The organism is Hymenobacter sp. UV11 (assembly GCF_004684095.1).
In the GTDB taxonomy this organism is placed as follows: domain Bacteria; phylum Bacteroidota; class Bacteroidia; order Cytophagales; family Hymenobacteraceae; genus Hymenobacter.
The window spans coordinates 345,152-402,266 of sequence record NZ_SRII01000005.1 but is presented as its reverse complement, the minus strand read 5'-3'; the positions used below and the strand labels follow the sequence as shown (position 1 = coordinate 402,266).

The 57,115-nt window shown below is 61.5% G+C and carries 50 protein-coding genes (2 of these 50 cut by a window edge); 18 read left to right on the top strand and 32 right to left on the bottom strand.

Annotated features, from left to right (window positions below; translation table 11 throughout):
* Positions 1-141: the end of a 4Fe-4S dicluster domain-containing protein gene (locus E4631_RS11440; RefSeq protein WP_133655282.1), read on the top strand. 210 nt of this gene lie to the left of the window's left edge; 141 of the gene's 351 nt are visible here — the last part of the coding sequence; its start codon lies off the left edge, out of view; its stop codon occupies positions 139-141.
* Positions 142-289: 148 nt separating this feature from the next.
* Here E4631_RS11440 and aat read toward each other — a convergent pair whose 3' ends face one another.
* Positions 290-943 carry a leucyl/phenylalanyl-tRNA--protein transferase gene (aat, locus tag E4631_RS11435; protein WP_133655283.1) on the bottom strand — a complete coding sequence of 218 codons (654 nt, stop codon included), beginning with the start codon at positions 941-943 and terminating at the stop codon, positions 290-292.
* Positions 943-1,569 (bottom strand): hypothetical protein, encoded by a 627-nt coding sequence (locus E4631_RS11430; protein ID WP_133655284.1) that lies wholly within the window; start codon positions 1,567-1,569, stop codon positions 943-945. Before E4631_RS11430 ends, aat begins: the two co-directional genes overlap by 1 nt.
* A 182-nt stretch (positions 1,570-1,751) precedes the next feature.
* Between E4631_RS11430 and E4631_RS11425 the strand changes: the two genes are divergently transcribed.
* A complete protein-coding gene (locus E4631_RS11425; RefSeq protein ID WP_133655285.1) occupies positions 1,752-4,385 on the top strand; it encodes a valine--tRNA ligase in 2,634 nt (877 codons plus the stop codon).
* Between the two features lie 287 nt (positions 4,386-4,672).
* Complete coding sequence (locus E4631_RS11420) at positions 4,673-6,802, top strand: S9 family peptidase (protein WP_240734836.1); 2,130 nt, start codon at positions 4,673-4,675, stop codon at positions 6,800-6,802.
* 71 nt (positions 6,803-6,873) lie between these two features.
* Here E4631_RS11420 and E4631_RS11415 read toward each other — a convergent pair whose 3' ends face one another.
* Together E4631_RS11415 and E4631_RS11410 are read right to left on the bottom strand one after the other, a co-directional pair.
* On the bottom strand, positions 6,874-7,089 hold the full coding sequence (locus tag E4631_RS11415; RefSeq protein WP_133655286.1) for a hypothetical protein: 216 nt from the start codon (positions 7,087-7,089) through the stop codon (positions 6,874-6,876).
* A 149-nt stretch (positions 7,090-7,238) separates the two neighbouring features.
* Positions 7,239-8,765 (bottom strand): dihydrolipoamide acetyltransferase family protein, encoded by a 1,527-nt coding sequence (locus E4631_RS11410; protein WP_133655287.1) that lies wholly within the window; start codon positions 8,763-8,765, stop codon positions 7,239-7,241.
* 291 nt (positions 8,766-9,056) lie between these two features.
* Here E4631_RS11410 and E4631_RS11405 point away from each other — a divergent pair, with 291 nt between their 5' ends.
* Positions 9,057-9,389 (top strand): hypothetical protein, encoded by a 333-nt coding sequence (locus tag E4631_RS11405; RefSeq protein WP_133655288.1) that lies wholly within the window; start codon positions 9,057-9,059, stop codon positions 9,387-9,389.
* Between the two features lie 107 nt (positions 9,390-9,496).
* Entirely contained in the window at positions 9,497-9,949 is a 453-nt protein-coding gene (locus E4631_RS11400) for a hypothetical protein (RefSeq protein WP_133655289.1), read from the top strand.
* A gap of 146 nt (positions 9,950-10,095) precedes the next feature.
* Here E4631_RS11400 and E4631_RS11395 read toward each other — a convergent pair whose 3' ends face one another.
* Positions 10,096-10,386 (bottom strand): hypothetical protein, encoded by a 291-nt coding sequence (locus E4631_RS11395; RefSeq protein WP_133655290.1) that lies wholly within the window; start codon positions 10,384-10,386, stop codon positions 10,096-10,098.
* 277 nt (positions 10,387-10,663) lie between these two features.
* On the bottom strand, positions 10,664-11,332 hold the full coding sequence (locus E4631_RS11390) for a porin family protein (RefSeq protein ID WP_133655291.1): 669 nt from the start codon (positions 11,330-11,332) through the stop codon (positions 10,664-10,666).
* 125 nt (positions 11,333-11,457) lie between these two features.
* Here E4631_RS11390 and E4631_RS11385 point away from each other — a divergent pair, with 125 nt between their 5' ends.
* Positions 11,458-13,269 carry an ABC transporter ATP-binding protein gene (locus tag E4631_RS11385; protein ID WP_133655292.1) on the top strand — a complete coding sequence of 604 codons (1,812 nt, stop codon included), beginning with the start codon at positions 11,458-11,460 and terminating at the stop codon, positions 13,267-13,269.
* Between the two features lie 83 nt (positions 13,270-13,352).
* Here the strand turns inward: E4631_RS11385 and E4631_RS11380 are convergent, their stop codons facing one another.
* The 15 genes from E4631_RS11380 to E4631_RS11310 all read right to left on the bottom strand — a co-directional run bounded on the left by E4631_RS11380 (position 13,353) and on the right by E4631_RS11310 (position 28,810).
* Positions 13,353-14,111 (bottom strand): enoyl-CoA hydratase/isomerase family protein, encoded by a 759-nt coding sequence (locus E4631_RS11380; protein WP_133655293.1) that lies wholly within the window; start codon positions 14,109-14,111, stop codon positions 13,353-13,355.
* Between the two features lie 160 nt (positions 14,112-14,271).
* On the bottom strand, positions 14,272-16,335 hold the full coding sequence (gene paaZ / locus E4631_RS11375; protein ID WP_133655294.1) for a phenylacetic acid degradation bifunctional protein PaaZ: 2,064 nt from the start codon (positions 16,333-16,335) through the stop codon (positions 14,272-14,274).
* A gap of 97 nt (positions 16,336-16,432) precedes the next feature.
* Positions 16,433-17,641, bottom strand: coding sequence for a 3-oxoadipyl-CoA thiolase (gene pcaF / locus E4631_RS11370; protein ID WP_133655295.1), 1,209 nt, complete (start codon positions 17,639-17,641; stop codon positions 16,433-16,435).
* Positions 17,642-17,647: 6 nt separating this feature from the next.
* Positions 17,648-18,088: a PaaI family thioesterase gene (locus E4631_RS11365; RefSeq protein ID WP_133655296.1), complete on the bottom strand. Its 441-nt coding sequence runs from the start codon at positions 18,086-18,088 to the stop codon at positions 17,648-17,650.
* Positions 18,085-19,272, bottom strand: coding sequence for a 3-hydroxyacyl-CoA dehydrogenase NAD-binding domain-containing protein (locus tag E4631_RS11360; protein WP_205704230.1), 1,188 nt, complete (start codon positions 19,270-19,272; stop codon positions 18,085-18,087). The genes E4631_RS11365 and E4631_RS11360 overlap by 4 nt, the downstream gene beginning before the upstream one ends.
* A 99-nt stretch (positions 19,273-19,371) precedes the next feature.
* Positions 19,372-20,154 (bottom strand): enoyl-CoA hydratase-related protein, encoded by a 783-nt coding sequence (locus E4631_RS11355; RefSeq protein ID WP_133655297.1) that lies wholly within the window; start codon positions 20,152-20,154, stop codon positions 19,372-19,374.
* Between the two features lie 104 nt (positions 20,155-20,258).
* Entirely contained in the window at positions 20,259-20,792 is a 534-nt protein-coding gene (paaD, locus tag E4631_RS11350) for a 1,2-phenylacetyl-CoA epoxidase subunit PaaD (RefSeq protein WP_240734833.1), read from the bottom strand.
* Positions 20,793-20,830: 38 nt separating this feature from the next.
* Positions 20,831-21,631, bottom strand: coding sequence for a 1,2-phenylacetyl-CoA epoxidase subunit PaaC (gene paaC / locus E4631_RS11345; protein WP_133655298.1), 801 nt, complete (start codon positions 21,629-21,631; stop codon positions 20,831-20,833).
* 11 nt (positions 21,632-21,642) lie between these two features.
* On the bottom strand, positions 21,643-21,930 hold the full coding sequence (gene paaB, locus E4631_RS11340) for a 1,2-phenylacetyl-CoA epoxidase subunit PaaB (RefSeq protein ID WP_133655299.1): 288 nt from the start codon (positions 21,928-21,930) through the stop codon (positions 21,643-21,645).
* A gap of 143 nt (positions 21,931-22,073) precedes the next feature.
* Positions 22,074-23,036 carry a 1,2-phenylacetyl-CoA epoxidase subunit PaaA gene (gene paaA / locus E4631_RS11335; protein ID WP_133655300.1) on the bottom strand — a complete coding sequence of 321 codons (963 nt, stop codon included), beginning with the start codon at positions 23,034-23,036 and terminating at the stop codon, positions 22,074-22,076.
* 126 nt (positions 23,037-23,162) lie between these two features.
* A complete protein-coding gene (locus E4631_RS11330) occupies positions 23,163-24,221 on the bottom strand; it encodes an AI-2E family transporter (protein WP_133655301.1) in 1,059 nt (352 codons plus the stop codon).
* 99 nt (positions 24,222-24,320) lie between these two features.
* Positions 24,321-25,400: a 1,2-phenylacetyl-CoA epoxidase subunit PaaE gene (gene paaE / locus E4631_RS11325; protein ID WP_133655302.1), complete on the bottom strand. Its 1,080-nt coding sequence runs from the start codon at positions 25,398-25,400 to the stop codon at positions 24,321-24,323.
* 119 nt (positions 25,401-25,519) lie between these two features.
* Entirely contained in the window at positions 25,520-26,869 is a 1,350-nt protein-coding gene (locus tag E4631_RS11320; protein WP_133655303.1) for a phenylacetate--CoA ligase family protein, read from the bottom strand.
* A gap of 100 nt (positions 26,870-26,969) precedes the next feature.
* On the bottom strand, positions 26,970-27,512 hold the full coding sequence (locus E4631_RS11315) for a hypothetical protein (RefSeq protein ID WP_133655304.1): 543 nt from the start codon (positions 27,510-27,512) through the stop codon (positions 26,970-26,972).
* Positions 27,513-27,544: 32 nt separating this feature from the next.
* The gene (locus tag E4631_RS11310; RefSeq protein WP_133655305.1) at positions 27,545-28,810 is read right to left on the bottom strand and encodes a competence/damage-inducible protein A; all 1,266 of its coding nucleotides are present in this window, start codon (positions 28,808-28,810) and stop codon (positions 27,545-27,547) included.
* Positions 28,811-28,923: 113 nt separating this feature from the next.
* Between E4631_RS11310 and E4631_RS11305 the strand changes: the two genes are divergently transcribed.
* Both E4631_RS11305 and E4631_RS11300 read left to right on the top strand, forming a co-directional pair.
* Positions 28,924-29,739: a DUF4197 domain-containing protein gene (locus E4631_RS11305; protein ID WP_133655306.1), complete on the top strand. Its 816-nt coding sequence runs from the start codon at positions 28,924-28,926 to the stop codon at positions 29,737-29,739.
* Positions 29,740-29,914: 175 nt separating this feature from the next.
* On the top strand, positions 29,915-31,462 hold the full coding sequence (locus E4631_RS11300; protein WP_133655307.1) for an aryl-sulfate sulfotransferase: 1,548 nt from the start codon (positions 29,915-29,917) through the stop codon (positions 31,460-31,462).
* Between the two features lie 89 nt (positions 31,463-31,551).
* On the opposite strand, the gene E4631_RS11295 is transcribed toward E4631_RS11300, so the two are convergent.
* The 7 genes from E4631_RS11295 to E4631_RS11265 form a co-directional block, all read right to left on the bottom strand.
* Complete coding sequence (locus tag E4631_RS11295) at positions 31,552-31,908, bottom strand: hypothetical protein (protein ID WP_133655308.1); 357 nt, start codon at positions 31,906-31,908, stop codon at positions 31,552-31,554.
* Between the two features lie 93 nt (positions 31,909-32,001).
* Positions 32,002-32,589, bottom strand: a complete 588-nt coding sequence (locus tag E4631_RS11290; RefSeq protein WP_133655309.1) for a Uma2 family endonuclease — start codon at positions 32,587-32,589, stop codon at positions 32,002-32,004.
* 44 nt (positions 32,590-32,633) lie between these two features.
* A complete protein-coding gene (locus tag E4631_RS11285) occupies positions 32,634-33,272 on the bottom strand; it encodes an ATP-binding cassette domain-containing protein (RefSeq protein WP_240734831.1) in 639 nt (212 codons plus the stop codon).
* Positions 33,273-33,283: 11 nt separating this feature from the next.
* Positions 33,284-34,090 (bottom strand): acyl-ACP--UDP-N-acetylglucosamine O-acyltransferase, encoded by an 807-nt coding sequence (gene lpxA / locus E4631_RS11280; RefSeq protein WP_133655310.1) that lies wholly within the window; start codon positions 34,088-34,090, stop codon positions 33,284-33,286.
* 115 nt (positions 34,091-34,205) lie between these two features.
* Complete coding sequence (locus tag E4631_RS11275; RefSeq protein ID WP_133655311.1) at positions 34,206-35,603, bottom strand: bifunctional UDP-3-O-[3-hydroxymyristoyl] N-acetylglucosamine deacetylase/3-hydroxyacyl-ACP dehydratase; 1,398 nt, start codon at positions 35,601-35,603, stop codon at positions 34,206-34,208.
* Positions 35,604-35,762: 159 nt separating this feature from the next.
* Positions 35,763-36,803, bottom strand: a complete 1,041-nt coding sequence (lpxD, locus tag E4631_RS11270; protein WP_133655312.1) for a UDP-3-O-(3-hydroxymyristoyl)glucosamine N-acyltransferase — start codon at positions 36,801-36,803, stop codon at positions 35,763-35,765.
* A 26-nt stretch (positions 36,804-36,829) separates the two neighbouring features.
* Positions 36,830-37,198, bottom strand: a complete 369-nt coding sequence (locus E4631_RS11265) for a low molecular weight protein tyrosine phosphatase family protein (RefSeq protein WP_133655313.1) — start codon at positions 37,196-37,198, stop codon at positions 36,830-36,832.
* 176 nt (positions 37,199-37,374) lie between these two features.
* Between E4631_RS11265 and E4631_RS11260 the strand changes: the two genes are divergently transcribed.
* Positions 37,375-39,534: a glycosyl hydrolase gene (locus E4631_RS11260; protein WP_133655314.1), complete on the top strand. Its 2,160-nt coding sequence runs from the start codon at positions 37,375-37,377 to the stop codon at positions 39,532-39,534.
* Between the two features lie 198 nt (positions 39,535-39,732).
* Here the strand turns inward: E4631_RS11260 and E4631_RS11255 are convergent, their stop codons facing one another.
* The 3 genes from E4631_RS11255 to E4631_RS11245 are packed head-to-tail and all read right to left on the bottom strand — an operon-like array spanning position 39,733 to position 43,253.
* The gene (locus tag E4631_RS11255) at positions 39,733-40,905 is read right to left on the bottom strand and encodes a glycoside hydrolase family 26 protein (protein ID WP_133655315.1); all 1,173 of its coding nucleotides are present in this window, start codon (positions 40,903-40,905) and stop codon (positions 39,733-39,735) included.
* Positions 40,906-41,958 (bottom strand): glycoside hydrolase family 43 protein, encoded by a 1,053-nt coding sequence (locus tag E4631_RS11250; protein ID WP_133655316.1) that lies wholly within the window; start codon positions 41,956-41,958, stop codon positions 40,906-40,908.
* Positions 41,959-41,960: 2 nt separating this feature from the next.
* The gene (locus tag E4631_RS11245; RefSeq protein WP_133655317.1) at positions 41,961-43,253 is read right to left on the bottom strand and encodes a sugar MFS transporter; all 1,293 of its coding nucleotides are present in this window, start codon (positions 43,251-43,253) and stop codon (positions 41,961-41,963) included.
* 178 nt (positions 43,254-43,431) lie between these two features.
* Between E4631_RS11245 and E4631_RS11240 the strand changes: the two genes are divergently transcribed.
* Positions 43,432-45,429, top strand: coding sequence for a sialate O-acetylesterase (locus E4631_RS11240; protein ID WP_133655318.1), 1,998 nt, complete (start codon positions 43,432-43,434; stop codon positions 45,427-45,429).
* Positions 45,430-45,488: 59 nt separating this feature from the next.
* A complete protein-coding gene (locus tag E4631_RS11235; RefSeq protein ID WP_133655319.1) occupies positions 45,489-46,559 on the top strand; it encodes an SGNH/GDSL hydrolase family protein in 1,071 nt (356 codons plus the stop codon).
* Between the two features lie 128 nt (positions 46,560-46,687).
* Here E4631_RS11235 and E4631_RS11230 read toward each other — a convergent pair whose 3' ends face one another.
* The gene (locus E4631_RS11230) at positions 46,688-47,563 is read right to left on the bottom strand and encodes an AraC family transcriptional regulator (RefSeq protein ID WP_133655320.1); all 876 of its coding nucleotides are present in this window, start codon (positions 47,561-47,563) and stop codon (positions 46,688-46,690) included.
* 362 nt (positions 47,564-47,925) lie between these two features.
* Between E4631_RS11230 and E4631_RS11225 the strand changes: the two genes are divergently transcribed.
* The 7 genes from E4631_RS11225 to E4631_RS11195 form a co-directional block, all read left to right on the top strand.
* Positions 47,926-49,212, top strand: a complete 1,287-nt coding sequence (locus E4631_RS11225; RefSeq protein WP_133655321.1) for a cellulase family glycosylhydrolase — start codon at positions 47,926-47,928, stop codon at positions 49,210-49,212.
* Positions 49,212-50,339, top strand: a complete 1,128-nt coding sequence (locus E4631_RS11220) for a glycoside hydrolase family 26 protein (RefSeq protein ID WP_240734829.1) — start codon at positions 49,212-49,214, stop codon at positions 50,337-50,339. The genes E4631_RS11225 and E4631_RS11220 overlap by 1 nt, the downstream gene beginning before the upstream one ends.
* Before the next feature lie 177 nt (positions 50,340-50,516).
* Positions 50,517-52,349, top strand: coding sequence for a sodium:solute symporter family protein (locus tag E4631_RS11215; RefSeq protein WP_133655322.1), 1,833 nt, complete (start codon positions 50,517-50,519; stop codon positions 52,347-52,349).
* Positions 52,350-52,485: 136 nt separating this feature from the next.
* Positions 52,486-53,721, top strand: a complete 1,236-nt coding sequence (locus E4631_RS11210) for a glycosidase (protein WP_133655323.1) — start codon at positions 52,486-52,488, stop codon at positions 53,719-53,721.
* 133 nt (positions 53,722-53,854) lie between these two features.
* Positions 53,855-55,033 (top strand): AGE family epimerase/isomerase, encoded by a 1,179-nt coding sequence (locus E4631_RS11205; protein WP_133655324.1) that lies wholly within the window; start codon positions 53,855-53,857, stop codon positions 55,031-55,033.
* 49 nt (positions 55,034-55,082) lie between these two features.
* Entirely contained in the window at positions 55,083-56,756 is a 1,674-nt protein-coding gene (locus E4631_RS11200) for a hypothetical protein (RefSeq protein ID WP_133655325.1), read from the top strand.
* Between the two features lie 30 nt (positions 56,757-56,786).
* Positions 56,787-57,115, top strand: partial view of a glycoside hydrolase family 28 protein gene (locus E4631_RS11195; RefSeq protein ID WP_133655326.1) — the 5' portion only. 1,231 nt of this gene lie beyond the right edge of the window; only the first 329 of its 1,560 coding nucleotides appear in the window; it begins with the start codon at positions 56,787-56,789; the stop codon falls past the right edge of the window.

The following is a 57,115-nucleotide window of genomic DNA, read 5'->3' as shown; positions in this document are numbered from 1 at the left end:
TGCACCGAGTGCGTAGGCTTTCACGAGGAGCCGCAGTGCGCCGCTGTGTGCCCCGTCGATTGCTGCGTCGACGACCCCGACCACCGCGAAAGCCGCGAGCGCCTCACCCAAAAGCAGCAGTGGCTCCACAAAGCCGCGTAGGTAATTACGCCTGCGCTTTTATCTTTTGTCATTGCGAGCGCAACGAAGTGGAGCGCGGCAATCTTTCCTTTTTCGTTGGATTAGTAACCCTGACGTGAAGGAAAGATTGCCGCGCTCCACTTCGTTGCGCTCGCAATGACAAACAGATTTAAAACAACTGCCGCCCTACCCCCTGCTCCGCTGCCAATAGCGCCAGAAACTCATCTCGCGACACCTCCTCCGCGCCCAGCACCGCCATGTGCGGCGTCAGTTGCTGAATATCGAAGAAGCTGGCACCGCGCTTCTGCAGGTGCCCGGCCAGCGCCAGCACCGCCAGCTTCGAGGCATTGGGACGGTAGTGAAACATGCTTTCGCCCGCAAATACGCCCCGCACGGCCACGCCGTAGAGGCCGCCCACCAACGTGTCGCCCTCCCACACCTCCACGCTGTGCGCGTAGCCGGCGGCGTGCAGCGCCTCATAGCCGCGCACCAGCTGCGGCGTTATCCAGGTGCCATCCTGGCCCGGCCGCGGCTGCGCTTGGCACGCCCGCATCACCTGCCCAAACGCGGTATCGAAGCTGATGCGCCACGGCGACTGCCGCTGCGCCCGCGCCAGGCTGCGGCCCACGTGCAGGCGCGCCAGCCGCAAAATGCCCCGGCGCGGCGGGCAAAACCAGGCCAGCGGCCAGCCTTCCACCGGCCACGGAAAAATCCCCTGGCTATAGGCCGCCACTAGGTTTTCGACGGTAGGCTGGCCGCCGAGCAGCAGCAGGCCGTCGAGGTCATCGCGCGCGGCAGAGGGGGTAGGGAAGGTGAGGGGCATCAGACGCTTTTCAGTACTTCGACAATTCCTTCATATTCTGGCAAATAAAAGCCATTCGAGAATTGCTGGTAGTAGTTGCGGTATTTCTCCTCAAGCTTATGATAATGAGGATTATTTACCAGTTTAGCAAGGATGATTCCTAGGTTTCCCTCATAGTTGAGGCCAGAGAAGATACTTTTTCTGGTCTCAATATTCACTTCTTTATCAAGCTCTTCTAAGCTGCTGTATTTCTCAAAAAATGGAATGGCCACGTTGTTGAATAAGTAAAGCAATCTGTGATAGCAAGGGAGAACATCTCTTTCACTAGTCAAGGTGAGCCGATAGCTGTTCCCATCGTTGTTTAAGTTCTCCAAAGCAATGCCAATTGTAGGAGTGGTTTTATGATACTTAGCTTCAAAATATGAGGCTTTATGATAAAGGTCTTCTACCACATTTTTACGTACCAATACCCCCGGATTGATTTCCCATCCTTCACTACGAACAAGGAAAATAAGGTGAAATTTTTTCCAGCCGTCTTTCAGTCTGTTGGTGAACCCTGCTTGAGCTTTATTGAGCACAAAGCCAGAAGGACTTAACTCCGATGCTAAGAGATCTAGTAGTGAGTTACGGAGTTCGCGATTGGTCATTTTATCAACAGGAGCTAGGTGCTGACAAAAGTAAGCGCTTGAAAAACCTCCTGTCATCGCCAACCCCGCCCGCCGTACTTTTGCCTGCTACCAACCAACGTAGTTTCGCTAGCCACCCAGCTAGATAGCCAGCCTGCGCAGCAAGCGTATCCGCGAAATCCGTTAAATCCGTTAAATCTGCGATGTCCCTCGCCAAAACTTATTCGCCCGCCGACGTTGAAGCCAAATGGTACCAGCGCTGGCAGGAGCAGGGCTTTTTCCAAGCCAAACCCAACCCGCGCAAGCAGCCCTACACCGTGGTTATTCCGCCGCCCAACGTGACGGGCGTGCTGCACATGGGCCACATGCTCAACAATACCATCCAAGACGTGCTCGTGCGCCGCGCCCGGATGCAGGGCAAGGAAGCCTGCTGGGTGCCCGGCACTGACCACGCCAGCATCGCCACCGAAGCCAAGGTAGTGGCCATGCTCAAGGAGCAGGGTATCAATAAGAAAGACCTGAGCCGCGAAGATTTTCTGACCCACGCCTGGGCCTGGAAGGAGAAGTACGGCGGCATAATTCTGGAGCAGCTGAAGCAGCTCGGCGCCTCGTGCGACTGGAGCCGCACGCGCTTCACGATGGAGCCCAAGCTGACCGAGGCCGTGCTGCGCGTGTTCGTGGACCTGTACCGCAAAGGCCTGATTTACCGGGGCGTGCGCATGGTGAACTGGGACCCGCTGGGCGGCACCGCCATCTCGGATGAGGAAGTGATTGCTAAGGACACCCAGGCCAAGATGTACCACCTCAAGTACGAGGTGGTGGGCCAGCCCGGCCGCTTCCTCACGGTGGCTACCTCGCGCCCCGAAACGGTGATGGCCGACGTGGCCGTGGCCGTGAACCCCACCGACCCGCGCTACCACGACCTGGCCGGGCAGCGCGTGCGCATTCCACTGCTGGGCCGCGAAATTCCGGTTATTCAGGACGAGTACGTGACGGTGGACTTCGGCACCGGCGCACTGAAAGTGACGCCTGCCCACGACCTGAACGACTACGAGCTAGGTCTGAAACACAACTTGCCGGTTATTGATATTCTGAACGATAATGGCACGCTGAACGAGAAGGCGGAGCTGTACGTGGGCCAGGACCGGTTTGCGGCCCGCCGCAACATCGTGAAGGATTTGCAGGAAGCCGGCCTTTTAGATAAGATAGAAGAATACGCCAGCATCGTGCAGACCTCGGAACGTACCGGGGCCGTGATTGAGCCCAAGCTGAGCTTGCAGTGGTTCCTGAAAATGGAGCATCTTGCCAAGCCCGCGCTCGAAGTCGTGGAGAACGACACCATCCGGCTGCACCCGCCCAAGTTCAAGAATATGTACCGGGTGTGGATGGAGAACGTGCGCGACTGGTGCATCTCGCGGCAGCTGTGGTGGGGCCAGCGCATTCCGGCCTACTACCTGCCCGATGGCTCGTTTGTAGTGGCCCAAAATGAGGCCGAAGCCGTAGAATTGGCCCGCGAGCAGAGCGGCAACAACGACCTGCAAGCCAGCGACCTGCGCCAGGATGAGGACGTGCTCGATACCTGGTTTTCGTCGTGGCTGTGGCCCATCTCGGTGTTCGACGGCTTCGACGACCCTGACAACGCCGATATCAACTATTTCTACCCCACCAACGACCTCGTAACGGCCCCCGAAATCCTGTTTTTTTGGGTGGCGCGCATGATTATGGCCGGGCTGGAATTTCGCAAGGAAGTGCCCTTCAAAAACGTGTACCTCACTGGTATCGTGCGCGATGCGCAGGGCCGCAAGATGAGCAAGCAGCTCGGTAACTCGCCCGACCCGCTCGACCTCATCCGCGATTTCGGGGCCGACGCGGTGCGGACCGGCATGCTGTTTTCGTCGCCCGCCGGCAACGACCTGTTCTACGACCAGAAGCTGATTGACCAGGGCCGCAACTTCAACAACAAGCTCTGGAACGCCTTCCGCCTCGTAAAAGGCTGGGAAGTGGACAATACGCTGCCCTTTGCTAATGCGCAGGCCGTGAGCTGGTTTGAAGCCAAACTGTCCGAAACCATAGCGGTACTCGACGAGCACTTCGACAAATTTCGGATGAGCGACGCGTTGCTGACGGTGTACAAGCTGCTGTGGGACGACTTCTGTGGGCAGTACCTCGAAATGGTGAAGCCCGTTTATCAGCACCCGATTGATGCTGAGACGCTGCGCGCCACCGTCGATTTCCTCGAAACGCTGCTCAAGCTGCTGCACCCTTTCATGCCCTTCATCACCGAAGAGCTGTGGCACGAGCTGGCCGAGCGCGGCGAGCAAGACTACGTGTGCGTAGCGCATTGGCCCAAGCTCCCTACCCCCCCCCACAGCGCCGAAACCCTGGCCGAGATGGAGAAAGCGCTGGCCATTGTGGCCGGCGTGCGCAACGTGCGCAACCAGAAAAACCTCGGCCCGGTGAAGCAGTTGGAGCTGGCCGTGAAAGCGGACGACCAGGCCGCCATCGAAGCCTACGCATCGCTGGTACGCAAGCTGGCCAATCTCAGCGCCTTATCATTTGTAACGGAAGCGCCGGCCAGCGCCGTGAGCTTCGTGCAAGGGGGTAGCGAATTCTTCGTGCCGCTCGACATGCAGGTGGATGCCGCCACCGAGCGCGCCCGCGTCGAGAAGGAGCTGGGCTACGCCATCGGCTTCCGCGACTCGGTGAATAAGAAGCTGGGCAACGAGAAATTCGTGGCCAACGCCAAGCCCGACGTGCTGGAGCGCGAGCGCCAGAAGCTCGCCGACGCCGAGGCTAAAATCGCGGCTCTGGAGCAAGCGCTGAAGGCCTTGGAATAGGCTTTCAGCTTAATTGCCCTGTATAAAATCCCCGCCTTTCGTGCTGAGCCTGTGCAGCATCCTATCACGTGTGAACGATTGGTTCTGGCGCGACAGGATGCTGCGCAGGCTCAGCACGAAAGGCGGGGACTTTAGTGCTGAAAGTAAATCAGCTACAGCAATAATAACTTAAGCCCCATCCCAAACTATCAGCAACTTCTGCGTAATATCTTGTAAAATGTGCGCTTAGTGCAAGTTATTCAAGTATTCTCCCGTTTCTTTGGGTTGGTTCCTCTCTATTGTTCCTCATGAAACAACTTGCTACTTTCGGGCTTTTCTGCCTTACGGCGCTCGCCACGCAGGCGCAGACCGCGCCGCCCCAATCTATGCCTACCCCCCCCATTGCTACCCTGAAGCCCAAGGCGCTCGTGTCGCCCTACGGCACGCGCACCGACAACTACTACTGGCTCAACGAGCGCGAAAACCCGCAGGTACTCGACTACCTCAAGGCCGAAAACACCTACTTCGACCAGCAAATGACTCCGGTGAAAACGCTGGAAGATAAGCTGTTCACCGAAATGAAAGGCCGGATTAAGGAGCAGGACGAGTCGGTGCCGTTCCGCGACAACGGTTACTACTACTATACCCGCTACGAAACCGGCGGCGAGTACCCGCTCTATTGCCGCAAGGCCGGTAGCCTGCAAGGCGCCGAGGAAGTGCTGCTCAACGGAAACCAGATGGGCCAGGGCCACAGCTACTTCGCCATCGGTGGCTACGAGGTGAGCGACAACAACGAGCTGCTGGCCTTCAGCACCGATACCGTGAGCCGCCGCCTCTACACACTGCGCTTCAAGAACCTGAAAACCGGCCAGCTCTACCCCGAGAAAATTGCCAACGTGGAGGGCAACGCCGTGTGGGCCGCTGATAACCAGACGGTTTTCTACGCTAAAAAGGACGTGACCACGCTCTTGCCCTACCAGGTATACCGCCACAAGCTGGGCACCGAGCCGGCCCAGGACGTGCTGGTGTATGAGGAAAAGGACGATACCTTCAGCCTACACGTAAGCCGCAGCAAGTCAAAGCAGTACTTGGGTATCGAGTTGGGGAGCGCGTTCTCGTCGGAGTATCGATTTCTGGACGCTAATAATCCCACGGGCGAGTTCAAGGTATTTGCGCCGCGCACGCCCGACCTGCTCTATGAGGTGCAGGACGCTAATGGACGCTTCTACATTTTTACCAATTGGGAGGCGCCCAACTTCCGGGTGATGGCCGCGCCGCTCACCAGCACCGGCCGCAACGGCTGGGCCGAAGTGATTCCGCAGCGCGAGGACGTGTTTCTGGAGCAGATGGAGCTGTTCAAGAACTACCTGGTGCTGAACGAGCGCGAGGAAGGTATTCGCCAACTGCGCGTTATCAATTTCAAGGATGAGATTGGCCGCGTGGTTGATTTCCGGGAGCTGGCCTACACTACGTTCATCGGCGCCAACCCCGAGTTCGATACACCGCTGCTGCGCTTCACCTACACTTCGTTTACTACCCCCGCCACCACTTACGACTACGACATGGCCACCCACAAGCTGGCCCTGCTGAAAGAGCAGCCGGTGCTGGGTGGCTTCGACAAGAAAAATTACGTGACGGAGCGCAAGTTCGTGACCGCGCGCGACGGCAAGCTCATCCCAATTGCCATTGTTTACAAGAAAGGCTTCCACAAAAACGGCCAAGGTCCGGTGCTGCAATATGCCTACGGTTCGTACGGCCTCTCAATGGACCCCACGTTTTCGTCGGCGCGCCTGAGCCTGCTCGACCGGGGCTTTGCCTACGTGCTGTGCGGCATTCGGGGTGGGCAGGAACTGGGCCGCCAGTGGTTTGAGGATGGCCGCATGATGCGCAAGATGAACTCGTTTACCGATTTTATCGACTGCTCCGACTACCTCATCAAGGAGAAATATACTTCGCCCGCCAAGCTTTTTGCGCTGGGCGGCAGTGCCGGCGGCCTGCTCATGGGTGCGGTGGTCAACATGCGCCCCGAGCTTTACAAGGGCGTTATCGCGGCCGTACCATTCGTGGATGTGGTCACGACCATGTCGGACGCCAGCATTCCGCTCACCACCGGCGAATACGACCAGTGGGGCAACCCCGCCAACAAGCCCGCCTACGATTACATGCTCTCGTACTCGCCCTACGACAACGTGAAGGCCCAAAAATATCCCAATATGCTGGTGATTACCGGCCTGCACGACTCGCAGGTGCAATACTTCGAGCCTGCCAAGTGGGTAGCCAAGCTGCGCGCCACCAAAACCGATAAGAACCTACTGCTGCTGCACACCGACATGGAAGCCGGCCACGGCGGCGCCTCGGGTCGCTTCAAGGCGCTGCACGATGTGGCCCGGCAGTACGCGTTCATGTTCCTACTCCTCGACCCGAAGGCGGCGCTGTAAAACGGAGTGGCACTCCGTTTGGCGTTGAACGACTCGTTGGCCCGGAAACGGAGTGCCACTCCGTTTGACAGTTATTTCAGCGTGGAAGGCGCGGTGGTCGAGTGGGCCGCCGCGCTTTGTTCGTCAGCACTCAATTGGGCTTGCAGCTGAAACGTAACCTGCTGGCAGGCGGCACCTTGGCGCTGTGCTTCAGCCAGGGCATTCTGCGTAACGGTGAGCCGCCAGTAGAGAAAGAAAATGAGGCCCAGTGACACGGCCAGGGTAAGGATAAAGAGGATATTCTTCATAACGTATTCTAAAAAAGAAAACTAAAGAACGTCATGCTGAGCTTGTCGAAGCATCTCTACCGCATTCATTGGGTTACTAATCCAACGGCGTGGTAGAGATGCTTCGACAAGCTCAGCATGACGTTCTTTTTGCTAGCGTTGGTAAACGCTTATACCGTCGTGTTCGGGTCGAACTGCTCCAGATAATCGGCCACTTTGCGCACGAACATACCGCCAAGCGAGCCATCTACCACGCGGTGGTCGTAGCTGTGGCTCAAGAACATAAAGTGCCGGATGCCGATAAGGTCGCCCTGCGCCGTTTCAATCACGGCGGGCTTTTTCTTGATGGCGCCCACAGCCATGATGGCCACCTGTGGCTGCATGATGATGGGCGTGCCCATGACATTACCAAACGAGCCCACGTTCGAGAGCGTGTAGGTGCCGCCGGCTAGGTCTTCGGGCTTGAGCTTGTTCTGGCGGGCGCGGTTGGCCAGGTCGTTCATCTTCTTGCTCAGGCCGTTGAGGTTGAGCTGGTCGGCGTTGTGAATGACCGGCACGATAAGGTTGCCTGAGGGCAGTGCTACCGCCACGCCAATGTTGATTTCCTTCTTTTTGATGATGTAGTCGCCATCTACCGACACGTTTATCAGCGGGTAGTCCTGGATGGCGCGCGCCACGGCCTGGATAAAGATGGGTGTGAAGGTCAGGTTTTCGCCCTCGCGCTTCTTATACGCATCCTTGTTTTTGTTGCGCCAGTTCACCAACTCCGTCACGTCGGCCTCCACGAAGCTCGTAACGTGCGGCGAAATCCGCTTCGAATCGACCATACGCTGGGCAATCATCTTGCGCATCCGGTCCATCTCCACCAATTCCTGGCCGCCCGATACCGACGGCGCGGGCTTGGTGGCCGCGGGGGGGGTAGGGGCGGCGGGGGCCGGCTGGCCGTTGGCCGAAGGAGCCGGCGCGGCGGGCTTGGCCGCCGGGGCGGGGGTAGGGGCCATGGCCGGCTGGGGCGGCGCGGGGGCCGCCGGGGCGGTGGCGGCTGGAGCCGGCGCTGGCGTCGTGGCTGGAGCAGCCGCGGGCACCAGCGACGGCTTGCCGGCCGCCACATGGTCGAGGATGTCTTTCTTGGTCACGCGGCCGTCCTGGCCGGTGCCGGGCAGGCGCTCCAGGTCGCTCATGCTGATGCCTTCCTCGCGGGCGATGCTGAGCACCAGCGGCGAGTAGAAGCGGCCGGGCAGCACTGGGTTGGCCTCGTTGGCGGGGGGCATGGTGGCGGGCGCGTTGGGGGCGGCGGGTGCTACCGGCGCGTTGGGGCCGGGCAGGTAGGGCACACTTTCGTCGCCGGCCGGGGCGGGCTGCATCAGCGGAATGTTGTCGGGCTCCGTCAGGGGCGGCTTGGCGCTGGCTTCCTCTAGTTCGTCGGGGTTTTCGGAGGGGGTAGGGGCCGCGCCGGCCTCGGTTTCGATGCGGGCGATGGGCGCGCCTACGGCTACTACTTCGCCTTCCTGCACCAGAATCTCGGCCAGCGTGCCGGCGTGCAGGGCGGGTACTTCGGTGTCCACTTTGTCGGTGGCTACTTCCAGCACCGACTCGTCTTGCTCAATGGCATCGCCAACTTGCTTGAGCCATTTCAACACGGTGCCTTCCATGATGGATTCGCCCATCTTGGGCATCGTCATTTCCACTCGGGCCATAAAAAAGGGGCTGGGGGTCTAAAGAGGGGGTAGGGTGGGAGAGAGCTTGGGACTACAAAGGTAGGCAGTAGCCAAACGCCCCCGCACCGGTGGGCCGGGCATTGGCAGGGGCAGTGGCGCTCAATCGACACAATTGGGGCGTTGGTCGGGGTTTGGGCGGAAAAAGGAGCCGTGGGACCCGCAGCGCGCATTTGCGGCCAGCTGTTTGCAAAAGCATCCTCAACCAGCCGCCGACGCCTAGGCCGCCGGCACGGTTAGCATCTCACCTTCAATCTCTTACTTCTCCTTGTCATGAAATCCTTCCTCTTTGCCGCCCTCGCTTCTGCCACCCTGCTCACCAGCACCAGCGCGTTTGCCGCCCCTACCCCCGCCAACGACCACGACCGTGATGGCCGCTACCAGCAAGGCCCCGGCCGCCGCGACGACCAACGCAATGACAAGCGTGATGACCGCCGCGACGACCACTTCGACCGCAACCAGAACTACGGTTTCGACCGCAACCACCGCGTGACGATGGAAGAGCGCCGCCGCTGGGAAATGGGCCACAACTACGGCTACGCCCAAAACCATCGCGTGAGCCGCCAGGAGCGCGCCCGCTGGGAAGCCCAATATTACCACCGCTAACCGCCCGCACTAAACCTAGCGGCCGGGCCGGCATCTAAGCTCTGATAACTGCCGGCCCCGGCCACGTTTCCTACCCCCTGCTTTTCCGTTTAACCTTTCCGTATTCCATGAAAAAGTTTCTGTTGCCCCTGCTGGCGCTTGCTTTGTCTGCCACTGCCGCCTCGGCCCAAACTACGCCCGACCAGGCCGATAGCCGCCCCCAGCGCACCCCTGAAGAGATGGCCGCCCGCCAAACTCAGGGCCTCACCAAGCAGCTGGGTCTCAGCGCCGACCAGTCGGCCAAGGTGCAGCAAATCATGCTGGCCCGCGACCAGGACATGATGACCATGCGCGGCCAGATGCAGGCCGGTACCGGCGACCGCAAGCAGATGCGTGAGCAAATGATGGCCGGCCGCGCCAAATACGACGACCAACTCAAGGCCGTGCTCACCCCCGAGCAGTTTACTCAAATGCAAACCCTGCAAGCCAACCGCCGCCAGCGCGGCGCCGATGCCATGCAGGATGGCAAGGTGAAAACCAAGGACGGTAAGGTGAAAATCAAAGCCAAAACCGACAGCTAAGCCGCGCCTCGTCAGTTGAATAAAAGAACGTCATGCTGAGCTTGCCGAAGCATCTTGGCCGCATCGTTAGGATTACTATCCCAACGGTACGAGCGAGATGCTTCGGCAAGCTCAGCATGACGTTCTTTTTTTTGAATTCTTAGCCTTTAAAACAGGCCCGAAGTGCGCCGCCGGCTGCTCTTGTGATGCAGCTGGCCCTTGTGCCGCGCCGTGGAGTGGCCGTTGCCGTGCAGGAAGCTGAGCGGGCTACCGCCGTCCTGGCGGCTGTGGTTGCGGTAGGTGCCGTAGTGGTGGGTGAAGTCGCCGGCCAGCTTGCGTTGGCCGTGGCGCTCGGGCTTCGAGAGCCAGAAGGGCCAGGTAGCTGGGCGGGCGGTGGCAGCGGGCGCGGCGGTGGCAAGCAGAGCCAGTAGGCAAGCGAAAAATGCAGCTTTTACCATGAGTTTTTGGCAGAAAATAAACCGGTGGCGCAGGGCCCGGCCCCACGGACAGCGCGTTGCTGCCGCCCTCTAAACTCCCTACCCCCGCCAAATAGTACCTGCCGGCCCCCGGCGCTAGACGCCTACCCCCCCTGGCCCGACCAACGCCAACCCCTAGTCGGCGAATGGCGTGCGCTGGCTACGAATCACTTACCGCCGCTCGCCACCCGCTGAGCCGCCGCCAAAAAAAAGCCGCCTGCCCGGTGGGCAAGCGGCTTTTGCCGAATAAAATCAGTAGTTATTTGCCGCCGAGCAGCACGCCCACGTAAGCCTGAAAAGTCGAGTTGCGCGCGTTGCGGAACTCATCGTTGCTGTAGCTGCTGTTCTTGGCAAAGTCGGTGAAGGCGCCGCTGTAGCGCACGCCCAGCATTACGCCGTTGCTGGCCTGGAAGCCCAGGCCGCCCACGTAGCCCAGCTCGTTGCGGCGCACGTTGTCGAGGTTGGCGGTGCCCGAGCCGGCGTTGCCCACCGTGCTGCCGTTCAGCGTTTGGGTACGGTCAGACGATACGTTCAGCAGGTAGCTGTACTGCGGACCCAGTTCAAAAAAGAGACCGGCCGCGCGCACGCGGAACAACAGCGGCACATCGAGGTAGTCGTAGCGCACATTGCCAGTGTTGCGGTAGGTGTTGTTAAGTACCGTGAACTGCTGGTCGGCGTACTTGAAGCCCTTCTGCGAATACAATACCTCGGGCTGAATAGAGAGAATATCGCCAAGGCCAAAGTTGAGCATCACGCCGCCCTGAAAGCCAAAGCGGTTCTTGTACTGGTCCTGGTTGACGAGGTTGCCCGACAGGTTAGAGAGGTTGGCCCCGGCCTTCACGCCGAAACGAATGCCCTGCGCGTGTGCTGCCGGGGCTGCTGCCGCAACCAGCAAGGCTGCTGCAGCACTGAGAAGTAGTTTTTTCATAGGGAGCCTTACGAAAATAATTCTGAGTTGTTTCTGAAGTTGTGGGTTAGCCACCCTGTTTCAGGCGCCCGCCCCGAACCTGCGCCGCCCCTGCGCCGTCTACCTCCCGTCCTTCCTGCCGCCCCATGAGCCTTTGGCAAATAATTCAACGCCTGCTGCCCTTCGTGCGGCCCTACCGCCGCCTCGTTATCAGTACGCTGCTGCTCACGCTGGTGGGCTCGCTGGCCGCGCAGGTTAATCCCTTTGTGCTGCGTTACACCGTCGATACGGTGCAAAATTTACTGAATAAAGGCCTCGGCCTGGCCCAGGGCTGGCAGATGCTGATTTGGGTGAGCGGGCTGCTACTGGCCAAAGAATTACTGAACACCGGCATCACCTTCGGCCAAAAATATTACGGCGAGAAAATCCGCATCAGCGTGTCGGGCGCGCTGGCCGAGGCGGCCGTAACCAAGATTCTGGGCTACGAGTTGGGCTTTTTCACTGAGAGCGGCAACCAGACCGGCAAGCTCCAAACGCGCATCGACAGGGGGGTAGAGAGCCTGATGAAGCTGGTGCAAAATTTTTTCATCGACATTCTGCCGCTGTTTGCTAATGCGTTGGTAGCGCTGGTAGTTATGTTCTTGGCTAATAAGTGGGTGGGGCTGGTGGCCACGTCTATCTTGCCGGTGTATTTTTGGCTGAGCTACCGGCAGGCCGACCGCCTCAACGGCACGCGCCGCATGTTGCGCAGCCTACGCGAGGAGAAAAACCACGGCCTCATCAGCATCATCGACAGCATCGTGGTAATCAAGAGCTTCGTGCGCGAGGCCTACGAGGGCGACAAGCAGCTGGCGGTGCAGGACCGCCTCGAAGACGCCCAGCTCACGACCCGTAAAACCAACTTCCGCTACGACGGCCTCAAGTCGTTTTTCGAGCAGATTGGCGTGGTGGCCATCATCGTGCTCACCGCCTACCTCGTGCTGGTGGGCCAAATGAGCATCGGTGCCATCATGTTTCACGTGCTGCTCTTTAATAACGTGTCGGCGCCCATCCGGCAGCTGCACCGCATCTACGACGAGATGAACGAGGCTCTGACCTACGCCGAAGGCTTCTTCGCCATCCTCGACGCCGACGACCAGACCGAGCGCCCCGGCCCGCTGCGCCCCGCCCACCTGCACGGTACGTTCGAGCTACGCCACGTCAACTTCACCTACCCCAGCGGCACAGCAGCCTTACATAATGTGAGCATGACCATCGAGGCCGGCAAAACCACCGCGCTCGTGGGCCTCAGCGGCGCCGGCAAAAGCACGATTATCAACCTGCTCTGCGAGTTTTACCGCCCCAACGGCGGCGAGGTGCTGCTCGACGGCCAGCCCCTGTCGGAATACGACACGCCCGCCCTGCGCCAGCAAATCGGCCTGGTGCTCCAGAAAAACCACATTTTCAAAGGCACCATCGAGGAGAATATCCGCTACGGTGACTTCAACGCCACCCAGGCCGACATCGAGGCCGCCGCCCGCCAGGCCTACCTCCACGACCAGATTCTGGACCTGCCCAAGGGCTACCAGAGCGACGCCCAGCAGCTCTCGGGCGGCCAGCAGCAGCGCATTGCTATCGCCCGGCTCTTCCTCAAGAACCCGCCCATCATCTTCCTCGACGAGCCCACCGCTAGCCTCGACGCCATCGCCACCGAGCAAATCAAAAACTCCCTCGACGCCATCAAGCAGGGCCGCACGGTGGTCATCATCTCCCACAGCCTCGCCCAAATCGTGGACTCCGACTGCATCTACGTGATGAAAAAAGGCGAAATGGTAGAAAGCGGCACCCACCTGCAACTCTACGAAAAGCGCGGCACCTACCGCGAGATTTTTGACGCCTCGGCGCGCAGTCTTAACATCGAGAAGCTGGCTAAAACGATGGCCGATGATGGCGACGAGGTGCTGGATACGGCGCTGTAGCAGTAGCGCGAACTTTGTAGTTCGCGTCCCAGAACGAAAATCGTTGTAATGGCGCGGGGACGCGAACTACAAAGTTCGCGCTACTACCCAATCGCCGCCCGCGTAAACTCGCTCAGTACCAGCCGGCCGCTGATGGCGGCGCGCTCCACGAGCAGCGTATCCCAGTGCTCGGTGCCGGCCCAGAGGATTTGCTTTAGCTCGCGCATGGCCTCGGGCGAAGTGGTGGCCAGGCGCTGGGCCAGGGATTGCACGGCCGCGTCGAGGGTAGAGAGGTCGGGCAGCACCTCGGCGTAGAGGCCGCGGGCGGCGGCCCACTCGGCCGAGCGAAACTGGGTGGCATCGATGGCGAGCTGGCCGAAGGCGGAGGGGCCGATTTTGCGCTCCACGGCCGGGCCAACCACGAAGGGGCCGATGCCCACGGCCAGCTCGCTGAGCTTCACGGCCGCGTGGGTGGTGGCCAGGCAGTAGTCGGTGGCGGCGGCCAGCCCTACCCCCCCGCCCACGGCCTTGCCCTGCACCCGCCCAATGATGAGCTTGGGGCAGGTGCGGCAGGCATTGATAACGTGCGCGAAGCCGGAGAAAAAGGCCAGCCCCTGGGCCGCATCGGCCACAGCGCGCAGTTCGTCGAAGCTAGCGCCGGCGCAGAAGGTGCGCTCGCCCTCACTTTGCAGGATGATGACTTTGGTGGCCGCGTCCTGGCCCAGCCGGGTGATGGTGGCGGCTAGCTCGGCTAAAATGGCGCTGGGTAGCGAGTTATGGGCCGGGTGAAAAAACGTGATGGTGGCAATGCCCGCGGCATCGGTGGAAGACGTGACGTGGCCGGCGGTGAGGGTGTCGCTCATGAGTAGGAGGGGGGTAGGGAAGCAAAAAAGAACGTCATGCCCATCTGGCGTCCGCTTGTCGAAGCATCTCTACCACGCCGTTAGGGTCACTATTCTACTGGCGTGGTAGAGATGCTTCGACAAGCTCAGCATGACGTTCTTTTAATTGACATTCAAAAAATCAAGCCTGGTTTTTCTTCTTTACCATCGTCAAAATGGTAGCCACGGCCACCGTGTCGCCGGTTTCGTCGGTCACGGTCACGAGCCAGCGCACGATGCCTTTAGCGATGTCGGTTTCGTCGCGCTTTTCCTGGCCGATTTTCTCCTTCACCGTGAGCTGCACGCCGATGGTGGTGCCGGGGTACACGGGCTTGGTGAAGCGGCACTCGTCGAGGCCGTAGTTCAGCAAAACCGGGCCTTTGCGCGGGTCTACGAACATGCCGGCGGCCTTACTCAATATGTAGTAGCCGTGGGCCACGCGGCCCGTGAAGAGCGTGCCTTCCAGCGAGGTAGCATCGACGTGGGCGTAAAAATTATCGCCCGAAATACCGGCGAAGGCACTAATGTCGGCCTCCGTGACGGTATGCTTGTGGGTGGTGTAGGTTTCGCCGATTTCCAACTCCTCGAAGTAGCGCTGGAAGGGATGCTTGTCGTACTCCACGGTTTGGGCGCCCGTCTGGTACACCTCCGTGATGGCGGTAATCATGCTCGGCGAGCCCTGCAACGCCACGCGCTGCATGAAGTGCTCGACGCCCCGGATGCCGCCCATTTCCTGGCCGCCGCCGGCTCGGCCGGGGCCGCCGTGCACGAGCTGGGGTAGGGGTGAGCCGTGGCCGGTGCTTTCCTTGGCCATCTCGCCATTGAGCACCAGAATGCGGCCGTGGTGGGTGGCCGCGCCCAGCACAAACTCCTGGGCCGTGCGCGGGTCGTTGGTAGCCAGCGAGCACACCAGCGAGCCCTTGCCGAGGTTAGCCAGCTGGGTAGCTTCGCTCAAATCGTGGTAGGGCATGAGCGTCACGACCGGCCCGAACGCTTCCAGCTCGTGGCTATCCAGGTACTTAAAGGGCTGGTCATTGCGCAGCACGATGGGCGAGATGAACGCGCCCTTGGCCGCGTCGGCCCCGCGCTCCTTGCCCAGAATCTCGACGTTTTCGAGGTCGCCGTACACGATGGGGGTAGTTTTGGCGAGCTGGCGTACCTGCTCGCGCAGGCGCTCGGCCTGCTCGCGGCCGGCCAGCGCGCCCATGCGCACGCCCTCGGCCTGCGGGTGGCCGATGGTGGTCTGAGCCAGGGCCTTGCCGAGGGCAATCTGCACGTCTTCGAGCAGGTCGGCGGGCACGATGGCGCGGCGGATGGCGGTGCATTTCTGCCCGCACTTGGCCGTCATTTCCTTGCGTACTTCCTTGATAAAGAGGTCGAATTCGGGCGTGCCGGGCCGGGCATCAGACCCCAGCACGGCGGCATTGAGCGAGTCGGCTTCCAGCGTGAACGGGACCGCCTCGCTGATGATGCGCGGGTGCGCCCGCAGTTTGGCGCCGGTAGCTGCCGAGCCGGTGAAGGTGACCACATCCTGGTACATGACGTGGTCCAAAATACCTTGACCCGAGCCCACTACCAGCTGCAACGCGCCCTCGGGCAGGATGCCGGAGGCGATAATCTCGCGCACCACAGCCTCGGTGAGGTAGGCGCCGGGCACGGCGGGCTTCACCACGGCCGGCATTCCGGCCAGCAGGTTCACCGCAATTTTCTCCAGCATTCCCCAAATCGGGAAATTGTAGGCGTTGATGTGCACCGCTACCCCCTCCTTCGGCACCAGCAGGTGCTGGGCCATGAACGTGCCGCCCTTGCTCAGCCCCACCGGCTCGCCCTCCACGTAAAACGGCTTGTCGGGAAACTTGCGCCGCAGCGAGGCATTAGCAAACAGGTTGCCGATGCCGCCCTCAATGTCAATCCACGAGTCGGCGCGCGTGGCGCCCGAGCGGTAGCTTAATTCATAAAAAAGCTCTTTTTTTTCCTGCAAGTGGAAGGCCAGCGCCTTCAGCATCTGGCCGCGCTCGTGGAAGGTCATCCGGCGCAGTTTGGGGTTGCCCACGCGGCGGCCATAGGCGAGAATCTCTTCGAAGTCGAAGCCTTCGGTATTGGCCAGGGCAATGACCTCGCCGGTGCTGGCGTCGCGCAGCTCGTGCGGGTCGGCGGCGCCGGGCATCCAGCGGCCAAGGGTGTAGTTTTCGAGGGTAGGGGTCATCGCGGGGTGGGAGGGTAGCGCGGACTCTGTGAGTCTGCGCGTGGGCGGTATTACTTGGAAAACAATCGTTTAAGCGCGCGGACTCGCTGCGTCCGCGTTACGCGCGCTCAATAATCACGGCGTAGCCCTGGCCTACGCCGATGCACATGGTTACCAGCGCGTAGCGCTTCTGCTGCTTGTGCAACTCTAGAGCGGCCGAGTTCAGCAGGCGGGCGCCGCTCATGCCCAGCGGGTGGCCTAGGGCAATGGCGCCGCCGTTGGGGTTCACGCGCGGGTCGTCGTCAGCCAGACCAAAGGCACGCAGGCAGGCTAGCGACTGCGCCGCGAAAGCCTCATTCAACTCAATTATATCAAGGTCATTCAGCGTCAGGCCAGCCTTTTTGAGGGCGATTTGGCTGGCCGGCACCGGGCCGATGCCCATGATGCGCGGCTCCACGCCCGCTACCCCCATCGACACGATACGCGCTTTAGGCGTGAGGTTGTGGGTTTTAATTCCTTCCTCCGAGGCCAAAAGCAGGGCAGCGGCGCCATCGTTGAGGCCCGAGGCATTGCCGGCGGTCACGGTGCCGCCGGTTTTGCGGAAGGCGGGGCGGAGCTTGGCCAAGCCTTCGAGGGAGGTGTCGGGCTTCATAAACTCATCCTCGGCAAACCGCAGCGGCTCGCCCTTGCGCTGGGAGATGCTGACGGGCGCGATTTCCTCAGCAAAACGGCCGCGTTGCCGGGCGGCGGCCGCCTTCTGCTGCGAGTTATGCGCAAATTTATCCTGGTCCTCGCGGCTGATGTGGTACTGGTCCACCAGGTTTTCGGCGGTTTCGCCCATCGCATCGGTGCCGTACTGCACCTGCATAGCGGGGTTGATGAAGCGCCAGCCGAAGCTGGAGTCGGCCATCTGCGAATCGGTGCCAAAGCCTTTGCTGGGTTTCGACATTACCAGCGGCGCGCGCGTCATGCTCTCTACCCCCCCGGCCACGAACAAATCGCCGTCGCCACTCCGGATGGCGCGAGCCGCCGCGATGCCGGCCGATAAACCACTGGCGCAAAGACGGTTCAGTGTTTCGCCGGGTACGGAGGGGGGTAGGCCGGCCAGCAGCGCGGCCATGCGGGCCACGTTGCGGTTGTCTTCGCCGGCCTGGTTGGCGCAGCCCATAATAACGTCGGCCACGGTGGCCGGGTCGGCGCCGGGCTGGCGCCGCAGCAGCTCGCGGATAACGTGAGCCGCCAGGTCGTCGGGGCGCACGGCGGCTAGCGTACCGCCAAAGTTGCCGATGGGCGTGCGCACGCCGTCAATAATATATGCCTGATTCATAATGTATTAAGAAGGAGGATTCTCCGTGCTGGTGCGGTAAGCCGTGCCCTTGAACAAGGCTAGCCGCAGGCCACTCTGGTTGCGAATGCCCACCTCGTACACGCCCACGCGGTGCTTCAGGCTGGCCTCCTGCGCCTCAATGATGATGGTGTCGCCGGGCCGGCCGGGCTCCAGGTAGTCAATGGTGACGGTGAGGCCCACGCTCTGGCGGCCGTGGGTATTGCAGGCGATGGAAAACGCCGTATCGGCCGCCGCGAACGTGACGCCGCCGTGCACCATACCGAAACCGTTGAGCATTTCGGGCCGCACCGGCAGGCGTAGGCGGCAATAGCCGGGCCGCACTTCTTCGATAATTACCCCCAGCCACGCGCTGAACGGGTCGCGGGTATCGAGCCAGGCTTGCACGGCGTGGTGGGGCTGGTGGGCCGGGTTTTCGGGAGAATTCATGCGGAAAAAAAACGTTGGTTGTCGCGGGCCAGCCGGCGCAGCAGCGGGCTGGCACGGTAGCGGTCGTCGTGGTATTCGTGGTAGAGGCCGTCGAGGGTGGCCAGCACCGCGGCCGGGCCCAACTCGTCGGCCCAGGCCAGCAGGCCCTTGGGGTAGTTGACGCCGGTGGTCATGGCCAGTTCCAGGTCCTCGCGCGAGGCCACGCGCAGGTACAGCGCGTCGGCCGCTTCGTTGATGAGCATTGCCAGCACGCGCTGCACAATGCGCTGGCCCGTTTCGGCGTCGCGCAGGGGGGTAGGGGCCGGCGCGCCGGGCGCGTAGTCGTAGAAGCCCCGCCCCGCCTTGCGCCCGTAGTAGCCGGCCTCAAATAGCCGCTTCTGGGTAAAGGAGGGCCGGTAGCGCGGGTCGTAGAAAAAAGCCGCGAACACCGATTCCGTAACCCGGTAATTCACATCGTGGCCAATAAAATCCATCAGCGCAAACGGCCCCATGCGGAAGCCGCCCAGTTCAGTGAGCGCCCAGTCGATGGTAGCCACGTCGGCAATACCTTCCTCCAAAATCCGAATGGCCTCGCCGTAGAACGGCCGCGCCACGCGGTTCACGATGAAGCCCGGCGTATCCTGAGCTAGTACCGGGCGCTTGGCCCAACTGGCCACCAGCGCGCGTACCTCTTCGGCCAGCCCGGCGCGGGTCTGCACGGCCGCAATCACCTCCACCAGCTGCATAAGCGGCGCGGGGTTGAAAAAGTGGATGCCTATAAACCGCTCCGGCCGCTGGCACGCCGCCGCAATGGCCGTAATGGAGAGCGAAGAGGTATTGCTGGCCAGCAGACACTCGGCTGATACAATGCTTTCTACCTGCTTGAAAACCTGCTGCTTCACCGCCAAATCTTCCACAATTGCTTCGATAACCAGGCCGCAATCGGCAAAGTCCTGCATAATGGGGGTAGGGCGCACGCGGGCGATGGCCGCGTCGGCAGCTTCGGGCGTCAGCTTGCCTTTCGCCACCAGCTTATGCAGGCTGGCGGCAATACTGGCCGTAGCTTTTTCGAGCGCGGCGGCGTTCTGGTCGAGCAGGCGAACGGGGTGGCCGGCCGTGGCTACTACCTGCGCGATGCCCGCGCCCATCGCGCCGCTGCCAATAATTCCAATGGTCATGTTGGTTACTTGTTGATTAGTAGTCATCTGCCATTGCAAGCCTGCGAAGCAATTGCATCCCAACAAGTCGTTCGCTCATTGTTCGGGTGCGATTACTTCACAGGCTTGCAATGACAAATGGCCTATTTATTCGCCTTTAAACATGGGCTGGCGCTTCTCCAAAAAGGCCGCTACCCCCTCGCGGTAGTCGGCCGTCTGGCCGGCGCGCAGCTGGTAGTCGCCCTCGGCGCGCAGCTGCTGGGCCAGGTCGTTGCCGAAGCTGCGGTTGAGCAGGTGCTTGGTGTAGGCCAGGCCCTTGGTGGGTAGGTTGGCCATTTTGTGGGCCAGCTTGGTTACTTCTTCATCAAAGGCTTCGTCGGCAACGGCCCGGTAAATCATGCCCATCTGCACGGCTTCGGCGGCGCCTACTTTGTCGCCGGTCAGCATGAGGGCGCTGGCGCGCTGCAGGCCCACGAGGCGGGGTAGGAAGTACGTGCCACCGCTATCGGGCACCAAGCCTATCTTGCTGAATGCCTGGATAAACAATGCCGATTCCTTGGCTATCACCAGGTCGCAGGCCAAGGCCAGGTTAGCGCCCGCGCCGGCCGCCACGCCATTCACGGCCGCAATCACTGGCTTCTCCAACTCTCTAATAAGCAACACAATCGGGTTGTAGTGCTTCTCCACAATTTCCGACACATCGGGTGCGTTCGGGCCGGTTATTTCGGCTAGGTCCTGCCCGGCGCAAAAGGCGCGGCCGGTGCCCGTGAGCACTATGGCCCGTACGCTGGCATCGGCCTGGCACGCGCGCAAGTGCTGCTGCAAGGCCAGCGCCACCGGCTTATTGATGCTGTTAAAAACGTCGGGCCGATTGAGGCGCAGGGTGGCCACGCCATCGGCGAAGGAGTAGAGCAGGGAGGTGTCGGACATGGGGTAGGAAAATGTAGCGTAAGCTTTCGCCTGCGAGCGAGCATCTTGCTCCAGAAGGCATCCGGTGCCGCTGGCTCGCAAGCAAAAGCTTACGCTACACGCGGTTAAGCGTGGCACTTAAAATAATCGAACGGCTCGCGGCAGTCGTCGCACTGATAGAGCGCCTTGCAGGCCGTGGAGCCAAATTGGCTGACCAGATGCGTGTGCTCCGACTTGCAAAGCGGGCAGCGCACGGCGGTTTCTTTACCAAACAGGTTGAGCATGTGGCCGGTAGCCGTGCCATCCACGGGCGGGGCAATGCCGTATTCTTCGAGCTTGGCCCGGCCGGCTGCGCTCATCCAGTCGGTGGTCCAGGCGGGGCTGAGCTGATTTTTGATAACGACCCGGTTGTAGCCCTCGGCCAGCAGCCGCAGCCGGATGTCGGTGGCGATGGCGCTCATGGCCGGGCAGCCCGAATACGTGGGCGTGATGGTAACCGTAATCTGCTCGCCCTCAATTGCTACCCCCCGCACAATACCCAGGTCCAGAATGCTGAGTACGGGCACCTCGGGGTCGCTCACCTCTTCTAGCAGCGGCCAGATTTTTTGAGCTGTTAGCTGAGAGCTGTTAGCTGTTAGCTCGTTCGTTACCATGTTCATTCTTATGTAGAAAAGCTAATGGCCAACAGTTCAGCTAATTACCACGTTAGGCCAGGGTAGGTGCGTTGCATATATTGCAGCTCGGCCAGCAGGTAGCCCAAGTGCTCGGAGTGCCGGCCCAGCTTGCCGCCGGGCTGCCTAAAGGCCTCGGTGGGCACGGGCAGCGTGGCTTCGGCAAACACGTGGGTTATGTATGCCGCGGCGCGGGCTTGCAGCTCGGCGTAGTCGGGCACCAGGCCCAGGGTGTGCAGGTCTAGTTCGAGGGGGGTAGGGCTGGTCAGCTCGGCGGCGTAGCGCCAAAGGGTGCGCAGGGCTTTCTCGATGCGCTGCCGGCTCTCGGGGGTGCCGTCGCCGAGGCGAATCATCCACTCGGCGCTCCATTTGCGGTGGTAGGCTGCTTCCTTCAGCGATTTCTCCGCAATGGCTGCCAGCTGCGTGTCGGGGCCAGCTTTTAACTCAATAAGTAGCTCGTAGTGAAACACATCGAACAAAAATTGCCGCACGATGGTGTGGGCAAAGTCACCGTTGGGCTGCTCTACCAGCAGCGGGTTGCGGTACTCCACGGCGCTGCGTAGGTAGGCTAGGTCGTCTTCGGTGCGACCCTGGCCCTCTAGTTCGGCGGCGTACTGGTAGTAGCTGCGGGCCTCGCCCAGCAGGTCGAGGGCGATGTTGGCCAGGGCTAAATCCTGCTCCAGCACCGGGCCGTGGCCGCACCACTCCGAGAGGCGATGCGCCAGAATGAGGCTGGTATCGGCCAGCTGCAACACGAACGGAAACAGCGGGTTGGAGGCCGGCGGGGGGGTAGGGACCGCGGAAACTTCGGGCTGGGTGGGAGTCATAAGCCGCAGCATTACATGTGTTTGATGGAATCCGGCACGTCGTAAAACGTGGGGTGCCGGTACACTTTGTCGGCCGCCGGATCAAAGAACTCGGCCGCCTCATCGGGGTTGGAGGCGTGGATGTGCTTCGACTCCACCACCCAAATGCTTACGCCTTCGAGGCGGCGCGTGTACACGTCGCGGGCGTTTTGCACGGCCATCGCCGCATCGGCGGCGTGCAGGCTACCCACATGCTTGTGGTCAAGCCCCTGCTTGCTGCGGATAAAGACCTCCCACAGAGGCCATTCAGAGTTGTTCATTTCTATTTTAATTTGTCATTGCGAGCGCAACGAAGTGGAGCGCGGCAATCTTTCCTTTACGCTAGGATTGGTAACCCCAATGGTGCGGGTGACAAGGAAAGATTGCTTCGCAGGCTCGCAATGACAGAAGATTTTTTGTCTGCCTACGCCGCTACCGCTACCGCCTCCCGTGCCTGGCGCTTTTCCGCGTGGGCCAGCGCGGCCTCGCGCACCCAGGCGCCTTCCTCGTGGGCCTGCACGCGGGCTTGCAGCCGCTCGTGGTTGCACATACCGTTGCCTTTCACCACGCTCCAGAACTCGTCCCAGTTTACTTCGCCGAAGTCGTAGGCCTGGCGGGCCTCGTTCCATTTCAGCTTCTCATCGGGCACAGTCAGGCCCAGAAACTCGGCCTGGGGCACCATCATATCCACGAATTTCTGGCGCAGCTCGTCGTTGGTGAAGCGCTTGATGCGCCACTTCATGCTCTGCTCGGTGTTGGGCGACGCGTCGTCGGCCGGGCCAAACATCATCAGCGTGGGCCACCACCAGCGGTTGAGCGATTCCTGGGCCATTTCCTTCTGCACGGCCGAGCCCTCGCACAGCGTCTGCATCACCTCAAAGCCCTGGCGCTGGTGAAAGCTTTCCTCCTTGCACACACGCACCATGGCGCGGGCGTAGGGGCCGTAGCTGGTGCGGCACAGCGGCACCTGGTTGAGGATGGCGGCGCCATCCACGAGCCAGCCCACGCAGCCCATGTCGGCCCAGCTCAGGGTGGGGTAGTTGAAAATACTGCTGTACTTGGCCTTGCCGCTGTGCAGGTCGGCCAGCATCTGGTCGCGGGTGGTGCCCAGCGTTTCGGCGGCGCTGTAGAGGTAGAGGCCATGGCCCGCCTCGTCCTGCACCTTGGCCAGCAAAATGGACTTGCGCCGCAGCGAAGGCGCCCGCGTTATCCAGTTGCCCTCGGGCAGCATCCCCACCAGCTCGGAGTGCGCGTGCTGCGAAATCTGCCGAATCAGCGTCTTGCGGTACGCGTCGGGCATCCAGTCCTTGGGCTCGATGCGCACGTCGGCATCGATGCGGGCCTGAAACTGCTCTTCGGGGGTAGGGGCTAGGGTGGGGGTTTCCATAACTGCACAACGAAAACTAACAACCGTTAGTTTTTCAAAGATAAGAAAAAACGGCTGTAAAACGGAGTGGCACTCCGTTTGGCGTTGAACGACTTGCGCCAGCGCCAAACGGAGTGCCACGCCGTTTTACACTTTGGCATCCTCGTCGCCCAGCACGTCCTGTATATACAGCATCTTCACAAGCACCGTAATAATGGCGATAATGGGCGTGGCCAGCGTGAGGCCCAGCAGGCCCGTAAACGAGCCAATGATGAGCTGCCCCACCAGAATGAGCGCGGGCGGCAGCGAAATCAGCCGCTGCTGCACTACCGGCGATACGGCCGCGCTCTCCAGCGTTTGGGCGCCCAGGTACAGCAGCAGCACATATAGGGCCATGTGCGGACCGCCATTAAAGAAGGCCAGCAGCAGCGCTGGCACCATCGACACCACCGGCCCGATGTTGGGAATAAACGTGACCAGGCCGGCAAACAGCCCCAGCACTCCCGCCAGCGGCATGCTCAAAAACCGCAGGCCCACCACCGTAACTACCCCCACCACGGCCATCGACACCAGCCGGCCCAGCACCCATTTTACCAACGTATCGCTGAGCTTGTCGCACACCTCGTGGGCGCGGGCGCGGCCGGCCTTGGGCACCAGCATCACCAGGCCCGCGCGGTAGGTTTTGGGCTGAATGACCAGAAACACCGCCAGGAAAATAATCACGTAGCCATCGGCCAAAATGCTAAACGTAGTCGAGAAAATGCCCGTGGCCCGGCCCAGCCACTCCGACGTGCCACCGGTAAGCTTGCGCAAATCGAAGTTTTCGCCGGTCAGCCACTGCCCCCAATTGGTGTTGCTCACGCGGTCCTGCACGTTGCGCAGGGCCTGCGGCAGCTGCTGCTGCAAGCCGCTCAACTGCTCGCTCAAGGTAGCCGAAAACAGCCAGCCCATGCCCCCGAGCAGCCCCAGCACCACCAGCGCCAGCAGGGCCAGCGCCAGGCCCGTGGGCAGGCCCGTGCGGCGGTGCAGCCACTCGGCCCCCGCCCGCAGGGGTAGGGCAATGAGCAGCGCCGCCAGCAGGCGCAAAAACACCCCAAACGCCAGCCCCAGCAAACCCGTGAGGGCCAGCAGCAGCAGCGTGAGGCCCACCGCAATGAGCACCCGGTGCACGTAGGCCGTTAGCGAGGGGGTAGGGGACGGTTCCATAAAGCAGGTAGAAAAACGTGGCGCCGAGCTGTTATCTCAGCGGTAAACCCATACGGCCCCAACGCCTTTTTGGTCGATAAAAAAGGCCAAGGAGGGTACCTAAGCGTCGAAATCAATCGTCACCTCTGGCGTGGTGGGCCGGGCCTGGCAGGTAAGTACGTAGCCCCTGGCTACCTCATCCTCCGAGAGCGAATAGTTGACGTCCATAGCCGCCGTACCGCTGGTCACGCGGGCTAGGCAGGTGCTGCACATGCCGTTTTTGCACGAGTAGGGCGCGTCGAGGCCGGCGGCCAGGGCCGCGTCGAGCACCGTATCGCCGTAGTACGACATGGGCAGGGGGTAGGCGCGGCCGTCGAGGCGCAGCGTTACCTGGCTCTTCTGGTCGTCTTCGCCCGCCGGGCGGGGGGTAGGGGCCGCCTTTTGGGCCGCGCCGCCGGCCGAAGCAAACAGCTCAAAGTGAATCTTCCCGGGCGCTACGCCGGCCTCGGCCAGGGCCTGGCGCACGCCGTGTATCATCTCCTCAGGCCCGCAGATAAACGACTCGTCGAGCCGCTCGGCCGGGATGAGCTGGCGCAGCAGTTGGGCAGTTTTAGCCTGGTCGAGGCGGCCGTAAAACAGGTCGCTGTCGCCCTGCTCGCGGCTCAGTACGTGGTACACGCTCAGCCGTCCCATAAAGGTATTCTTCAGGCCCTCAATCTGTTCCTTGAAAATAATGGAGTTGCGCCCTCGGTTGCCGTACACCAGATACACGTGGCTGCCCGGCTCGGTCAGCAGCACCGTGCGGGCAATGCTGAGGATGGGCGTAATGCCGCTGCCCGCCGCAAACAGCCCGTAGCGCCGCACCTGGGCCGGGTGCAGGCTGGGCGTGAAGCGGCCCTGCGGCGGCAGCACGTCGAGCACGTCGCCGGGGCGCAGGCCATCGGCCACGGCCAGCGTCGAGAAGCGCCCGCCCGGCACCTGCTTGATGGCCACGCGCCACTCGTCGTCCAACGGACTGCTGCACAGCGAGTAGCTGCGGCGCAGCTCCTCGCCAGCGTGCTCACGGCGCAAGGTCAGGTACTGCCCCGGCTGGTAGCGAAAAGTCTCGCGCAGCTCGGCTGGCACTTCGAAGGACAGCGACACGCAGTCGGGCGTTTCGCGGGTGATACTCTTGATTTTTAACGGATGGAAGCGGCTCATTTAGGGAGTTTTACTAGCATGAAGGCTTGGCAGTAGCGCGAACTTTGTAGTTCGCGTCCCCGCGCCATCGTAACGATTATCGTTCTGGGCCGCGAACTACAAAGTTCGCGCTACTACGGCTACCTCTCCGCCCGCCGGTCCAGCACCCGGCTCAGCTTGCCGCCTTCGCTGCGCGGCAGCTGCCCGCTGCCCAGCAAAAAGACCCGCATACTAAGGCCGATATTATCCTTGATTTTTTTGGCAAAGGTGCCTTGCAGCGCGCGCAGGGCGTCGTGCTGCTGCACGTGCGTGGCGGTGAGGGGGGTAGCGGCCAGGCCCAGCGCGCGCAGCAGCGGCTCGGCCACTTCCACGTGCACCGCCACCTCGTCGAGGCTGCCCTGGCGCGTCACCACCACCTGGTAGTGCGGGCTGGCGTGCGGCAGCTGGCTGATAATATCCTCGACCTGCGTAGGGAAGAAATTGACGCCCCGAATGATGAGCATATCGTCGGCCCGGCCCCGAATTGGGCCCATTTTCACGTGGGTGCGCTTCACCGAGTGGTCGTAGGTGAGGTGGGTAATATCGCCCGTCCAGTAGCGCAGAATGGGTAGGGCTTTTTTGGTCAACGTGGTGAAAATCAATACGCCCGGTTGACCTTCGGGCACCGGCTCGCCGGTATCTTTGTCCACGATTTCGGGGTAAAAGTGGTCCTCCCAGATGTAGCTGCCGGTGCCGCGCTCGTCCACGTCTTCCTGCGAGATGCCGGGGCCAAGAATCTCGCTCAGGCCATAGATATTGGTGGCCGCTACGTGCAGGCCATCTTGCACTTGCGTGCGCAGGGCCTCGCTCCAGGGCTCGGCACCCAGCACGGCCAGCTTGAGGTTGATGGCCTCGGGGGCGATGCCGCGTCGGTGCAACTCCTCGGCCAGCACCTGGGCATAGGAGGGGGTAGCGCACAGAATTTCGGGCCGAAAATCCTGCAGCAATTGCAGCTGCCGGTCGGTGCTACCCCCCGATACCGGGATGACCGTGAGGCCCAGCCGCTCGGCGCCGTAGTGCAGGCCCAGCCCGCCCGTGAAGAGGCCGTAGCCGTAGGCATTCTGCACTTTCATGCCCGGCCGGCAGCCGGCGGCCACCAGCGAGCGCGCCACCACTTCGGAGAAAATGGCCAAGTCGCCGGCCGTGTAGCCCACCACCGTGGCCTTGCCCGTGGTGCCGCTGGAGCAGTGCAGCCGCGCCACCTCGTTTTCGGGCACCGCGAAGAGGCCTAATGGGTAATTATCCCGAAAGTCGGCTTTCTTGGTAAAGCCCAGCTTGGTCAAATCCTCCAGCCCACGAAACGTGGCCGGGTTGATGCCCGCCTCCGCAAACTTGCGCTGATAGAACGGCACCCGTGCCGCCAGGTAGGCCACCTGCTCCTTAAGCCGGGCGTTTTGCAGGGCGCGCAACTGGGGTAGGGGCAGCCGCTCAATATCGGGTTGGAAGAGCATGGGGTGGGCCAGGGTGGGAAGAAAGCCGGCTAACGCTGCAAAACTAACAAACGTTTGTTATTACCGGTACTCCCGTACCATCGTCGCAACTTCGACAGCTTTACTTGTTCTGCTTACCGCCACTAGCTGGCGGCAGCGGCTGATACAAATGGGCCGGCAGGTACTGATTGACCGGCACCCGAAAGCGCTCCGCCGTATCGTGCGCAAAGTCAATAGCGTCGTTCACATCGTCGGGACTGAAATGAGCCAGGATAAAGCCATTCGTTCTTTGCTGAAGCGAAAGCATGACAATCAATTCCTCGTGGCGGTTACGGGGATTACTCCACACTCCCCAGCTAGTTGTGCTTGCAGTATCACCCTTTTCAAGGGTGGAGTAATACTTCAAGGTTACCCCTACCACCGGGGGTAGGGACTGCCAGCGGCCCACTCGCCAGCGAAGTAAGGATAGGTATTGCCGGCTCTGGCTCAAGTCGGGGCTAATTTCCGTCCCGGCCTCAACAGAGCTGAGCAGCAAGCCCCCCACTAAGCCAATGCTGGCCGCTGCCCAGCCGGCCGCCCCAGCAGCGGCCAGAACCGCCGCCAGAGCGGCGCAGGGCAGCAGATAAAACAACCGAAAGCCAGCTTGGGCACGAGGAAAATCCACGAAACGAAAGTACTACTTCTAATTAAGGTAGCTCACACCTTCAGTAGCTCGGCCTCCTTATGCCCGGCCAGCTGCTGCCACAGCAAAATGAGCACGGCCTGGGTGGTGTACTCGATGTTGGTCTGGCGGCCGCGGTCGATGTTAATCTGCCGGCTCACGGTGCCAGCGGGGGTAGCGCAGGCGATGCAGATGGTGCCCACCGGCTTGAGCGGCGTGCCGCCGCCGGGGCCGGCAATGCCGCTGGTAGCTAGGGCCACGTCGCAGCCCAGGCGGGCGCGGGCGCCCTCGGCCATCTCGCGCACGGTGGGCTCGCTCACGGCGCCGTGCTGGCCCAGGGTTTCGGCGTTCACGCCCAGCAGGCTCTCCTTGAGGTCGTTATCATACGCCACCACGCTGCCCCGGAAGTAGGCCGAACTGCCCGGCACGCTGGTGAGGCGCGCCGCCACCGCGCCGCCGGTGCAGCTTTCGGCGGTGCCGAGTTGCCAGCCTTTGGCCTTCAGCAACTGGCCCACCACTACTTCGAGCGGCGAGTCTTCCTCGGCAAAAATGTACTCGCCGATGTACTGGCGCAGCAGCGGCACCAGGGCCAGCATGCGGGGGCGCAGGTCGGGCTGGCCGTCGGGCGTGCCGGTGAGGCGCAGGCGCACGCTGCCCAGGCTGGGCAGGTAGGCCAGCTTCACGTTGGGGGGTAGGGCGTTTTCCCAGTCCTTGATTTTCTCGGCTAGAAACGACTCACCCAGCCCGGCCGTCATAATGACCACGTGCTCGATGGGCGCCAGCTGAAACCTGGCCTGGAGCTTGGGCAGCACCTCGTCGGTCATCAGCTTTTTCATCTCGAAGGGTACGCCAGGCATGCTGATGAACACCGTGCCGCCGTCCTCCAGCCACATGCCGGGCGCGGTGCCCACGGCGTTGTGCAGCACCTCTGTGCCGGCGGGCACCAGCGCCTGCTGGCGGTTCACGTCGAGCATGGGCCGGTTGAAGCGCTTGAAAATGCCTTCTACGTGGTGTAGCGTGGGCTCGTGCAGCACCAGCTCGCGGCCAAAGTAGCGGGCCAGCACGTGCTTGGTGAGGTCGTCTTTGGTGGGGCCGAGGCCGCCGGTCATCAGGATAACCGTGGCGCGCTGGCGGGCCTGGTCGAGGGCGGCTACAATCTCGTCGGCGCGGTCGCTCACGCTCGTTATCTGGCGCACGCGCAGGCCCAGGCGGCCCAGCTGCTGGCCCATAAAGGCCGAATTAGTATCCACGACCTGCCCGTAGAGCAGCTCGTCGCCGATGGTCATGATTTCAACGTCCATGAAGGGGGTAGGGAAGTTTGGCAGGGTTTTGTGGGGAACTTTGCGCCGCAGTGCTTGCAGGACAGCTATACGAGCCGTCCGGTTTTCAGGCCCGCCTTTTCTTTTACCACTTTATGAAAAATCTACTCCTGGCGTTGGCCTTGCTTAGCGCCGCGCCTGCCCTTGCCCAAACCAAGAAAACGACGGCTACCAAGAAAACTACCGTCGTCAAAAAAGCTCCGGTGAAGGCCACCACCACCAAAAAAACCACTACCACGGTCGCCAAAGCCCCGGCCGCCGCGCCTACCCCCGCCCCCGCGCCGGTAGCGCCCCTCACCGAGGCCGAGGCGAGCAGCGGCCTGCGCGAGGCGCTCACCACAGGCATCACCAAGGCCGTGGCCTTTGCCTCGGAGCCCGACGGCTTCAACCTGAACGACGACATCCGCATTCCCTTCCCGCCCGATGCGCAGCTCGTGGCTACTACCCTCAACGTGCTGCCCGGCCCCGTGGGTAAGCAGGCCGTGGAGCAGGCCACCAACCTCATGAACCGCGCCGCCGAGGCCGCCGCGCCCGCCGCCAAGGATATCTTCCTCAATGCGTTGCAAAATCTCTCGCTGAGCGATGCGCTCTCGCTCGTGACCAGCGGCAGCAAGGACGCCGCCACCGTGCTACTACGCAAAAACTCGGAGGCTGCCCTCAACGCCGCCCTGCGCCCCAGCATCGTGCAGAGCCTCGACCAGGTGGGCGCCAACGCGGCCTACGCCAAGCTCATCGAGCGCTACAACAAGATTCCGCTTATGACGCCCGCCAAAAACAACCTCACCGACTACGTAACGGCCCAAACCGTCGATGGCTTGTTCGTATTGCTGGCCCAGCAGGAGGCCAAAATCCGCCAGAATCCGGCCGCGCAGTCCACGGCGCTGCTCAAGCGCGTGTTTGGCGCCAAATAATTTTCCGGAGCCGAGCCTGGCCCTTAGTTGGTCGAGGTGAGCGCGCTACCCGTCGATAATAGTTCAGCCCTGGTCGCCCCGCGACCAGGGCTTTTTGTTGGGGTATTTGGCCGGATTAAACTGTCAGGCTAGTTTTAAATCTGATAAACTACCAATAACCTAATCTGTTGTTTTCATGAAATTTACATGTGTGCTAGCGTTGGGCTTATGCCTGCTCGCCAGCTGCCGGAAAGACGCCGACCTTACGCCGGGCCCTACCATCCCCCTGCGCCTCACCTTCGGGTCGGGAGCCCTCACGCTCAACCCTTCGGGCTACGCGCCGCTCACGGCGCGTCTCACGCTCAACTCGCCCCAGAGTGGCCGGCTGCGCCTGGTAGTGCACGGCCGCCACGGCACGGCCTCCGACCTCACGCAGCAGTTCAACGACGAGGGCACGGTGCATGATATCCCCATTATGGGCCTGTATGCCAGCTACGCCAACAGCGTCACGGTATCGCTGGTGAACCCCACCGGCCAGGTGCTGGCCGATACCACGCTCACCATCCAGACCGCCGCCCTACCCCCCAATATGCCGACCGACCTCGTGACGGCCGAGCCCACGGGCGCGGCCCTGGGCGGCGACTTCACGCTGGTGAGCAACTTCAGCGCCTCCGACCCGCAGATGCCGCTCATCGTAGATAATTACGGCGAAATTCGCTGGCTGCTCGACTACCGCACCCTGGCCGAGCTGGGGCAGCTTAATTACGACTGCGGCATCAGCCGGCTGCAAAACGGCAATTATTGTTTCGGCGATAAGACGACCAGCCAGCTTTTCGAGGTCGATGTGTACGGTACTATTATCAACCGCTGGAGCCTGCCGGGCTACACGTTTCACCACGAACTATATGAGAAGCCCGACGGCAATTTCCTGGTGACGGTGAACAAAACCGGCAGCACCCACCCCGACGGTACGGCCACCGACGAAGATTACGTGGTCGAAATTGACCGCCACGCCAACCGCGTGCTCACCGAGTGGGACCTCAAGCATAGTCTCAACGAAAACCGCCACGCCCTAGAGCCCGACCCCGTTGACTGGTTGCACGCCAACGCGGTGCTCTACGACCCCTCCGACAATACCATCATCGTATCGGGCCGCTACCAGGGGGTAGTGAAGCTCACCTACGACAACCACGTGAAGTGGCTGCTGGCCCCGCACCGCAGCTGGGGCCCCAACCACCAGGGCCAGGACCTGAGCCAGTTGCTCTTCACGCCGCTCGACGCCAGCGGCCAGGCCATTGCCGACACGGCCGTGGTCAACGGCTCGGCCAATCATCCCGATTTTGAGTGGAATTGGTACCAGCATTCCATCCAGCTCATGCCCAACGGCGACCTGCTGCTCTTCGACAACGGTACCAACCGCAACTTTATCCGCAACGCCCCCAGCCACTACAGCCGCGCCGTGGAGTACCGCGTTGACCCCAGCGCCCGCACGGTGCAGCAAATCTGGACCTACGGCAAGGAGCGCGGCGACGACACGTACTCGGCCATCGTGTCGCGGGTGCAGTACCTGCCGGCCGTCAACCACATCCTGTTCTGCCCCGGCTACCTAGTGCCCAATACCACTGGCCAGGGCGGCAAGATTATCGAAGTTGACTACGCCACCAAAAAGGTGCTGTTTGAGATGCAGCTGAGCGATGTCGGCGGCTTCGCCTTCCACCGCGCGCAGCGCGAAAGCATCTATTGAGCAGTGACAAATGACTAGGGACTAATGACTAATGTCGTTCTCACTGCAGAACGACATTAGTCATTAGTCCCTAGTCATTTGTCACTGCTTTAATAGTCGCTGTCGTAGTCGTTGCTGCTGCCCCGGCTACGCGAGCTGCTGCCGAATGAATCGTCATCATCGTCGGCATCGAGGTCGTCGTCGTCCTCAAGTGGCGCGAGGCCGCTGATACCATCGGGGTCTTCGGCCGCTTCGGCGGTCGTAAATTCTTCCTCCGTCATGGAGGCCAGGTCGAGCGCCTCGTCGTGCGAGGAACCCGTATCGCGCCACATTAGGTAGTCGGCGTACTTCGCCGACAGCTGGTCTTCGCTGGAACCCTTGGTTTTGGCGCCGCCCGTGCGGGCAAACTCGTCGAGGTTATCGTCGTCGGCGAGGTCGTCGTCGTCTAGGTTGTCGTACTGTCGCATAGCAAAAATGGCAGTAGAAGGAATTTGAATGATATTTTAGGGGGTAGGGCGAAGATACGGCGGGCGGCGAAATGGGTTGGCGAAAGCCTGCTTCTATTGCGCCAGCGGCACCTTGCGGTAGATGTCAGCCAGCGCCAATTCCACCCCAATGGCCGGCAACGGTACCACCGCCGCCAAGCCCTCAAACGTGTCGAAGGCCCACACCTTAGGCTCGCGCCAGGTAGCCAGGCGCACAATGGGCTGTGTGCTCTCGATAAGCAAGTAATGCCGCAGCGTGGGGATGTCCTTATAAAGAAAAAACTTGCCTACCCGGTCATATTCCCCCGTGCTTTTTGAGAGTACTTCAGCCAGCAAAATGGGGTTTAACAAGGTATCCAGGTACTTATCAGGGGCGAATTGCGGCGGCCCACACACCACCGACAAGTCGGGGTAGGTATACAGGCCATTTTCCTTGACTTGCAGCCGCTGGTCACTCACGCGAACCGTACAGTCGCGCTCACGCAGCGCAATGTTGAGCGCTGTTCCCGTATTAAGGTTTACCAGATTGTGCGCGTTGCTGGCGCCAGCCATCGCGTATACTTCGCCCTTGTAGTACTCGCTTTTGAAAGAAGCGGTACGCTCGGTTGCTAGATATTCTTCGGGCGAAACGGCAGGGAACGCAAGTTGACGAGCAGCAGACATAAGACGTAGGGCGACTGGTTTACCCAAAAGTAAGCAAGCGCCGCCTACCCCTGCTGAAAGTCCGTAATCTGCACCTGACCCTCGCAAAACGCGTATTCGGCCGGCACATTGGATGATACGATGACCAGGCGGCCGGCGTCGCGCACGCGGGCCACGTGCTCCTGGTACCAGGCCGCGCCCTGGGCATCGAGGTTGGTGGTGGGCTCGTCGAGCAGCAGCAACGGTGCCGCCGCGTACAGGGCCATGCCTAGCTTGAGGCGCTGCTTCATACCCGACGAAAACGTGCGTACCGCCTGGTGGCGCGCCTTATGCAGGTACATGATATCGACCAGCCCCGCCACCGTGAGGCCGGGCCGCAGTGGCTTGAGGCGGGTATGAAAAGCCAACAACTCCAGCAGCGTAAAGTCTTCGGGCAGCTCCAGGTAGGGCGCGCAGTAGGCCAGGTGCTTGGGCACCGCAGCGGGGGGTAGGGCCTGGCCGCCCAGCGTATAAAGCACCTGGCCCTCGGTGGGCAGCAGCTGCCCGGCCAGGATGCTGAGCAGCGTGCTCTTGCCCGCGCCGTTGGGCCCCAGAATGGCCGTGGCCGTGCCCGGCCGAAAATCGTAGCTCAGGCGCCGGAAAATCCACTGGCGGCCGTAGCGGCGGCCCAGGCCTTGGGCATCAAGGGTAATGACTAAGGACAAGTGACAAGTGACTAATCTATGCCTTCCTCGGGCAGCATGCCGCGGCTTGGGCCTTTGATGATGCCACGGGCCGCGGCGCGCACAAACTTCACCACCTGCTCGCGCTCGGCCGAGGCGGGCAATTCGGCTTCGATGCGGGCCAGGGCGTCGAGCAGGGGTAGGCCACTCAGGTAGAGTACGCGGTACATCTCGTGCACTTCATTCACCTGCTCTTCGCTGAAGCCGCGGCGGCGCAGGCCTACCGAGTTCACGCCGGCGTAAGTCAGTGGCTCGCGGGCAGCCTTCACGAAGGGTGGCACGTCTTTGCGCACCAATGAGCCCCCCGCGATGAAGGCGTGCGGGCCGATATTCGTAAACTGGTGAATGGCCGTGGTGCCGCCGATAATGGCCCAGTCGCCCACCACCACGTGGCCGGCCATCTGGGTGGCGTTCGAAATCACGCAGTGGTCGCCCACCAAGCAGTCGTGGGCAATGTGCACGTAGGCTTGCAGCAAGCAGTGGCTGCCCACCACGGTGCGGCCGCGGTCAATGGTGCCGCGGTTCACGGTCACGCACTCGCGCAGCACGGTGTAGTCGCCCACGTGGGCCGTCGTCACCTCACCGGCAAACTTCAAATCCTGCGGGACACCCGACACCACTGCGCCCGGAAAAATCTGGCAGTTCGCCCCAATCCGCGCCCCATCCATAATGGTCACGTTGGGCCCAATCCAGGTATTTTCGCCAATCTCCACATCCCCGTAAATAGTAGTAAACGGTTCAACGGTAACTCCCGGCGCAAGCCGGGCGGCTGGGTGGATATGAGCGAGGGGAGAAAGCATTTTTGGGAATTATGAATTATGAATTATGAGTTATGAATTATGTAATGATGGTTGGGGCGGTAATGGGACTCACCAGCCAACTCATAACTCATAATTCATCATTCATAATTGAAAACTAAACGTTGTCCTTGCGGACGATGGCGGCGCTCATCTCGGCGTCGCACACCACTTTGCCATTCACAAAAGCCTGGCCTTTCATCTTGGCGATGCCACGCTTGATGGGGGCCGTGAGCTGGCAGTGAAAGATAACGGTATCGCCGGGCAGTACCTTTTTGCGGAAGCGCGCATTCTCAATACCCAAAAAGTATTGCCAATAGTTCTCCGGGTCGGGCACGGTGTTCATCACCAGGATGCCGCCGGTCTGGGCCATGGCCTCAATCTGCAACACGCCCGGCATCACGGGGTTGCCGGGGAAGTGGCCCTGGAAAAAGGGCTCGTTCATGGTAATGTTCTTCACGGCCGTCACCATCTGCGCATCGAGGTGAATCACCTTATCGAGCAGCAGGAAGGGGTAGCGATGGGGCAGCACCTGCATAATGCGGTTGATATCCATCACCGGCTCGCGGCTGGGGTCGTAGAACGGCACGGCGCTGGTGCGGTCTTCCAGCATCCGCTTCTTTATTTTTTTGGCAAACGCTACGTTGGCGGCGTGGCCGGGGCGGGCAGCCAGAATTTGGCCCTTGAGCGGGCGGCCCACCAGGGCCAGGTCGCCCACCAGGTCGAGCAGCTTGTGGCGGGCGGGCTCGTTTTTGTGGCGCAGGTCCACGTTGTTGAGAATGCCTTCTTTCTTTACCGACACCTTGGGCTTGCCCAGCATGGCGGCCAAATCATCGAGCTCATCCTCGCTCACTACGCGGTCAACCACCACAATGGCGTTACTCAGGTCACCGCCCTTAATGAGGTTTGACTTGTAGAGATGCTCCAGCTCGTGCAAAAAGCAGAACGTGCGCGACGAAGCAATTTCGTCGCTAAACTGCTTGATATCAGTGAGCGACGCGTGCTGCGAGCCCAGAACCGGCGAGTTGTAGTCCACCATCACCGTGAGGCGGTAGTCGGAGAGGGGTAGGGCCGCAATTTCCACGCCCCGCGCATTGTCCATGTACCGAATGGTATCCGGAATCTCGTAGTAGTTGCGCAGCGCGTTCTGCTCCTCAAAGCCCACCGTGTTCAGGGCCTTGATAAACTCGTACGACGAGCCATCCATGATGGGCGGCTCGGGGCCGCTGAGCTGAATGAGCACGTTGTCGAGCTGCAAGCCCACCAGCGCGGCCAGCGTATGCTCCACGGTGTTGATGCGGGCGCCATTTTGCTCGATGGTAGTACCCCGCGAGAGGTCCACCACGTTGTCGACGTCAGCATCGACCAAGGGCTGGCCCGGCAGGTCGACGCGCTGAAACTTGTAGCCGTGTCCCACGGGCGCCGGGCAAAACGTCATCGTCGCTTCCGCCCCCGTGTGCAGCCCAATGCCCCGCACCGTGACGGGGGCCTTAATCGTGTGTTGTTTGTCGTTCATTTCTACTAGTTGTCAGTTGCTAGTTGTCTGTTGTCAGGAAGGTAGGCGTCTGCTAAGTAGTTAACTGAAAGACAGGCTATTTAACCCGCTTCCGGCGCCATCAATAACGGGCAACTAACAACTGACAACCAACAACTGACAACTAAGCCGGCTGCAAAGCTAAGGCTTATCCGGCGCTGGCTGGTTTTTTTCGAGGGTAGCGAGGCGCCGCTCTAGCTCGGGCAGGCGGCGGTAAATGACGGCCGACCGCTGGTTTTCACGCAGGGAGAAGGCGGGGTAGCCCTGCAAAACCTGCCCTTCCTCGCGCACCGATTTTTGCAGGCCAGTTTTGGCTGCCAGGGTGGTGTGGCTAGCCACCGAGATGTGGCCCACGATGCCGACCTGCCCGGCCAGCACGCAAAAATCGCCGATTTTGACCGAGCCCGACAGGCCCGACTGGGCGGCGATAACCGTGTGGCGGCCAATCTCATTATTATGGGCCACCTGCACCAGGTTGTCGATTTTGGTGCCCTGCCGAATGAGGGTGCTACCCATCGTGGCGCAGTCGATGGTGGTGTTGGCCCCGATGCTCACATCGTCTTCCAGCACCACGTTGCCAATCTGCGGAATGGCCTTGTACGAGCCGTCGGGCTGGGGCGCGAAGCCGAAGCCATCGGTGCCCACCACCGCGCCGGCCTTGATAACGCAGCGCCGGCCAATAACGGTGTCGGCATAAATCTTGGCCCCGGCGTGAATAATGGAGTTGTCGCCGATGCGCACCCGGTCGCCGATGTAGGCGTGCGGAAAAATCAACACGTTCTCGCCCAGCACGCAGTTGTCGCCGATGTACGAAAACGCGCCCCGGTAGTGCCCGGCGCCGATGGTGGCGCTTTCGGCGAGGTAACTGGGCTGCTCTACCCCCCGCTTGCCCATGCGCGTGGCCTGGGCATAAAATTCGAGCAGCTTGGTGAAGGCCGAGTAGGGGTCGGCCACCCGCACGAGGGTAGCGGCAACGGCTTGGCGCAGCGGCAAGTCGGGGCTGACGATGACGGCCGTGGCGCCGGTCGAATACAGGAAAGGCTCGTACTTGGCATTTGCCAGGAAGGCCAGCGCGCCGGGTCCGGCTTCCTCAATCTTAGCCAGGCTCGACACGGTGGCCTCGGCATCACCTTCCACGGTGCCGCCCACCACCTGGGCAATCTGCGCAACGGTAAACTTCATAGGGGGCAAAAGTACGGGCGCGCGCGTTACCGTATGTCGGCCACGTCGGTGCCGAAGTAGGCGCGCAGCCGCTCGTGCAGCAGCGCCACCAGCGCCGGGTCCTGAAATTGGTAGTCGTCGGGGATGCGCAGGTTGATAATTGGCTTGCCGTGCAGCGCTGACCCAAACTTGGCCCGCAGGCGGTCGGCGTGCTTTTTTTCCATCACGAAGATGACGTCGGCCCAGCCCAGGTGGCCGGCCGCCACGCGCACCCGGGCGCCTGGCTCGGTGCCCGCCGAGCGTGCCAGCAGGTGCGGGTGGTCGTCGAATAAGCGCTCGGCCGTGAGGCTGCGCCAGCGATTCTGGCTGCACACGAACAGGAGCTGGCGCAGGGGGGGTAGGGATGGGGTAGGCACCGACGAGTTTGCAGAATGGGAGTTTACAGAGCAAGAAAACGGTAAATATCTATTAACCAACGCGTTTTGCAAAAGTTAATTTTACTAACCAACTAAGCGGGACCACAATCCGCAGCGTTGGTTTTTGCAAACTCTTTTTCTACCAAGTACTTACCCCACCAAGTCACGTTTACCCTATGTCCTTTTCCTACTCCTCCTCGTCCTTGATGCCCAGCCGCTGGCCCGGCATCTTACTGCTCTTAGCGCTGCTGCTACCCGGCCGCAGCTGGGCCCAAACGATTCACCTCGAAGCCGAAAGTGCCACCCTCAAGGGTCCCACCGTACGGACGACGGTGGCGGGCTACACCGGTACCGGCTACGTAGCCGACTTTTCGGGTAGCACTGACAGCCTGATTTTTACCTTTCCAGCCCAGGCAGCTCCCTACAGCCTGGTGGTGCGCTACACCTCCGGCGCCACGGCGAGTGCCACCGCCCGCGTGGTGGTGAACCGCGTAGCCAATTCGCAAACCCTGGCCACTACCGGCACGGGCTTTGGCTCGCTGCCCGCAGGCACGTTCAACTTCACGGCTACCAACAACAAAGTGGCGATTGCCGCTGGTCAGGGGGCCTTTGGCATCGACTACATCGAGCTGCAGCCCGTGGCCCAGCTCGTGCCCCTTGTTAATGGCCGCGCCGAAGCCGAGGCCGGTGTGCTCAGCGGCGTGACCGTGGCCACTACGCCTACGGGCTTTTCTGGCGCCGGCTACCTCACGGACTTTGATAATACCGACGCGAAACACGTTGACATCGTGTTCAATAACCCCACTGCGGGGCTTTATAAAATGAGCATTGGCTACACGTCGCCCTACGACCTGAAGGTGGCCAACCTGACGGTGAACAACTCCAAGTCCACGGCTTCGCTGGCAAAAACTGCAGCCGGCGCCGACTTCATGGTCGCCGACGGGGGTACCTTCCTGCTGCCCGCCGGCGTCAACATCGTGTCGATTGGTGGCAACTATGGCTACTACGGCATCGACTACATCCAGCTCACGGCAACGTCGGTGGCGCTGCCAGCCAAGCCGGTTAAGCAGCTTTCTGACCCGCTCGCCACGGCCAAGGCCAAGGCCCTGCACGCGTACCTCGTTGATTTGTACGGTACTAAAACTCTTTCGGGGCAGCAGGACGACCAGTACGGCAACAGCGGCTCGGAGGTGAAGTATGTGCTGGCTACCACTGGCAAGGAGCCGGCCATCGTGAGCATGGACCTGCTCAACTACGCCTCGGTGGCCGTGGCGCGCTACGGCCCCTCTACCGACGCCGAGCGCTACCTCACCTGGAGCCCGAGTGGCAACGGCCGCGGCATCACGGCCCTGATTTGGCACTGGCGTGCTCCCGCCGACAACGTGACGACGGCCAACCCGACCGGTGACCCGGCTGGGGCCTTTTACACCACTAACACGAACTTCAACTTCGCCACCGCCCTAGCCGACACTACCAGTGCTAACTACCACTTGCTGCTGAAAGATATCGACTTGATTTCCGTTCAGCTCAAGAAGTTTCAGGCGGCCAATATTCCGGTGCTGTGGCGGCCCCTGCACGAAACTCCCGGCACATTTTTCTGGTGGGGCAACCAGGGCGCGGCCAACTTTAAGAAGCTGTGGCAGCTCATGTACACCCGCATGACGGGCCGCAACCAGCTGCACAACCTGATTTGGGTATATTCGGCTAATGCCATGCCTGATGCCAGCTGGTACCCCGGCGATGCCTACGTAGACGTGGCCGGCGACGACATTTACCAGTCTAGCCCGACCCCCGAACCGAACGTGAACATCTCAGGCAACTGGACCGCGATGCGGGCCATGGCCCCCAACAAGCTGATAGCCCTCACCGAAAGCGAAAGCCTGGCCAATCCCGACCAGATTAGGGGCTACGCTACCTGGTGGTCGTGGTTCTGCGCCTGGCAGGGCAGCTACATCCGCAGCCAGCCGGTGGGCTTTCTCACCAGTCTCTACAACGACCGCGATATTATTACCAAGGATAAGCTGGCCGACTGGGCGGCCACGGCGCTGGCTGCCCGCAGCGGGGCTGCCGCTACGGCCGCCGGCCTCACGGTGTATCCCAACCCCGGGCAGGGTGGCAATCTCACTGTGCGCCTGAGCCTGCCCGTTGCCCAAGAAGCTAACGTGGAGCTGGTTAACTCACTAGGTCAGCGTATGCTAACGCTACGCACCCACCTGCAAGCCGGCGACAATCAGCTTCAGGTGCCCCTGGCGGGCGTGGCGGCCGGCATCTACCAGCTGGTGGTGCGCCCGGCCGGCCAGGCAGCGCTTAGCCAGCGTGTAGTGGTAACTAATTAATTTTCAGTTTAGTAGAGCAAAAAAAGCCCGTTAGGAATCTGATTCCTAACGGGCTTTTTTTGCTCTACGACTAGTAGCGGAAGTTATAGCAGCTGATAATCAAGATACTTAAAGGAGCAACGCCTAAAAAAAGGAGCGCTTTCCCAGGCTGGGAAAGCGCTCCTTTTTTTAGGCGTTGCCAAAACTGGCCCTACCCCCCTACGGCGCGGTGTAGAGCTGCGGGTGGTCGTTCTCAAACCCCGTCAGCGAGTCTTGGTAAAAGCTCAGGAAACCGGATACGCTGCTGTGGCCGGGGTAGGGAGCGTAGAAGTGGCCGGTGTGGGCATTGCGCCACACCATGAGGTAGGCAATCTGGCGGGCCTGCGGGTCGGCCTTAAGTTGGCCCAGCAGGTTGTCGTTGAACCAGTCGGGAGCAGTGAGCTTTTCCAGGCCTGCCTCAGTGAGGGCTGGTATCTTGTGGCGCTTTTGAGCCTCAGTCACGATAGCGGCCAGCGTCGTCACGCCTTTGTTGGGCGTGCTGATGGTGTTGAAATCGCCGTAGTCGTCGAAGCCCAGCACGTCCACGTAAGCATCGCCGGGGTAGCGCTCAAAGTAGGCGGCCATAGTGGGTACGCGGTCGGGTGAGTAGGCAAAAAGCAGGTTGTGCACCTGCTTAGTATCGCGCAAGTACTTGACCGTGAATTGCCAGAGCTGCGTAAACTCGGCCGTGGTGCAGTGCCGCCGGCCCCACCAGAACCACGAACCGGTGTGCTCGTGAAACGGCCGGAAGATAATGGGCACCGCCGTGCCATCGGGCGCTTGCAGGCCCCGGAAATAGTCGGCCGCGATGTCCAGGGCTTTGAGATACGCTGCGTGGTGGCTGCCGCCCGGCAGGATGGCCGATACCACGGCCGTAGTATCGTAGAAGTTTTTGCCGGTCACGAAGTTGTCCATGTGCCAGCAAAACGTGTTGAGGCCACCGCGCTGGTAGGCATCGAGCACGAGCTGGCGGTGGCGGCGCAGCGTGGTGTCAGTGGCCACCGAGCGGCCCCGGAGCGTGGCATTCACCACCTCGGCCACGTCCCAGCCATACACTTCCGGGTTTGAGCCGCACACACTTTTGATGTCGCTGCGGTCGGGCTCGTCGCGCCAGCCAATGCCGTATTGCGTGGCATCCTGCTGACCAAAGAGGATGGACTGCCCTTGCAGGCGCCGCAGGTTGTAGAATAGGGCTTTGGTCTGGTAGGTGGCGTGCTTATCAACCACCGGCGTGGGGTAGGGAAAGCGGCGGCTGGTGGCCGGCTGGCCCACGCGGCCGGTGCCGCAACCGGCCAGCAGCAACGGCGCGGCCAGCAGCAGCGCGGCAAAATTTGGGGGGAGAAGCTTGCTCATTTAGAGGGGGGGTAGGGGCTCGGCGCGCACGCCCTGCGTGGTCAGTTTTACGGGTAAAATGCGGCCGGCCTGGTCAAAATGCAGCGCGTCGATGCACACTTCGCGGTGGTTGCCCTCGGCGTCGCCGAGTGGGCGGCGGTGGTACACGATGTACCAGCGGTCGGTGCCCGGCACGTGCAGCACCGAGTGGTGGCCCGCGCCGGTGGCAATCTTCACATCCTGCTGCAACACCTTGCCCACCCGCCGAAAAGGTCCAAAGGGTGAGCTGCCCACGGCATAGGCCACCGAGTAGTCGGGGCCGGTCCAGTCGCCCTCACTCCACATGAAGTAGTACTTGCCCTGGCGGCGGAACATCACCGGTCCTTCCACGTAGCCCTGGGGCGTAATGGACTTAAAGACAGTGCCATCGGCAAAGGGTACGAAGCCCGTGAAGTCGTCCTTGAGCCGCGCAATGTTGCAGTGCTGCCAGCCGCCGTACACGAGGTAGTACTTGCCATCGGCGTCCTTAAACACGAACTGGTCGATGGGCTGGGCATGGTTCTCAAACTTGCCGACCAGGGGGTGGCCCAGGTAATCCTTGAATGGGCCGGCCGGGTTGTCGGCCACCGCCACCCCAATACCGCCGCGCTGCTGGTCGTTCTGGATATCATTGGCCCCGAAAAATAGGTAGTACCTACCCCCCTTGGCTACGATGGCCGGGGCCCACACGGCCCGGTGCGCCCACTTCACGCTGGCCGTGTCGAGCACGTGCGGGTGCTTAGTCCAGTGCACGAGGTCGGGCGAGGAAAAGGCGTCCAGGTACACCTGTTGGGCGTAGGAGATGCGCGCGTTCGGGTCGGCCTGGTCGGTGGGGTAGGTGTAGCCCACTACGGCCGAAAGCGTGGGGTAAATCCAGTATTGCGAGCCAAAAATGGCGGCTTCCGGGTCGGCGTACCAGCCGGGAAAAACAGGGTTGCCGGAAGTTTTGAGGGGGGTAGGGGCCGCTTTTTGGGCGAAGCCAGCGTGGCTCAGCAGCAGTACGCTGCCCAGCCAGAATACATTTCGCAGCGCCATAATCAGCTGGCCAAAACGGCGCCCGGCCGGCGGCTGCCGCGCAGCCCATACCACACAATGTAGGCGTAGCAGAGCACGGGCAGCAGCAGCGCCAGGCGCAGCCCGCCGTGGTCGGCCACCGTGCCAAACAGCAGCGGCACCAGCGCGCCGCCCACCACGGCGGTGCACAGCAGCCCCGAACCTTCCTCGGTGTGGCGCCCCAGCCCGGCCAGCGCCAGCGGAAAAATCACGGGCCACATAATCGAGTTCATCAGGCCCACGGCCAGCAGGCTCCACATGGCGAGGGGGCCCGTGGTATTGATGGAGATGAGCATCAGCGCCACGGCGCAAACCGCATTGAAGGCTAGTATTTTGGCTGGCGCCACTTTATTGAGCAGGTACGCGCCGCCAAAGCGGCCTATCATGGCGGCGCCCCAGTACAGCGCTACCCGGTCGCCGGCCGACTTGGGGTCGAGGCCCATCACATCGGGCAAAGCCAGGTAGCTAACCAGGTGCGAGCCAATGGACACCTCGGCCCCCACGTAGGCAAAAATGCCCACCACCCCAAATACCAGGTTGCGGTAGTGCCAGGCGCGGGTCGAGTCGGCATCTACGGCGAGGCTGGCGGCTTCGGTGGCGGGCACAATCTGGGGCAGGTTCACGCGGCTCAGCAGCAGGCTGATGAGCAGCAGCACGGTGCCGATAACGAGGTAGGGCGTTTGCACGGCCGTCACGTCGATGCTGGCGGCGCTGGCCGCCGTGTTGAGCTTAGGCAGGTGGCTCAGAATGAGGGCGCTGCCCAGCAGTGGCGCCAGAAACGTACCCAGCGAATTAAACGCCTGCGTGAGCGTGAGACGCGCCGAAGCCGACCGCGCCGGCCCCAGAATGGCCACGTACGGATTGGCCGCCACCTGCAAAATGGTGATGCCCGAGGCCAGCACGAACAGCGCACCCAAAAACAGCCCGTACACCCGCTGCGCCGCCGCTGGGTAGAATAAAAACGCTCCTATGGCCGCCACCACGAAGCCTAGCAGCATGCCGCGCTTGTAGCCCACCCGCGCCACCAGCTTGCCCGCTGGAATGCTCATCAGAAAATAAGCCCCAAAAAAGCACAGGTTGATGAAGTTAGCCTGCGCGAAGGAAAGCTGAAAAATGGCCTTCAGGTAGGGAATCAGAATGTCGTTGAGGCAGGTGATGAAGCCCCAGAGGAAGAATAGCGTGGTCACGGCGGCCAGGGCCGAGCCGTAGCGGGGGGTAGGGGTAAGGTCCGTTGTAGCGGTTGGCTGGGCAACCGGGGTAGAAACTGGGATAGCCATGTGGGGTGGGAAAAGTAGAATCCAGGCTCTAAGGTATTCGCTACGCCTATACTGGTAGTGCTTAAAACCCAGTCGAGTGCCGGGGAGTACTCATTTTTGCTGAAAAAATACCAGAACTTACCCGCGCTTTCGCCCGACCTTCGCCCCTGCCGCCTTTCCCCATTCCCACCTTTTCCCTATGTCCGTTTCTAAACTTGCCGCTACCGCTTCGCTCTTGGGCTTATTAGCGCCGGCCGCCCACGCCACCGTACGCCTGCCCGCGCTGGTGGGCAGCCACATGGTGCTCCAGCGCGACCGCCCGGTGCCCGTGTGGGGCTGGGCCGCGCCGGGCGAGGCCGTCAGCCTCACCTTTCGGGGCAAAACCTACCGCGCCAGCACCCCCGACGCCAGCGGGCGCTGGCAGGCCACCCTGCCGCCTACCCCCGCCGGCGGCCCCTACGCGCTCACGGTGAAGGGTCAGAATACCATTGAGTTGACCGACGTGCTGGTGGGCGATGTGTGGCTGGCCTCGGGGCAGTCCAACATGCAGTTTAAGGTGAAGGATGCCAACCCCGGCGGCTACCAGCCCACCCAGAATGCCGACCAGGAAATTGCCGCCGCCAACTTCCCCAATATCCGGTTTTTCACCGCCGACCAGGCCGTAGCCTACCGCCCGCAGGCCGAGCTGGTGGGCACCGGCTGGCAGGTATGCAGCCCGGCCACGGTGGCCGGGTTTTCGGCCGTAGCCTACTTTTTCAGCCGCGATTTATATGAGAAATACCACGTGCCGATGGGCGTGGTGGTGAGCAGCTGGGGCGGTACGCCCGCCGAGGCCTGGGTGAGCGCCGAGGGCCTGAAAACTTTGCCCGAGTTTGCGCCCCGCATCGCTACCTTCGCCGCCAAAACCACCAGCCTCCAAGACGACCAGCGTGCCTACGAAACTAAGCAGCGCGAAATTCTGCGCAACGTGCGCGCCCACGACAAAGGCTACCTGCCAAACGGCCAGACCTGGGCCGCGCCCGAAGTAGACGCCCGCGCCTGGCCCACCATGACTCTACCCGGCCTCTGGGAAAATACGCCGGCCCTGGCCAACTACGATGGCATTGTGTGGTTTCGGAAGGAAATTGACCTGCCCGCCGCCATGGCCGGCCAGCCCCTCACCCTATCGCTGGGCAAGATTGACGACGTCGACAGCACCTACATCAATGGCCAAAAGGTGGGTAGTACCAACGGCTACAGCAAGCTGCGCACCTACCAGGTGCCCGCCGGCGTGCTGCGGCCAGGCCGCAACGTGCTGGCCGTGCGCGTAATAGATATGGGTGGCGGCGGCGGTATTGCGGGCGAGCCCGGCGAGCTGGCCCTGCGCGGTGCCGGCCAAACGCTGCCTCTGGCTGGCCCCTGGCAGTACCAGGTGGGCCTACCTCCCGAGGACCAGCCCGTGGCGCCCGCGCCGGGCGGCGGCCAAATGGCCCCCACAACCCTCTATAACGCCATGATTGCCCCGCTCCAGCCCTTTGCCTTCAAAGGCGTTATCTGGTACCAGGGCGAAACCAACGCTGACCGCGCCGAGCAGTACCGCACGCTGTTTTCGGCGCTCATTACCGACTGGCGTCGGCACTTCGGGGCCGACCTGCCCTTCCTGTTTGTACAATTGGCCAACTTCCAGCCCGCCCGGCCGCAGCCGGCCGAGTCGGCCTGGGCCGAGCTGCGCGAGGCGCAGGCGCTGGCCCTGAAGCTGCCCCGCACCGGCATGGCCACGGCCATCGACATCGGCGACCCGGCCGACATTCACCCCCACAACAAGCAGGCGGTGGGCCGCCGCCTGGCCCTGGCGGCTCGCCACGTGGCCTACGGCGATAACCAAGTGGTTTACAGTGGCCCTACCTACGCCAGTATGGCTGCCAGCGGCGGCGCCATTCGCCTGAAGTTTACGCAGCTGGGCACCGGCCTCGACGTGAAGAATGGCCCCGCGCTGCACGGCTTCGCGGTGGCTGGGGCCGACCGGCAGTTTCACTGGGCCACGGCGCGGCTCGTGGGCAATGAGGTGGTGGTGCAGAGCGCGGAGGTGAAAAATCCCGTGGCCGTGCGCTATGACTGGGCCGACTCGCCCGACGGCAACCTCTATAATAAGGCGGGCTTACCCGCCGTGCCCTTCCGCACCGATACCTGGCCGGGAGTTACAGCTGGTCGCAAGTAATTGTAGCATAAGCTTTAGCTCGTGCTTTGTCCGCATCTGTCTTGTAGTAAAGAACTTACATGAAAAAAATACTGCTGGCTGCCCTGCTGGCCATCGTTGGCCTACCCCTTGCGGGCCACGCCGCCGCGCCCAAGCCCAGGTTCTTCGCCGCCGACAACCCGAAGATTCAGTACACCGGCCGGGTCGATTTCAGTGATGCCAAAAAGCCGCGCTTCTGGGCGCCGGGCGTGTACCTGACGGTGCGCTTCCGGGGGCCGTCGTGCACGGTGCAGCTGGCCGATGAGGTGCTCTACGGCAAGTCTCACAACTACGTGCAGGTGGTGGTCGATGGCCAGGAATCGCGCCGCAAGCTCACCGGCCCCACCAACACGCTGGTAGTGGCCGAGGGCCTCGCCAATACGGACCACACGCTCATCATTTGCAAAGACACGGAGGCTGGCATCGGCTATCTCGAATTTACGGGCCTGACCTGCGCCAAGCTCCTACCCCCGCCCCCGCGGCCGGCGCGCAAAATCGAGTTTATCGGCAACTCCATTACCTGCGGCTACGGGGCCGATATGGCCGAAATGCCGTGCGGCAAGGGCGAGTGGTACGACCAGCACAACGCGTACCAGGCCTACGGCCCGCGCACGGCCCGCGCCCTCGGCGCCGAGTGGCATCTCACCGCCGAGTCGGGCATTGGCCTGATTCACAGCTGCTGCGACAAGAAAAACCTGATGCCTCAGGAGTTTGCCACCACCGACCTGCGGGTGGGGGGTAGGCCCTGGGAGGTGCAGCGCTACCAGCCCGACCTGGTCACCATCTGCCTGGGTCAGAACGACGGCGTGCAGGACTCGGTGCAGTTTTGCAGCGCCTACCTGAGCTTCCTCAAAACGCTGCGCGCCGACTACCCAAAGGCTCGCCTCGTGTGCCTCACCAGTCCCATGGCCGACGCCCGCCTCACGGCCGTGCTGCGGCGCTACCTCACCGGCGTAGTGGCCGCGGCCCAGGCCGGCGGCGAGCAGAATATCGACAAATTCTTCTTTGCGCGCAGCTACAACGCGGGTTGCGGCGCTCACCCCAGCCTGGCCGAGCAGACGCAGATTGGCGACGAGCTGACCGCGTACCTGCGGCAGTCGCTGGGCTGGTAAATTATACTAGAACGTCATCCTGAGCTTGTCGAAGCATTTCTACCGCATCGTTGGATTACTACCCCAAACGATGCGGCCAAGATGCTTCGACAAGCTCAGCATGACCGTTCTGCATAAATGCCAGGCGGTTAAATAAATATCCGATTTCCCGAAAAATTGCCCCGGAACTCCTTGGGCGTGCAGCCCTTACGCTTTTTAAAGGTGCGGTTGAAGTTAGAAATGTTGTTAAACCCGCACTTGTAGGCCACTTCGGCTACGTTGTGGGTCGTGTCAATCAGCATGCGGGTGGCGTGGCCCAGCCTTATTTCGTTGAGGCTGTCGATGAACGTGCTGCCGATGCGCTTCTTGATGAAACGGCTGAACGACGCCTCGGGCATGTTGGCCACCTTGGCCACCTCCGTGAGGCTGATGGGCCGGCTGTAGTTGGCGTTCATGTACTCAAAGACCTTCTCGATGCGCCGGCTATTGTAGTTAAACTGCTCATTGTCAGAGGACGAATCGGATAAGGTGCGCATGTTGCGCGACGTGGACAGGTCGTGCAGAATGGAGAGTAATTCCAGTACCGAGTCGAAGCCGTTTTTCTGCTCCAGCTGCAGCAGCCGGGGTAGGAGGCGCTCAATGGTTTCGCGCGAAAACAGGATGCCCCGCTGCGCCTTATCAAACATCGTTTTGATAAAGCTGAGCTGGTTGCGCCGCAGCAGCCGGTCCTCAAACAAGTCTTTGTGAAACTGGATGGTAAGCTCCGTAATCTGCTCGCTTTCACACTTGTGCGTAAACCAGGCGTGGTAGAGATTAGGCCCAACAAGCACCAGCTCTACTTCATCGATAACCTCGATGTGGTCGCCCACGATGCGCTTGGCGCCGGGCGCGTTGAGGATGAGATTCAACTCGTATTCCTCGTGATAGTGCAGCGGAAAATCGAATTTTTTCTTGACCCGCGAGAAGAGCGTGAAGCAGTCGCTTTGGGTAAGCGGCGTGATTTCGCGCATGATGTCCTGTTTCATGGGTGGGAAAGGATTGGGTGGTTGTGCCAATAAAAGTACAGCTTTTAGCTAAAATGCTATTATACCCTGCGTCACGATTTTGGAACGGAAAAACGGTCTTTTTGAGCTAAAAGTCAAGGAATTACTACTTAAAATGAGTGTAGTAAGTTCCCGTTACGGCATTCTGCTACCAGCAAACGTCAGGATAGTATTAGAAATCCTGTGTCCAAATTGGGACCTTTGTATCGTTCGGCCTCCCACCCAAACTCACGTTTTGCAAATGCAGCCTCACATCCTAGCCATAGCTGGGGTGGTGCCCAAGGGTGCGGTGAGCGTTGCCCAAAGCGCCGCGCAATAACTGGGTTTGTGGAACGTACCCGCCTATGAAACGAGCTACTTTACGCCGACTACTATTGGGCTCGCTGGGGCTGCTGGGCCTGACCGCCGCGGCCCCGCCCGCTGGCTTTGTGCGAACCAAGGGCACGCAGTTTGTGCTCGATGGCAAGCCCTACCGCTACATTGGGGCCAACTACTGGTACGGTGGCCTGCTGCTTACCCAGGGCGCGGCCGGCCAGGCCCGCCTGAAGCAGGAGCTGGACTTTTTGCAGCAGCACGGCGTTAATAACCTGCGGGTGATGGTGGGCGCCGAGGGCCTGAGCGACGGCTACCAGTACCGCGTGCTGCAACCGCTGCAGACCGCGCCGGGCCAGTTTGATGAAAGCATTATGGCCGGACTCGACTACTTTCTGGCCGAGTTGGGCAAGCGCAAAATGAAGGCCGTGCTGCACTTTACCAATACCTGGGAGTGGAGCGGCGGCCTGGGCCAGTACCTGGAGTGGAACGGCTACACGGGCCAGCCCCTGCCCAAAAACCCCGATTACAGCTGGGATAAATACCGCGCCTACATCGCGCAGTTTTACAGCTGCGAGCCCTGCAAAGCGCAGGAGGCCGCCTACGTGCGCTACGTGCTGGGCCGCACCAACAGCCTGACTAAGAAGAAGTACGTGAACGACCCGGCCATCATGGCCTGGGAAATTATCAATGAGCCGCGGCCCATGCAGCCGGCCGCTACCCCCGCCTTCGAGGCCTGGATGCACCAGTCGGCCGCCCTGGTCAAGTCCCTGGATAAAAACCACCTGCTGACCACCGGCAGCGAGGGCGACATTGCCTCGGATGGCGATATGGCCGTGTATGAGCGCCTGCACGCCGACCGCAACATCGACTACCTCACCATTCACATCTGGCCCAAAAACTGGGGCTGGTTCCGCGACACGGCCACCGCCAGAAGCCTGCCCACGGTGCTGGCCAACTCCACGGCCTTCGTGGACCGGCACGTGGCCGTGGCCGAAAAGCTGGGCAAGCCGCTGGTAGTGGAGGAGTTTGGCCTGCCGCGTGACGGGCAGGTGTTCACGCCCGCCGCCGGCACCGCGCTGCGCGACCAGTACTACGCCGCTTTATTCGGCATGATGCAGCAGCACCCGGTTATCGCGGGCTACAATTTCTGGGCCTTCGGGGGCCAGGCGCGGCCGGTACCGGGCCAGGTGTTCTGGAAAGCCGGCGACGCCTACATGGGCGACCCCGGCGGCGAGGAGCAGGGCCTGAACTCAGTGTTCGACTCCGACGCCTCGACCTGGGCCGTAATTGGTAAATACTTGAAAACGATACGCTAATGAATTTCTGCCAGAAACTAACAGCCCTGGCCACCTTGGCCCTGGCAATGGGGGTAGGGCGGGCCCACGCCCAGGCCGCCCCGCCCACCGACCCCGCCGCCACCCCCGAAACCAAGCTGCTGCTAGCTAACCTACATAGCCTCGTGAGCCGGGGCACGATGTTCGGCCACCAGGATGCGCTGGCCTACGGCATCACCCAGGGCAAGATGTGGAAGGGCGATGCCCACCGCGCCGATGTGAAAAGCGTGAGTGGTTCCTACCCCGGCGTGTTTGGCTGGGAGCTGGGCCACATCGAGCTCGACAGCGCCCGTAACCTCGACGCGGTGCCGTTTGGCCGCATGAAGGAGTACATCGGGGAGGGCTACGCGGGCGGCGGCGTTATCACCATCAGCTGGCACCTCGACAACCCGCACAACGGCAAAACGGCCTGGGATACCGCCCGCACCGTGCCGTTCATCCTGCCCGGCGGCGCCGACCACGCCAAGTACGTGACGTATCTGGACCGCATGGCCGCCTTTCTAGGCAGCCTCAAGGGCAGTAAGGGCGAGGCGATTCCGGTGATTTTCCGGCCCTTTCACGAGCATACCGGGTCGTGGTTCTGGTGGGGGCAAAAGGAGTGCACGCCGGCCGAATTCAAGGCGCTCTGGCAGTTTACCGTCACTTATCTGCGCCAGCAGAAGAACTTGCACAACCTGCTTATCGCCTACTCAGCCGCCGATTTCAACACCGAGGCCGACTACTTGGAGCGCTACCCCGGCGACGAGTTTGTGGACGTGCTGGGCTTCGACGACTACTGCCGCGACGTGCCCCGTTTTCAGCAAAGCATGGAGCAAAAAATGCCGCTGCTGCTGAGCATCAGCCAGGCGCACCACAAGCTGCCCGCCCTCACCGAATTTGGCTACGACGGGCTGCCCGACCCCACCTGGTGGACCAAAACCATGCTGCCGCTCCTGCTGAAATACCCTGTTTCCTACGCCCTCACCTGGCGCAATGGCGACCCGGTGCACTACTTTGCCCCCTTCCCCGGCCAGGCCAGCGCCGCCGATTTCAAGCTATTCACGAAGAATAAGAAAATTCTGATGGAGAAGCAGATAGCGCCGCTGCATTTGTACACGAAAACGCTTTAGTTACCCTACCTCGTCCTCCGCGTCAACCTCACCCCCTAGCCCCCTCTCCAAAAGAGAGGGGGGACTAGCTTCTAGTTTTAGTCTAGTCCTAGAAAGCTATACTAGAGCTAGTTCCCCCTCTCTTTTGGAGAGGGGGCTAGGGGGTGAGGTGCCCACCTGCCCGACCCTACCCCCCACATGAAGCTGCACCTCATCGACTTTCTCATCATCGCTACCTACCTGCTGGCGACGGTGGGCATTGGCCTCTACTACCGCAAAAAATCGAGCCAGGACAAGGACAGCTACATGCTGGGCGGCCGCACGCTGCCCTGGTACAAGCTGGGCCTGAGCGATGCCTCCGACATGTTCGACATCAGCGGCACGATGTGGATGGTGAGCCTGTGCTTCGTGTACGGCATGAAAAGCATCTGGATTCCCTGGCTCTGGCCGGTGTTCAACCAGGTATTTCTGATGATGTACCTCTCGCGCTGGCTGCGCCGCTCGGGCGCCAGCACCGGCGCCGAATGGCTGGCTACCCGCTTTGGGCAGAAGGGGCCGGGGGTAGGGGCCTCGCACCAGGTCGTGATTGCGTTTGCGCTGCTCAGCTGCCTGGGTTTCCTGGCCTACGGCTTCGTGGGGCTGGGCAAGTTTATCGAGATTTTTATTCCTTGGGAACTGGTAAAAGGCTACGTGCCCTTCGCCGTTTCGGCGCAGTACGTGCCGCACGTCTACGGCATCGTGTTTACGCTCTTTGCCATGTTTTACTCCATCGTGGGCGGCATGCATAGCATCGTGCTCGGTGATATTATCAAGTACTGCATCATGACGGTGGCCTGCGTGGCCATCGCCATCATTGCCTACGTCAACCTGCAGGGCCACGAATTGGCGGTGCCCAACGGCTGGTTTAACCCCTTTTTCGGCTGGCGGCTGGGGCTCGACTGGAGCAAGCTCATTCCCGAAGTCAACAGTAAAATCTCCAGCGACGGCTACTCGCTGTTTGGCATTTTCTTCATGATGATGGCCTTCAAAGGCATTTTTGCCTCGCTGGCCGGCCCCGCGCCGAACTACGACATGCAGAAAATCCTGAGCACGCGCTCGCCCGAAGACGCCAGCAAGATGAGTGGCTTCGTGTCGATTATTCTGCTGCCCATTCGCTACGCGCTCATCATCGGCCTCACCATCCTGGGCCTGCTCTACTACCACCAGATGAACCTGAAGGCGCCCGATGGCAGTATCGACTTCGAGCGCATTTTGCCCCTCACCATCAATAACTTCCTGCCGGCCGGCCTCGTGGGCCTGGTGCTCACGGGCTTGCTGGGCGCGTTCATGGGCACCTTCAGCGGTACCGTGAACGCGGCCCAGGCCTACGTGGTGAATGACATCTACCTCAAATACGTGAACCCCAACGCCAGCACCAGCCGCATCATCTCGATGAACTATGTGGTGGGGGTAGTGGTGGTGGCCGTGGGCGTGCTGCTAGGCTTCCTGGCCAAGGACGTGAACACGGTGCTTCAGTTCATTGTGTCAGCGCTCTACGGCGGCTACATCGCCTCCAACGTGCTCAAGTGGCATTGGTGGCGCTTCAACGCCACGGGTTTTTTCGTGGGCATGACGACGGGCATTGTAGCGGCAGCTTTTTTCGGCTTCTTTATCGAGGCGGCCAATCTGCTCTACTGGTTTCCGCTGCTGTTCGGCATTTCCCTGGCGGGCTCCATCATCGGCACCTACCTGGCGCCGCCTACCGAGGCAGCGGTGCTGCACAGTTTTTATAAAACGGTGCGGCCCTGGGGCTTCTGGGGCCCGGTGCTGGCCGAGGTGCAGGCCCAGGACCCCACGTTTCAGCCCAACCGCAACTTCGGGCGCAACATGTTCAACATCGTCCTGGGCATCATTGCGCAGCTCTGTCTCACCATCTTGCCCATGTACCTGCTGCTGAGCCAGCACGCGCCGCTGGCCGTGGTGGTGGTCATTTTGGTGATAGTGGGCTTCATCCTGAAACGCACTTGGTGGAACCGCCTGAGCGACGACTGATTTTTTAAGCTGTTAGCTGATGGCTAGTAGCTGTTAGCTTTTTGAACGGCGCCGTTTTTTCTTCTATTTCTCCTAAAAAGCTAACAGCTACTAGCCATCAGCTAACAGCTTAAAAACTAGCCAACAGCTTAAGCACATGTCTTCAGTCTTCACCCACCGCCTGCACCTGCTGCAAACCAAGCACGACCAGCTCCTGCACCTTCCCAACCATAAAGAGGAAGTCGGCAACGGCATTTTTGACCGCTACGTGCACCCGGTGCTCACGGCCGCCCATGCCCCGCTCACCTGGAAATACGACCTCAACCCCGCCACCAACCCCTTCCTAATGGAGCGCATCGGCATCAACGCCACGCTCAACGCGGGAGCCATTAAGTGGCAGGGTAAGTACGCGCTGGTGGTGCGCGTGGAGGGCAACGACCGCAAGTCGTTTTTCGCCGTGGCCGAGAGCGCCAATGGTATCGACGGCTTCCGGTTTCACGAGCGGCCCATTACGATGCCCGAAACCGAGGACCCCGATACCAACGTGTACGACATGCGCCTGGTGGCCCACGAGGATGGCTGGATTTACGGCCTGTTCTGCACCGAGCGCCGCGACCCCAGCGCTAGTGAAGCCGACCAGTCGGCCGCGCTGGCCAAGTGCGGCATCGCCCGCACCAAGGACCTCGTAGCCTGGGAGCGTCTCGCCGACCTCACCACCGGCTCGGCGCAGCAGCGCAACGTGGTGCTGCACCCCGAGTTCGTGGATGGCCAGTACGCCTTCTACACCCGCCCGCAGGACGGTTTTATTGACGCTGGTAAGGGGGGCGGCATCGGTTTTGGCCTGTCGAGAACCATCGAAAACGCCACGGTAATGCAGGAAGTTATCGTCGATAAAAAGCAGTACCATACTATTTCGGAGCTGAAAAACGGCCTCGGCCCGGCACCCATCAAAACCGAAAAAGGCTGGCTGCACCTGGCCCACGGCGTGCGCAATACCGCCGCCGGCCTGCGCTACGTGCTGTATATGTTTATGACTGACCTGCACGACCTCACTAAAATCATCCACAAGCCGGCCGGCTATTTCCTGGCGCCGGAAGGAGAGGAGCGGGTAGGCGACGTGTCGAACGTGGCTTTCGGCAACGGCTGGATTGCTGACGACGACGGCCGCGTATTCATCTACTATGCCTCGTCCGACACGCGCATGCACGTGGCCACCAGCACCATCGAGCAGCTGCTTGATTACGTAGTAAATACGCCGGAGGACGGCCTGCGCTCGGCAGCTTCGGTGCAGAATATCAATGCGCTTATTGACCGCAACCTGGCCATCCCTACCCCCTCGGTGAGCGAGCGCGTAGCCAGCGCAGTAAGCCAAAACGGATTGGGAGAGAAGTAAAAACCCGATTGTCAGTGCGAGCAACGCGAAGCAATCTTTCCTTCCCGCTAGGGGTACTAACCTAATGAAGCGAACGACCAGGAAAGATTGCCGCGCTGCGCTCGCAATGACAGTCGATTACAAGTGAAGAAATATGCTGCAAGCGGCTGAATTTCAAGCGGAGCTGGATAATATTCTGGCTTACTGGCGCACCTACGCGCCCGACGAAACCCACGGCGGCTTCTTCGGCAAAATCGATAACGACAACCAGCCCACGCCCACCGCGCCGAAAGGTGCGGTGCTGCACGCCCGCATTTTGTGGACCTTCGCGGCGGCCTACAACCACCAGCCAGATGCCGAAAACCTAGCCGTGGCCCGGCGCGCCTACGACTACCTCGTGGCGCATTTTATGGATGCCGAGCACGGCGGCGTGTACTGGTCGGTCGATTACCAGGGCCAGCCGCTCGATACTAAGAAGCAGATTTACGCGCTGGCCTTCGCCATCTACGGCCTGAGTGAATACTACCGCGCCAGCGGCGACGCGGTGGCGCTGGCATACGCGCAGGCCCTGTTTCGCACCATTGAAGCCCACAGCTTCGACCCCGCCGAGGGTGGCTACCTCGAAGCATTCGCCCGCGACTGGCAGCCCCTCGGCGACCTGCGCCTGAGCGCCAAGGATGCCAACGAGAAGAAGACGATGAACACCCACCTCCACGTGCTGGAGGCCTATGCCAACCTTTACCGCGAGTGGCCCGATGCGCACCTGCGCCAGCAAATAAAAGCGCTGCTGCTCGACTTCACCGACCATATTATCGACCCCAAAACCGACCACCTCATCCTGTTTCTGGACGAATACTGGCAGCCCCGGCCCGACGCTATTTCCTTCGGCCACGACGTGGAGGCGGCCTGGCTGCTGCTCGAAGCCGCCGAGGTGCTGCACGAGCCGGGCCTCATCGCGCACTTCCGCGCCACGGCCGTGCGGCTGGCCCGCGCCGCCGCCGAGGGGGTAGGGCCCGGTGGTGGCCTGGGCTACGAGCTGCACCCTGGCGGCCACCTCGATGCCGACTGCCACTGGTGGGTGCAGGCCGAAGCCGTAGTGGGCTTCTACAACGCCTACCAGGTGAGCGGCGACGCGCACTTCCGGGACCTGGCCGAGGGTGCGTGGCGCTTCACCCAGCAGCACATTCTGGATAAGGAAAACGGCGAGTGGCTGTGGGGCGTGCACGCCGACTATTCCCTGATGGCCGGCGAAGACAAAGCCGGCTTCTGGAAGTGCCCCTACCACAACGGCCGCGCCTGCCTCGAAATGCTCCGGCGGCTGGCGGGGAGCTGACCCGCCAGCTACCGCGCACCCGCCACTGCTTTCCTACCCCTTCCCACCCATGCAACGGCGCAAATTCCTCACCTTGGCGGGCGCCTCGCTGGCTAGCCTGCTGGTACTCAATACGGTGGCCGATGCTGCCACCCGCCCGGTGCTGGTGCGCCCGCCCGCCAGGGTGCGCGTGCAGCTGGAGGGTGAAACGCACGCGCTGGCTTCCGCCGATAAGCTGACCTGGCACTACCGCGACGTGACCGTGCGGCTACTGCCGCAGGGCACCGCGCTGGCCGTGCGCGTGCAGTGCCCCGGCGCCGCCTTGCGGGCCGTAGTGCTGGAGTGGCAATACGACATTATCCCCACTATCCCCGTGCTGGGCGACGCCTGGGAGCGGACCTACGGCGACGTGCAGTTTCAGCCGGCCAGCTTCGGCCGCCAGCTGCCGTGGTACTTCGTGCAGCACGGCGCCAAGCCCGCCGCAACGGTGTGCTTTGGCGTGAAAACGGGCTGTAATACGCTCTGCTACTGGCAGGTGGGCGAGGGAGTGCTACGCCTGACCTTGGATGCTAGTAGCGCAGGGGTAGGGGTGCAGTTGGGCCCGCGCGAGCTGCTGGCGGCTACCATCGTGGCCACGGCCGGGCAGGCGGGCGAGGACACGTTTGCCACCGCCCGGCGCTTTTGCGGGATGCTGTGCCCTATCCCCCGCCTGCCGCGCCAGCCGGTGTACGGCATCAACGACTGGTATTTTGCCTACGGTAATAACTCGGCCGACCTCATCTTGCAGCACACCCGCCTGCTGGCCGACCTGATGCCCGCCGGCGACAACCGGCCGTTTTCCGTAATCGACGCCGGCTGGGCCGCCTACTCGCCCGCGCTACCCGGCGACTGCTGCTGGCAGGATGACTTTTCGCGGCCCAACGCCAAGTTTCCCGATATGGCCCGGCTCGGCGGCGACATTCGCCAGCTTGGGATGCGGCCGGGGCTGTGGACGCGCCCGCTCTGTGCGCCGCACGACACGCCGGCCAGCCGGCTCCTACCCCCCATTGCAGGCCGCAACGACCCTAGGAAGCCGGTACTCGACCCCACCATTGCCGAAAATATCGCGCTCATCCAGCGCAACTTTGCCACCTACCAAAGCTGGGGCTACGAGCTGGTGAAGCACGATTTCAGCACCTTCGACCTTCTGGGCCGCTGGGGCTTCGAAATGACCGACAGCTTTACTACCCCCGGCTGGCGCTTCCACGACAATACCCGCACCACGGCCGAGGTTATCTTGGATTTGTACCGCGCCATCCGGCAGGCGGCGGGGCCGGCTTACCTCATTGGGTGCGACACGGTGGGCCACCTGGCGGCCGGCTTGTTTGAGCTGAACCGCATCGGCGACGATACCAGCGGCCTGGAGTGGGACCGCACCCGTAAAATGGGCGTCAATACGCTGGGATTTAGATTGGTGCAGCATAATAAATTCTTCGCGGCCGACGGCGACTGCGTGGGCCTTACCCCGAAAGTGCCGTGGGCCCAGAACGAGCAGTGGCTGCGGCTGCTGGCTGGTAGCGGCGCGCCTTTGCTCGTCTCGGCCCAGCCCGAGGCGGTAGGCGCAGCTCAGAAAATCGCCTTGAAAACGGCCTTTACCCAAGCCGCTAAAGTGCAGCCAGTGGGCGAGCCGCTCGACTGGCTTACTACCCCGCGGCCTCGCCGCTGGCGGCTTGATGGCCAAGTAGTTGATTTCGACTGGAGCTAAGCTGCTTCGCCTTTTAGTACCCTACTCCCTATGCGTAAGTTCCTTGCCCTGGCCGCCGCGCTAGCCTTTTGCACCAGTGCCGCGCTGGCCCAAACCTATTCCGTACGCGCTTACGGCGCGGTGGCCGATGGCCGCACGGTGACGACCGCCGCCATCCAAAAAGCCGTGGACGCCTGTACCAAAGCCGGCGGCGGCACGGTGGAAGTGCCAGCCGGCACCTACGTCATCGGCACGGTTTTCCTGAAAAGCAACGTGACCCTGCACCTCGACAACGGCGCGGTGCTCAAGGGAAGCCCTAATCTAACTGATTATCATCCCTATACCCTGCCAGAATACGGCCAGAACTATTACGGCATGCT

Excerpts from the sequence above, each read along its gene's own strand:
- aat (WP_133655283.1), bottom strand. The coding sequence starts at position 943 with ATGCCCCTCACCTTCCCTACCCCCTCTGCCGCGCGCGATGACCTCGAC.
- E4631_RS11430 (WP_133655284.1), bottom strand. The coding sequence starts at position 1,569 with ATGACCAATCGCGAACTCCGTAACTCACTACTAGATCTCTTAGCATCG.
- E4631_RS11425 (WP_133655285.1), top strand. The coding sequence starts at position 1,752 with ATGTCCCTCGCCAAAACTTATTCGCCCGCCGACGTTGAAGCCAAATGG.
- E4631_RS11420 (WP_240734836.1), top strand. The coding sequence starts at position 4,673 with ATGAAACAACTTGCTACTTTCGGGCTTTTCTGCCTTACGGCGCTCGCC.
- E4631_RS11415 (WP_133655286.1), bottom strand. The coding sequence starts at position 7,089 with ATGAAGAATATCCTCTTTATCCTTACCCTGGCCGTGTCACTGGGCCTC.
- E4631_RS11410 (WP_133655287.1), bottom strand. The coding sequence starts at position 8,765 with ATGGCCCGAGTGGAAATGACGATGCCCAAGATGGGCGAATCCATCATG.
- E4631_RS11405 (WP_133655288.1), top strand. The coding sequence starts at position 9,057 with ATGAAATCCTTCCTCTTTGCCGCCCTCGCTTCTGCCACCCTGCTCACC.
- E4631_RS11400 (WP_133655289.1), top strand. The coding sequence starts at position 9,497 with ATGAAAAAGTTTCTGTTGCCCCTGCTGGCGCTTGCTTTGTCTGCCACT.
- E4631_RS11395 (WP_133655290.1), bottom strand. The coding sequence starts at position 10,386 with ATGGTAAAAGCTGCATTTTTCGCTTGCCTACTGGCTCTGCTTGCCACC.
- E4631_RS11390 (WP_133655291.1), bottom strand. The coding sequence starts at position 11,332 with ATGAAAAAACTACTTCTCAGTGCTGCAGCAGCCTTGCTGGTTGCGGCA.
- E4631_RS11385 (WP_133655292.1), top strand. The coding sequence starts at position 11,458 with ATGAGCCTTTGGCAAATAATTCAACGCCTGCTGCCCTTCGTGCGGCCC.
- E4631_RS11380 (WP_133655293.1), bottom strand. The coding sequence starts at position 14,111 with ATGAGCGACACCCTCACCGCCGGCCACGTCACGTCTTCCACCGATGCC.
- paaZ (WP_133655294.1), bottom strand. The coding sequence starts at position 16,335 with ATGACCCCTACCCTCGAAAACTACACCCTTGGCCGCTGGATGCCCGGC.
- pcaF (WP_133655295.1), bottom strand. The coding sequence starts at position 17,641 with ATGAATCAGGCATATATTATTGACGGCGTGCGCACGCCCATCGGCAAC.
- E4631_RS11365 (WP_133655296.1), bottom strand. The coding sequence starts at position 18,088 with ATGAATTCTCCCGAAAACCCGGCCCACCAGCCCCACCACGCCGTGCAA.
- E4631_RS11360 (WP_205704230.1), bottom strand. The coding sequence starts at position 19,272 with ATGACTACTAATCAACAAGTAACCAACATGACCATTGGAATTATTGGC.
- E4631_RS11355 (WP_133655297.1), bottom strand. The coding sequence starts at position 20,154 with ATGTCCGACACCTCCCTGCTCTACTCCTTCGCCGATGGCGTGGCCACC.
- paaD (WP_240734833.1), bottom strand. The coding sequence starts at position 20,792 with ATGAACATGGTAACGAACGAGCTAACAGCTAACAGCTCTCAGCTAACA.
- paaC (WP_133655298.1), bottom strand. The coding sequence starts at position 21,631 with ATGACTCCCACCCAGCCCGAAGTTTCCGCGGTCCCTACCCCCCCGCCG.
- paaB (WP_133655299.1), bottom strand. The coding sequence starts at position 21,930 with ATGAACAACTCTGAATGGCCTCTGTGGGAGGTCTTTATCCGCAGCAAG.
- paaA (WP_133655300.1), bottom strand. The coding sequence starts at position 23,036 with ATGGAAACCCCCACCCTAGCCCCTACCCCCGAAGAGCAGTTTCAGGCC.
- E4631_RS11330 (WP_133655301.1), bottom strand. The coding sequence starts at position 24,221 with ATGGAACCGTCCCCTACCCCCTCGCTAACGGCCTACGTGCACCGGGTG.
- paaE (WP_133655302.1), bottom strand. The coding sequence starts at position 25,400 with ATGAGCCGCTTCCATCCGTTAAAAATCAAGAGTATCACCCGCGAAACG.
- E4631_RS11320 (WP_133655303.1), bottom strand. The coding sequence starts at position 26,869 with ATGCTCTTCCAACCCGATATTGAGCGGCTGCCCCTACCCCAGTTGCGC.
- E4631_RS11310 (WP_133655305.1), bottom strand. The coding sequence starts at position 28,810 with ATGGACGTTGAAATCATGACCATCGGCGACGAGCTGCTCTACGGGCAG.
- E4631_RS11305 (WP_133655306.1), top strand. The coding sequence starts at position 28,924 with ATGAAAAATCTACTCCTGGCGTTGGCCTTGCTTAGCGCCGCGCCTGCC.
- E4631_RS11300 (WP_133655307.1), top strand. The coding sequence starts at position 29,915 with ATGAAATTTACATGTGTGCTAGCGTTGGGCTTATGCCTGCTCGCCAGC.
- E4631_RS11295 (WP_133655308.1), bottom strand. The coding sequence starts at position 31,908 with ATGCGACAGTACGACAACCTAGACGACGACGACCTCGCCGACGACGAT.
- E4631_RS11290 (WP_133655309.1), bottom strand. The coding sequence starts at position 32,589 with ATGTCTGCTGCTCGTCAACTTGCGTTCCCTGCCGTTTCGCCCGAAGAA.
- lpxA (WP_133655310.1), bottom strand. The coding sequence starts at position 34,090 with ATGCTTTCTCCCCTCGCTCATATCCACCCAGCCGCCCGGCTTGCGCCG.
- E4631_RS11275 (WP_133655311.1), bottom strand. The coding sequence starts at position 35,603 with ATGAACGACAAACAACACACGATTAAGGCCCCCGTCACGGTGCGGGGC.
- lpxD (WP_133655312.1), bottom strand. The coding sequence starts at position 36,803 with ATGAAGTTTACCGTTGCGCAGATTGCCCAGGTGGTGGGCGGCACCGTG.
- E4631_RS11260 (WP_133655314.1), top strand. The coding sequence starts at position 37,375 with ATGTCCTTTTCCTACTCCTCCTCGTCCTTGATGCCCAGCCGCTGGCCC.
- E4631_RS11255 (WP_133655315.1), bottom strand. The coding sequence starts at position 40,905 with ATGAGCAAGCTTCTCCCCCCAAATTTTGCCGCGCTGCTGCTGGCCGCG.
- E4631_RS11250 (WP_133655316.1), bottom strand. The coding sequence starts at position 41,958 with ATGGCGCTGCGAAATGTATTCTGGCTGGGCAGCGTACTGCTGCTGAGC.
- E4631_RS11245 (WP_133655317.1), bottom strand. The coding sequence starts at position 43,253 with ATGGCTATCCCAGTTTCTACCCCGGTTGCCCAGCCAACCGCTACAACG.
- E4631_RS11240 (WP_133655318.1), top strand. The coding sequence starts at position 43,432 with ATGTCCGTTTCTAAACTTGCCGCTACCGCTTCGCTCTTGGGCTTATTA.
- E4631_RS11235 (WP_133655319.1), top strand. The coding sequence starts at position 45,489 with ATGAAAAAAATACTGCTGGCTGCCCTGCTGGCCATCGTTGGCCTACCC.
- E4631_RS11230 (WP_133655320.1), bottom strand. The coding sequence starts at position 47,563 with ATGAAACAGGACATCATGCGCGAAATCACGCCGCTTACCCAAAGCGAC.
- E4631_RS11225 (WP_133655321.1), top strand. The coding sequence starts at position 47,926 with ATGAAACGAGCTACTTTACGCCGACTACTATTGGGCTCGCTGGGGCTG.
- E4631_RS11220 (WP_240734829.1), top strand. The coding sequence starts at position 49,212 with ATGAATTTCTGCCAGAAACTAACAGCCCTGGCCACCTTGGCCCTGGCA.
- E4631_RS11215 (WP_133655322.1), top strand. The coding sequence starts at position 50,517 with ATGAAGCTGCACCTCATCGACTTTCTCATCATCGCTACCTACCTGCTG.
- E4631_RS11210 (WP_133655323.1), top strand. The coding sequence starts at position 52,486 with ATGTCTTCAGTCTTCACCCACCGCCTGCACCTGCTGCAAACCAAGCAC.
- E4631_RS11205 (WP_133655324.1), top strand. The coding sequence starts at position 53,855 with ATGCTGCAAGCGGCTGAATTTCAAGCGGAGCTGGATAATATTCTGGCT.
- E4631_RS11200 (WP_133655325.1), top strand. The coding sequence starts at position 55,083 with ATGCAACGGCGCAAATTCCTCACCTTGGCGGGCGCCTCGCTGGCTAGC.